The organism is Halorubrum californiense DSM 19288 (genome assembly GCF_000336875.1).
GTDB lineage: Archaea > Halobacteriota > Halobacteria > Halobacteriales > Haloferacaceae > Halorubrum > Halorubrum californiense.
The window spans coordinates 1-57671 of the sequence record NZ_AOJK01000041.1; the positions used below are offsets into that span (position 1 = coordinate 1).

The 57671-nt window shown below is 65.2% G+C and carries 46 protein-coding genes and 6 pseudogenes; 34 read left to right on the top strand and 18 right to left on the bottom strand.

The window, feature by feature from the left end:
* Positions 1 to 78: 78 nt before the first annotated feature.
* Together C463_RS08600 and C463_RS08605 are read right to left on the bottom strand one after the other, a co-directional pair.
* Complete coding sequence (locus C463_RS08600) at positions 79 to 1329, bottom strand: hypothetical protein (protein ID WP_008442801.1); 1251 nt, start codon at positions 1327 to 1329, stop codon at positions 79 to 81.
* Between the two features lie 6 nt (positions 1330 to 1335).
* Entirely contained in the window at positions 1336 to 1668 is a 333-nt protein-coding gene (locus tag C463_RS08605; protein ID WP_137695280.1) for a hypothetical protein, read from the bottom strand.
* A gap of 297 nt (positions 1669 to 1965) precedes the next feature.
* On the opposite strand from C463_RS08605, the gene C463_RS08610 reads away from it, so the two are divergent.
* Both C463_RS08610 and C463_RS08615 read left to right on the top strand, forming a co-directional pair.
* On the top strand, positions 1966 to 2943 hold the full coding sequence (locus tag C463_RS08610) for an IS1595 family transposase (protein ID WP_008442803.1): 978 nt from the start codon (positions 1966 to 1968) through the stop codon (positions 2941 to 2943).
* 1137 nt (positions 2944 to 4080) lie between these two features.
* The gene (locus tag C463_RS08615; RefSeq protein ID WP_049905726.1) at positions 4081 to 5388 is read left to right on the top strand and encodes a phage NrS-1 polymerase family protein; all 1308 of its coding nucleotides are present in this window, start codon (positions 4081 to 4083) and stop codon (positions 5386 to 5388) included.
* A 10-nt stretch (positions 5389 to 5398) separates the two neighbouring features.
* Here C463_RS08615 and C463_RS08620 read toward each other — a convergent pair.
* A pseudogene (locus C463_RS08620) lies at positions 5399 to 8944 on the bottom strand (type IV secretory system conjugative DNA transfer family protein).
* A gap of 212 nt (positions 8945 to 9156) precedes the next feature.
* On the opposite strand from C463_RS08620, the gene C463_RS08625 reads away from it, so the two are divergent.
* The 3 genes from C463_RS08625 to C463_RS08635 all read left to right on the top strand — a co-directional run bounded on the left by C463_RS08625 (position 9157) and on the right by C463_RS08635 (position 10853).
* Positions 9157 to 10092, top strand: a complete 936-nt coding sequence (locus C463_RS08625) for an LtrC-like protein (protein ID WP_008442805.1) — start codon at positions 9157 to 9159, stop codon at positions 10090 to 10092.
* A gap of 105 nt (positions 10093 to 10197) precedes the next feature.
* On the top strand, positions 10198 to 10455 hold the full coding sequence (locus tag C463_RS08630) for a hypothetical protein (RefSeq protein ID WP_008442806.1): 258 nt from the start codon (positions 10198 to 10200) through the stop codon (positions 10453 to 10455).
* Complete coding sequence (locus C463_RS08635) at positions 10452 to 10853, top strand: PIN domain-containing protein (protein WP_008442807.1); 402 nt, start codon at positions 10452 to 10454, stop codon at positions 10851 to 10853. Before C463_RS08630 ends, C463_RS08635 begins: the two co-directional genes overlap by 4 nt.
* Before the next feature lie 216 nt (positions 10854 to 11069).
* Here the strand turns inward: C463_RS08635 and C463_RS08640 are convergent, their stop codons facing one another.
* A complete protein-coding gene (locus tag C463_RS08640) occupies positions 11070 to 11255 on the bottom strand; it encodes an antitoxin VapB family protein (RefSeq protein ID WP_008442814.1) in 186 nt (61 codons plus the stop codon).
* A gap of 245 nt (positions 11256 to 11500) precedes the next feature.
* On the opposite strand from C463_RS08640, the gene C463_RS08645 reads away from it, so the two are divergent.
* The 6 genes and pseudogenes from C463_RS08645 (at position 11501) to C463_RS18595 (ending at position 18274) form a co-directional block, all read left to right on the top strand.
* Positions 11501 to 13105: a sensor histidine kinase gene (locus C463_RS08645; RefSeq protein ID WP_049905752.1), complete on the top strand. Its 1605-nt coding sequence runs from the start codon at positions 11501 to 11503 to the stop codon at positions 13103 to 13105.
* 454 nt (positions 13106 to 13559) lie between these two features.
* Positions 13560 to 13919, top strand: coding sequence for a MarR family transcriptional regulator (locus C463_RS08650; RefSeq protein WP_049905754.1), 360 nt, complete (start codon positions 13560 to 13562; stop codon positions 13917 to 13919).
* Positions 13891 to 14244 (top strand): hypothetical protein, encoded by a 354-nt coding sequence (locus C463_RS20145; RefSeq protein WP_049905728.1) that lies wholly within the window; start codon positions 13891 to 13893, stop codon positions 14242 to 14244. The genes C463_RS08650 and C463_RS20145 overlap by 29 nt, the downstream gene beginning before the upstream one ends.
* A gap of 277 nt (positions 14245 to 14521) precedes the next feature.
* Positions 14522 to 15100, top strand: a complete 579-nt coding sequence (locus C463_RS08660) for a hypothetical protein (RefSeq protein ID WP_008442818.1) — start codon at positions 14522 to 14524, stop codon at positions 15098 to 15100.
* Positions 15101 to 16200: 1100 nt separating this feature from the next.
* Positions 16201 to 17100: a hypothetical protein gene (locus C463_RS08665; protein WP_008442819.1), complete on the top strand. Its 900-nt coding sequence runs from the start codon at positions 16201 to 16203 to the stop codon at positions 17098 to 17100.
* A gap of 247 nt (positions 17101 to 17347) precedes the next feature.
* Positions 17348 to 18274, top strand: a pseudogene (locus C463_RS18595) (transcription initiation factor IIB).
* A 140-nt stretch (positions 18275 to 18414) separates the two neighbouring features.
* Here C463_RS18595 and C463_RS08675 read toward each other — a convergent pair.
* On the bottom strand, positions 18415 to 19878 hold the full coding sequence (locus C463_RS08675; RefSeq protein WP_008442822.1) for a sugar transferase: 1464 nt from the start codon (positions 19876 to 19878) through the stop codon (positions 18415 to 18417).
* 700 nt (positions 19879 to 20578) lie between these two features.
* Here C463_RS08675 and C463_RS08680 point away from each other — a divergent pair.
* From C463_RS08680 to C463_RS08700, 7 genes and pseudogenes are all read left to right on the top strand, one after another.
* Positions 20579 to 21745, top strand: a pseudogene (locus C463_RS08680) (ISH3 family transposase).
* Between the two features lie 269 nt (positions 21746 to 22014).
* Positions 22015 to 22904, top strand: a pseudogene (locus tag C463_RS17655) (IS5 family transposase).
* 122 nt (positions 22905 to 23026) lie between these two features.
* Positions 23027 to 25570, top strand: coding sequence for a hypothetical protein (locus C463_RS17660; RefSeq protein ID WP_080510796.1), 2544 nt, complete (start codon positions 23027 to 23029; stop codon positions 25568 to 25570).
* Between the two features lie 435 nt (positions 25571 to 26005).
* Positions 26006 to 28930 carry a BGTF surface domain-containing protein gene (locus tag C463_RS08685; protein WP_049905730.1) on the top strand — a complete coding sequence of 975 codons (2925 nt, stop codon included), beginning with the start codon at positions 26006 to 26008 and terminating at the stop codon, positions 28928 to 28930.
* Between the two features lie 759 nt (positions 28931 to 29689).
* Positions 29690 to 29883: pseudogene (locus C463_RS08690) on the top strand (hypothetical protein).
* A gap of 91 nt (positions 29884 to 29974) precedes the next feature.
* On the top strand, positions 29975 to 30253 hold the full coding sequence (locus C463_RS08695) for an AbrB/MazE/SpoVT family DNA-binding domain-containing protein (RefSeq protein WP_008442829.1): 279 nt from the start codon (positions 29975 to 29977) through the stop codon (positions 30251 to 30253).
* The gene (locus C463_RS08700; RefSeq protein ID WP_008442831.1) at positions 30250 to 30651 is read left to right on the top strand and encodes a hypothetical protein; all 402 of its coding nucleotides are present in this window, start codon (positions 30250 to 30252) and stop codon (positions 30649 to 30651) included. The genes C463_RS08695 and C463_RS08700 overlap by 4 nt, the downstream gene beginning before the upstream one ends.
* Before the next feature lie 16 nt (positions 30652 to 30667).
* On the opposite strand, the gene C463_RS08705 is transcribed toward C463_RS08700, so the two are convergent.
* Positions 30668 to 31123, bottom strand: a complete 456-nt coding sequence (locus C463_RS08705; protein WP_008442833.1) for a pyridoxamine 5'-phosphate oxidase family protein — start codon at positions 31121 to 31123, stop codon at positions 30668 to 30670.
* A gap of 389 nt (positions 31124 to 31512) precedes the next feature.
* On the opposite strand from C463_RS08705, the gene C463_RS08710 reads away from it, so the two are divergent.
* Positions 31513 to 32901, top strand: coding sequence for an IS200/IS605 family transposon protein TnpB (locus C463_RS08710; protein ID WP_008442835.1), 1389 nt, complete (start codon positions 31513 to 31515; stop codon positions 32899 to 32901).
* 31 nt (positions 32902 to 32932) lie between these two features.
* Here C463_RS08710 and C463_RS19195 read toward each other — a convergent pair whose 3' ends face one another.
* Both C463_RS19195 and C463_RS08715 read right to left on the bottom strand, forming a co-directional pair.
* A complete protein-coding gene (locus C463_RS19195) occupies positions 32933 to 33070 on the bottom strand; it encodes a DUF7560 family zinc ribbon protein (protein WP_008442837.1) in 138 nt (45 codons plus the stop codon).
* 74 nt (positions 33071 to 33144) lie between these two features.
* Positions 33145 to 33780 (bottom strand): helix-turn-helix domain-containing protein, encoded by a 636-nt coding sequence (locus C463_RS08715; protein ID WP_008442839.1) that lies wholly within the window; start codon positions 33778 to 33780, stop codon positions 33145 to 33147.
* A 115-nt stretch (positions 33781 to 33895) separates the two neighbouring features.
* Between C463_RS08715 and C463_RS08720 the strand changes: the two genes are divergently transcribed.
* The 6 genes and pseudogenes from C463_RS08720 to C463_RS17665 all read left to right on the top strand — a co-directional run bounded on the left by C463_RS08720 (position 33896) and on the right by C463_RS17665 (position 40876).
* Positions 33896 to 34282 carry a winged helix-turn-helix domain-containing protein gene (locus tag C463_RS08720; RefSeq protein ID WP_008442840.1) on the top strand — a complete coding sequence of 129 codons (387 nt, stop codon included), beginning with the start codon at positions 33896 to 33898 and terminating at the stop codon, positions 34280 to 34282.
* Between the two features lie 114 nt (positions 34283 to 34396).
* On the top strand, positions 34397 to 36139 hold the full coding sequence (locus C463_RS08725) for a PAS domain-containing sensor histidine kinase (RefSeq protein WP_008442841.1): 1743 nt from the start codon (positions 34397 to 34399) through the stop codon (positions 36137 to 36139).
* Positions 36140 to 36246: 107 nt separating this feature from the next.
* On the top strand, positions 36247 to 38409 hold the full coding sequence (locus C463_RS08730) for an acetate--CoA ligase family protein (protein WP_008442843.1): 2163 nt from the start codon (positions 36247 to 36249) through the stop codon (positions 38407 to 38409).
* A pseudogene (locus C463_RS08735) lies at positions 38402 to 39464 on the top strand (phosphotransacetylase family protein). Before C463_RS08730 ends, C463_RS08735 begins: the two are co-directional and overlap by 8 nt.
* Positions 39465 to 39548: 84 nt before the next feature.
* On the top strand, positions 39549 to 40583 hold the full coding sequence (locus C463_RS08740) for a DUF7139 domain-containing protein (protein WP_008442845.1): 1035 nt from the start codon (positions 39549 to 39551) through the stop codon (positions 40581 to 40583).
* Positions 40584 to 40684: 101 nt separating this feature from the next.
* Positions 40685 to 40876, top strand: coding sequence for a hypothetical protein (locus C463_RS17665; protein WP_239638872.1), 192 nt, complete (start codon positions 40685 to 40687; stop codon positions 40874 to 40876).
* Between the two features lie 84 nt (positions 40877 to 40960).
* Here C463_RS17665 and C463_RS08745 read toward each other — a convergent pair whose 3' ends face one another.
* Positions 40961 to 42070 carry a DUF373 family protein gene (locus tag C463_RS08745; RefSeq protein ID WP_008442846.1) on the bottom strand — a complete coding sequence of 370 codons (1110 nt, stop codon included), beginning with the start codon at positions 42068 to 42070 and terminating at the stop codon, positions 40961 to 40963.
* A 122-nt stretch (positions 42071 to 42192) separates the two neighbouring features.
* Positions 42193 to 42915 (bottom strand): DUF6517 family protein, encoded by a 723-nt coding sequence (locus tag C463_RS08750; protein ID WP_008442847.1) that lies wholly within the window; start codon positions 42913 to 42915, stop codon positions 42193 to 42195.
* A 154-nt stretch (positions 42916 to 43069) separates the two neighbouring features.
* Here C463_RS08750 and C463_RS08755 point away from each other — a divergent pair, with 154 nt between their 5' ends.
* Positions 43070 to 44065, top strand: a complete 996-nt coding sequence (locus C463_RS08755) for a radical SAM protein (RefSeq protein WP_008442848.1) — start codon at positions 43070 to 43072, stop codon at positions 44063 to 44065.
* A 119-nt stretch (positions 44066 to 44184) separates the two neighbouring features.
* A complete protein-coding gene (locus C463_RS08760; RefSeq protein ID WP_008442849.1) occupies positions 44185 to 44481 on the top strand; it encodes a DUF7130 family rubredoxin-like protein in 297 nt (98 codons plus the stop codon).
* 484 nt (positions 44482 to 44965) lie between these two features.
* Here C463_RS08760 and C463_RS08765 read toward each other — a convergent pair whose 3' ends face one another.
* The 4 genes from C463_RS08765 to C463_RS08780 all read right to left on the bottom strand — a co-directional run bounded on the left by C463_RS08765 (position 44966) and on the right by C463_RS08780 (position 48679).
* Positions 44966 to 45253 carry a hypothetical protein gene (locus C463_RS08765; RefSeq protein ID WP_008442850.1) on the bottom strand — a complete coding sequence of 96 codons (288 nt, stop codon included), beginning with the start codon at positions 45251 to 45253 and terminating at the stop codon, positions 44966 to 44968.
* A gap of 61 nt (positions 45254 to 45314) precedes the next feature.
* Positions 45315 to 46640: a DNA repair protein NreA gene (nreA, locus tag C463_RS08770; protein ID WP_008442851.1), complete on the bottom strand. Its 1326-nt coding sequence runs from the start codon at positions 46638 to 46640 to the stop codon at positions 45315 to 45317.
* A gap of 63 nt (positions 46641 to 46703) precedes the next feature.
* The gene (locus C463_RS08775) at positions 46704 to 47630 is read right to left on the bottom strand and encodes a WD40/YVTN/BNR-like repeat-containing protein (protein WP_008442852.1); all 927 of its coding nucleotides are present in this window, start codon (positions 47628 to 47630) and stop codon (positions 46704 to 46706) included.
* Positions 47631 to 47683: 53 nt separating this feature from the next.
* Entirely contained in the window at positions 47684 to 48679 is a 996-nt protein-coding gene (locus C463_RS08780; protein WP_049905732.1) for a transcription initiation factor IIB, read from the bottom strand.
* 139 nt (positions 48680 to 48818) lie between these two features.
* On the opposite strand from C463_RS08780, the gene rnhA reads away from it, so the two are divergent.
* A complete protein-coding gene (gene rnhA / locus C463_RS08785; protein ID WP_008442854.1) occupies positions 48819 to 49415 on the top strand; it encodes a ribonuclease HI in 597 nt (198 codons plus the stop codon).
* Positions 49402 to 50145 (top strand): DUF7108 domain-containing protein, encoded by a 744-nt coding sequence (locus tag C463_RS08790; RefSeq protein ID WP_008442855.1) that lies wholly within the window; start codon positions 49402 to 49404, stop codon positions 50143 to 50145. Before rnhA ends, C463_RS08790 begins: the two co-directional genes overlap by 14 nt.
* 96 nt (positions 50146 to 50241) lie before the next feature.
* On the opposite strand, the gene C463_RS08795 is transcribed toward C463_RS08790, so the two are convergent.
* The gene (locus tag C463_RS08795) at positions 50242 to 50592 is read right to left on the bottom strand and encodes a PadR family transcriptional regulator (RefSeq protein ID WP_008442856.1); all 351 of its coding nucleotides are present in this window, start codon (positions 50590 to 50592) and stop codon (positions 50242 to 50244) included.
* Positions 50593 to 50938: 346 nt separating this feature from the next.
* Between C463_RS08795 and C463_RS08800 the strand changes: the two genes are divergently transcribed.
* Entirely contained in the window at positions 50939 to 51472 is a 534-nt protein-coding gene (locus C463_RS08800) for an inorganic diphosphatase (protein WP_008442857.1), read from the top strand.
* A 97-nt stretch (positions 51473 to 51569) separates the two neighbouring features.
* A complete protein-coding gene (locus tag C463_RS19915) occupies positions 51570 to 51698 on the top strand; it encodes a hypothetical protein (RefSeq protein WP_274595604.1) in 129 nt (42 codons plus the stop codon).
* A 16-nt stretch (positions 51699 to 51714) separates the two neighbouring features.
* Here the strand turns inward: C463_RS19915 and C463_RS08805 are convergent, their stop codons facing one another.
* Both C463_RS08805 and C463_RS08810 read right to left on the bottom strand, forming a co-directional pair.
* A complete protein-coding gene (locus C463_RS08805; protein ID WP_008442858.1) occupies positions 51715 to 52512 on the bottom strand; it encodes a helix-turn-helix transcriptional regulator in 798 nt (265 codons plus the stop codon).
* A gap of 92 nt (positions 52513 to 52604) precedes the next feature.
* Complete coding sequence (locus C463_RS08810) at positions 52605 to 52853, bottom strand: hypothetical protein (RefSeq protein ID WP_008442859.1); 249 nt, start codon at positions 52851 to 52853, stop codon at positions 52605 to 52607.
* Between the two features lie 212 nt (positions 52854 to 53065).
* Here C463_RS08810 and C463_RS20290 point away from each other — a divergent pair, with 212 nt between their 5' ends.
* Complete coding sequence (locus C463_RS20290) at positions 53066 to 53197, top strand: DUF7503 family protein (protein ID WP_274595430.1); 132 nt, start codon at positions 53066 to 53068, stop codon at positions 53195 to 53197.
* On the opposite strand, the gene C463_RS08815 is transcribed toward C463_RS20290, so the two are convergent.
* Positions 53194 to 55341, bottom strand: a complete 2148-nt coding sequence (locus C463_RS08815; protein ID WP_008442860.1) for a caspase family protein — start codon at positions 55339 to 55341, stop codon at positions 53194 to 53196. The genes C463_RS20290 and C463_RS08815 overlap by 4 nt on opposite strands.
* Positions 55342 to 55492: 151 nt before the next feature.
* Here C463_RS08815 and C463_RS08820 point away from each other — a divergent pair, with 151 nt between their 5' ends.
* Both C463_RS08820 and C463_RS08825 read left to right on the top strand, forming a co-directional pair.
* Positions 55493 to 56449 (top strand): succinylglutamate desuccinylase/aspartoacylase family protein, encoded by a 957-nt coding sequence (locus tag C463_RS08820; RefSeq protein ID WP_049905734.1) that lies wholly within the window; start codon positions 55493 to 55495, stop codon positions 56447 to 56449.
* Positions 56449 to 57648, top strand: a complete 1200-nt coding sequence (locus C463_RS08825) for a threonine synthase (protein ID WP_008442862.1) — start codon at positions 56449 to 56451, stop codon at positions 57646 to 57648. The genes C463_RS08820 and C463_RS08825 overlap by 1 nt, the downstream gene beginning before the upstream one ends.
* Positions 57649 to 57671: the final 23 nt, after the last annotated feature.

Here is a 57671-nt window from a genome sequence, read left to right on the forward strand (position 1 = left end):
AGATCGACTTCCATGGACAGAATCGATTTCCTCGGCTTCGTCCTTCTACTCCGCGATAATAGCCGATTAGATCGCTATTCAACACAGCAGGACCGACAGGTTTGGGCGGCGAATCGGCCGGTCAGTCCGCGTCACCGTAGTCAACGGCGCCGACACGCCACGGACGATTCCCCGTACCCGGGTCGAGGATGGTGACAGGCTCCCGTTTCGAACCGCTAACCCGTACGTCCGGGTGTACGAACTGTTTACGAGGCCGACAGACACATTGGCGCCAAGTCGGGCGGTAGGCGGCGCCCACGACACACCCCACACGGCCGTCAGCGTGGGGCCGCCACGAACGGGCTCGGCCCGCGGGCCGATCTGGGCGGGGAACGCCATCACACCCAGTGGCTGGCCGGGGGGGGTGCGATTCGCTGTCGCCCTCGCGCGGTGGACCCGGAGCCGGTCCCACCGCGTCGCTCGCGCGGTATAATACCGCCACACGCCACGCACCCGCTGTGATCCGGAACGGTCAAGGACGAGCCCGTGCCACGGCGCGCCTTGGTACACGGCGAGCGCCGAGTCATTGTCCGGATACGTAGCGGTGTACGCCTCTGGGCGCAGCCGATAGATCCACACCGAGCGGGTGTCACGCACCGTGAGCGTCTGGCTGGTAGCGTTTTCAGGTGTGCCGTTGGGCGCCACCGTGACAGCGATCTCGGCGGTGACCGTCAGCGGTTGCTGGCGGCTCGCGCTCGTCGTGTAGTTGATGACGGGCGTCTGGGTGCCACTCGCCGTCCCCACCTGCTCGTCGCCAATCATCACCCGGACCGACCGCACCTCATGACTCGTAATCGACCGATTGGGACCACCACTCCGCACCCGATAATCGACCAGCGCTCGGACGGTTCCCGCGGGCGCGATGTACTGCCGGCTCTCCGTTGGCGTGAGATGAATCCGGGTTGCGGGATGGACGGCGTACAGCGTGGCGTCAGCATCCGCGATCAGCCCGCTGGTCGTCCGGTTCGCGCCCGGTGGTGCGACCGCCGTCGTCGCGTTCCCGGGCGACAGCGCGGTAAATGAGGCGGCCGTCATGCGGGCGGCGTGGGCCGGTGGCGTGTCGTACGTTAGGTCCGTACACGTGGCGAGCTGCTGGGTTGGGGTTGGGGTGTGGCCGTACGTGTCGTTGTACTGGGCGGGCGTGAGACACGGGTCCGGATCGCGAGCGTCGACGGTCCGGCTCTCGTTGGCGGGCGGCGGGGTCGGCTGGGCGGCCGCCTGCCCCAGCAGGACCACAACCCCGACGAGCAGACTCACGACGACACCCCCGTGGAGCCCGAGTGGCCGCATTGTGGGTCACCACGGCGTCAGGTCAACACACTCGGCCAGCGGGAGGTTCATCACGCTGCCCGCCACCGTGTAAAGCGGCCCCAACACGACCAAGATGACCGTCGACTGGAGTGCCGTCTGCTTGTGGCGTTTGAGCGCTTTTTGTTGCTCTGGCCGCATCGTGAACAACTCAAGGAGTGAGTCGGCCTGCCAGACAACGACGAGTCCCATCAACCCGATGGCGGTCGTGAGCTGGAAGAACCCGGAGATCATCTCCGGCAGCCGGTCGGCCTCGCACACGGCGTTTGTTTGGGCGGCGACTGGGTCGACGGCAAGCACGCTCAGGATGAGACCGCTCAGGACAACGCGGCGACACGCCGCGCGGGCCGACGCACGTTCCGCAGTGGGAGGAGGGCAAGCGTTCGCATTGTTGGAGCGAATAATTTCTGTGTGTTGGTCTCACGTGACATGATAACAATTAAGTTATTCTGGCATAAATTTTGTGCTGCTTGTAATTAATTCAGTAAAAATGTGCTACTGATATTTAACCAACAGATGTGCTGGCAATCTCGCCAAGTGTTGGTTAAGACGGACCGCTCTTATGTAGAAACGCGGAAAGCCCGTATAATTACACTAAGTCGCCAGTAATCGGGAGGTATGTCCTCCACTGAGTCAGCGTTCGGTCGTCTGTTTCAGCAACTGATCGAGTTAGATGTCATCAAGATCGATACGGAGCCGCTCGATGCCCGCATCGAGCGGCGACTCAAGCAGTTCTGGGAGAACACATCCTGTCCGCGCTGCGGGCATCACAGTATCGTCACGTGGGAGACTACCGACCGTATTTGGTGTCGAGACTGCGATTTCAAGCCGACCTACACCTACGGAACACCCTTCCACGAGAAGCATCTCACCTGCGGCGAGATACTTCTCGCGTTCACTCTCTACGCCGATACCCTGCTCAGTATCAACCAGATTGCGCCGCTCCTCAATCGAGCCTACAAAACGGTCCACACCGTGATTCGAGAGGTGGAAGCCGCGGTTCAGCGCGGCTTCCCCGCGGTTTGGAAGCATCTCAACCAGATCATCGATGGACCGACGCAAGTCGACGAATCTGGCAGGGTCTGTTTAGGTTACAAAGGCCAAGAGCCGCCGCGGAACAGCCGTTCGCGCGGCGGCTCGTCACGGTCTGGCCGGTCACGCTGGCGGGGGCGGCACGGTGATCAGCTGACGCTCGTCGCGGCGTGCCGCGACTCACTTCGCGTAATCCGTGGACACCGTGGAATCGACTATCAAGACAATCTTGAGCCGGTGATTCAGGAGGCTGAAGACCTCTCCCAGCCGCTGGGAGAGGTCTGGACTGATGGACTCCAAGCGTACCGAGAGATGGATCGGACCCATCGAACAGTCATCCACAAAGAGAGATACGTATCGCCCGACGGCGTCCACATCAACCAAGCCGAGTGCCTGTTTTCAATCGTCCAGCCGTGGTTGCGGAAGTTCCGCGGCCTGTCCAAGCAGGGCTTGGAACAGGCCGCTCACACCTTCGGTATCGTCCGATCACTCCCTCTCGCCGGCGGATCTGTCGAGACAGCGGTTGAGTGCCTCGTTATCGGGTCTTTCCGCAGCTCTACATAAGAGCGAGACGGACCGCTCTTATGTAGAGCTGCGGAAAGACAATTTAACATTTTGAATACCGACCGCCGTCCGGCGGTCTGAGTCTCCGTTAGCATACTCGATTCTCGTTTGTTATGAGTAAACGGCCTCTTTCCGCGTTTCTACATAACAGCGAGACGGACCGCTCTTATATAGAGCTGCGGAAAACGGCCGATTGCCGATGAGAGGTATGTACTTGAGGAACTGTTTGACGGCTAGCCTCGGCAGAATTCACTTTAGCGAGAAAACACACTAACAGCCACTCTACTGCGTCTTTCCGCGTTTCTACATAAGAGCGAGACGGACGCAATGAACGGTGGTGTTGTCCCTGTCGCTATGTTGCCGATCGGACAGCCAGCGGGTGTCCGGCGACGTCTGGCACAGGTCGATCAGGATGAGAGGTGTAGCCCGCAATACACCCGTTCGCCCGCCGCAGGATCACTGTGCGTGAATGGGTGTCACCACCTCCGTTTCAGTTCGAACGGCACTTTGTGGTGAGACAGCCGAGCCGTATCGAACCGGGAAATTCCGCTGCTCACCGCGGGCTTCTGTCAGACTGGCTGCGAGCACCGGCTCGTCGGCATCGTCTCAGCGGCTCACAGATATCTTTGTCGCGTGAAAGGTTGTGTGCGTACTGTCGGATCACCCCCGACAACCCCGGGGTGATCCGGCTAATTTCGTGTCTCGGGTGTGTGAGATGTGTGCGCTGTTTGGTGGAAGCTAGTGTAGCGATGATGTGGCTCGCTGTCGCGACACCCCGCTGCTGGCTGGCGATTTTTGTAAGAATTCGGGAGGTGGTCGATCTCGGTACCCCTCCACTACGCGGTTCGTGGTGCTGTTCCGGTGACACCTCATCTGCTATACCCGTTTTCACAGGAGTTACTGCGGCGGGTGACACTGGGTAAAATTCCTCAGAAATTAGCGGTTTGAGGCGATTTCGCGGGAGAAACTACTGATCGATCTGTGAACACAGCGACACCAGATTTTGTCGCCAGATCCAGCACACGTTTTGTACCCATTCTCTCGATAGACGTCGACGGTAGTCTGTCTCCGAGCGCGATGGCCACGATGTCGCCGACAGCTATCTTTTGTGTACCGTGTGATCGTAGCACACGATCGATGCCGACTCCGCTGCCAGCCGATGCCCTCCCGGCAGCGCTCGTTGAGCGTCCCCAATGGGTGTGTTGGCGCACCCACGATCGCGACGGGACACCAACGAAGGTGCCGATCATTCCCGGGACAACCCAGTTCGCCTCAACGACTGATCCGTCCACGTGGGAGCCCTTCGAGACGGCCCAGGAGGGTGCTTTCGACACGCCAGTCGATGGACTCGGCTTTGTGTTTACCGCGGATGACCCGCTTGTCGGGGTCGATCTTGATGACTGTCGTGACCCCGACGCCGAACGTCCAACCGCATGGGTGGCCGAGATACTCGACACCCTCAATTCCTATGCGGAGGTGAGCCCCTCCGGGACCGGGTATCACGTGTTGGCGACCGGCACCCTTCCGGACGGCCGCAACCGGGCCGGTGATATTGAGCTGTACGACCGCGCTCGGTTCTTCACCGTTACCGGGGATCACGTTGCTGTCACCCCGGAGACGATCGAAGCGCGGTCCGATGCGATCGCGACGGTCGTCGAAGAGGAACTCGCGCCCACGACGTCCACATCGACGCACACAGCCTCAGCGACCGGTGAGACAACCGACACCGAATCAGCCGCGGAGACAGCCAGCGCTGACGCGGCCACAGCGTCCACTACTGCGGCAGTCCCCATCTCGGATGACGAACTGCTCGAGCGTGCCCGCAACGCCGCCAACGGCGAGAAGTTCACCCGGCTGTGGGATGGCACCACGAGCGGCTACGAGAGCCACTCGGAGGCGGATCTGGCGCTGTGTCGCCTGCTTGCGTTTTGGACCGCCGAGGATCACTCCCGGATCGATCGGCTGTTTCGGCAGTCTGGGCTGTACCGCGAGAAGTGGGACAACGTCCACTACGCGGACGGCAGCACCTACGGCGAGAAGACAATCGAGCGGGCCGTCGCCAGCACCGATGACGTGTACACGCCACCTGAAGCGGAGTCGGGTGCCGCCGCCACACCAGCCGCTGGGTCGGAGGCAGCGACATCTACCACCGAGTCCGCCACCACGGCTGACCCCTCGCGTGGAGACACCAACCCCGTTGGTGACGACGGCTTGAGCAACCCCTCACCCACACCGTCCGAGGGAGAGTCGCTCCCACCAACCCATCCCGAACGGGCACAGGCCCGCCACGAGCGGATTATCGAGCTCACCGACCGCATTGAGGCGCTCATGGAGGAAAACGATCGGCTGCGGACCGAACTCGAGGCGGAACGCCAGCGCCGCCACCAGCTCGAAGCCACCCTTGAGGAGTCCTCCGGTGGGTGGTGGCCGTTCGCGAACGAATAGTTCGGTGTGGTCAGTCCTCGTCGAGCACGTACTCGTCGCGCACCGACTGGAACGTACAGATGTCTGTGAGTCCGGGCTGCTCAATGTTGAACGAGGCCGGCCAGGTCTGCTCTCCGTACGTCTTCGTGACCCGCGGCTCGCCGTCTGGTGGTGTGTTGAGCGCGGTGAGGATCTCGTGGGCGGCCTCTCGGTTCTTCACGATCTAGATGGCTGCGGTCGGATTCTGGGCAGCGAGTTTGTCGTAGTCCTCCGGAACGGCTTGGGGGAGGTCGTTGTTCATGCGTTCGGCTTCGAGCCCGGCAATCACCTCGCCGGCCTCATCAACCGCTGCCGCGTCGAGGCGCCCCTCAGGCACCGAGTAGTACTGCTCGACGCTGACGGCCGGCGACTCCGGATCGGCGACGTATTCGGCCTCCAGCAGCGCACACCCGGCTTCAACCATCGCCACGTGGAGACTCGACTCACCCAAGTCGCCCGCGCCGGCGCCATGAGCCACCCCTTCGCGGTGGCGGACGCCAATGGCGTCACGGCCCTCCGCCGTCACCGTGTACAGGATGTGTGGGTACCGGCAGTCCCGTCTGAGTAATCCTGCCTCACGGAGTTCGCCGAGTTCCGTGTCATCAATGTCGACGTACTCCTGGAGGCGCCGCATGCTGTCACGGGTGATATCATACTCGATGTCAGAATCGTACTGCCCCTGATGTGCTGAGTACACTGCCTGGAGGAAGCGTAACCCGGCGTCACTGATCGGGCTCTCCTGGCGTTCCGTATACGTGAGCTTGAGCGGCAGCTCACAGATCGGGCAGTCAGCACGGGCCACGCTGTCGAGCTCGTGACAGCAGTTGATGTCGGCCCGAATGCCCTCTGGTGAGGGATCATAGTGGCTCTCACACCCCCGACAGCTGAGCGCGTGTCGCTCATCGTCGTACCCCACTGGGTCCGGGAGCCGCGTGGTGTACGGCAGCGCCGAATCAACGCGGGCGGCGGCGGCCTCAGCTGGCTCCTCCTCGTCGGGGCTGTCATCGCCGGTGGTCGGCTGGGTGGCCCGGACGTCCAGCCCGGCGGTGCGTCGTGTCCGGTCGCGACACGTCTCAATCCGGGCGGAGGCTGCCGTTTCACGGGCGGGGTGGAAGTCGTCCCCGTCCGGATGGCCGGGCGGTAACGGCGCACTCTCAACCAGAAACGGCCGTGGCGGTGTCGTGTTAAACGGAGCAGGCAGCCGCACGAGCCACTCCCCGCGACTCAACGCGCGCAACCGGTTGGCGACCATCCCGGGATCCTGATCGGCGGTTGCGAGTCGCTTCGTTAAGGCCGCATCAACAGGGACGCTCCCCGTGACGATTGTGGAGACGTTGTTGAGCAACTCCACGTAGGCGGCCTCATCACGCACCCGTAACTGGTCGGGGAACTGGGTGGCGAGCGTCACGCTACAGCCGAACGAGCGGGACTGGGCCAGCAAGTCATCGATAATGCCGGAGGTGACCAGCTGCGCGGCCTCTTCGAGATACAGGTTCACGAGCGGCCGCGCGTCCGAATCAGTCGTCCGGGCGCGCCGCTGGAGCGCCGTCCACAGCTTCGAGAGGACGGTCCGGGTGAGCGCCTGTTGGCTCGCGGGGCGTAACGCACCCGTGTCGACGATGACGACGGCGTCCTCGTCGAGCAGCGCACGCAAATCGAGGTGTGGGTCCTCGTCGTCAGGGACGTGATTGAACAGCTGCCCGAGACGGTCATCGAGTGGGATCTTCTCGATGCGGTTGTGGACGCCCTGGAGGAGTTCATCAAAGGTCTGCTGGCTGTTAGTCGCAACGTTGTACAGCATCGCTTGGAGCTCGTCGTCGGTGACGGCGGGCGGCTCGTTCGTCTCGTGGAATCGGGCGGCCGCTCGTTGGAGGTCGCGGTGAGGAAATGCGTCAGCACCGTGGACGGGATCGAAGAGCGCTTTCACCAACTGGCGGATGATGTCGGGCGACCGGACCGCCTGGGGGAACTGCTCGTGGCCCATCACCCCCTCCAAGATCTCGATGTAGTGGTCGGTGAGGTTTGCGACCGCTGTCGTGCGGTCGATCCCCGCTGCGAGTTGCGGCCGGATGTCGAAAAACGACAGCGCTGGGAGCGTCTCGCCACAGTCGAAGTAGTAGACGTCGTCCAGATTGCTGTGCTCCGCGTAGTGGGCCCGCAGATACGTTTCGGCGGTCGCGTCGCCCTTCGGTGTGATGAGGATGTCGGCCCCGTCTGTCGTCGCGTGGTTCGCGAGCAGCCCGGTGAGCAGACTCGTTGATTTACCGGAGCCGGTTTTCCCGAACCACGCGACGTGTAGCGTCTGGAGGTCGGGTGGGAGCGCAACCGGCTCGTCGGCAGGTGTCCTGTCTTGGTCGCGGGGATGGCCAAGCATCAGCCCGGGCGGCTGGTACCGCGCAAGCTGGTCTGTGGGTGGACGCGTGTGGCTGGTCCGCTCCGGATTTGTGGGTGCGACGGCCCGGCTGCCGGCGGCCGTGAGTGTTGTCCCATCCACGAGCGCGAACCCGGGCGCAGCGGCGACGTCTGCGATGATGCCACGGCTGCGATTCGTCGTCACCGGCAGCTTGTGGCGAAGTGACTCATATGTTGGTGGATGAACGGTTTGCTCATCGATGTCGGTCGCCACCCGTGTTGGCGCATCAGCGTCCACCACCGCGTCAACCGTGTAGAACGGCCCCGACAGTCCATCAAGTGTACCCGTCAGCTGGTCGGCCACCCCGTGGGCGTCAGCGCCGCGAATCACACACCGGACGTTGAGAACAAAGGCATGGCGCGCATCTGTCGCATCGAGGGCCGCTTTCCGTTTGGTGGCGATATCGGAGAGGTTCTCTGGATCGGGGTCATATCCAAGCAGCAAGGCAGCGAGCTTTCCTGCGAGCGTGTCCACGCCGGCATCGATATCCTCTTTGCGGCGTTGGATATCGCTGCGGAAGTCGGGAAACGGCTGGCACACTACCTGGTAGGTGACCGCAGCCTCCGTCTCAGCGAGCGTTTCAACCACCGGCGCAAGTGGTAGGCGCGCGTCCGCGCCGGTGAACGACGCCACCGGCGTGAGCCGTGTTTGCCAGTTGTCGTGGAGGTCTGGGTTCCCTAGCCACTCGACGGCGACGGTCGGCTCCTCGTCGTTTACGACGGTCGTCCCCTCGTCGCTTGCGTCACCAGTGGCGGGTTCGTCGGCTGTGGGCTTGGTGGCGTCTGCGGTGGCTACCGGCGGGGGTGTCGCCGGCGTGAGTTCGTACTCGTTCGGACAGGCCGTCCGCAGGGCGCCACGCAGCGTGTCGGTCGCGGCGTTGGTCACCCCGGCGTAGATGCCGAGCTCACCGTCGCCGGCTGGTTGGTGGAGTCGCCACTCGATCGTCGGTGGTGAGTCGCCACCCCACAGCCGCTCGCGCCAGCTTCCAGTTGTGTTGGCCTCGAGGCTGTGGAGGCGCCGAAACCCCTGTTCGACGGCGTCTGCGGTCAGCGGGGTGTCAGTCGGGCGAATGCGGAGGTGTGTCGGCGATTCTCTAGGTGGGGAGGGGTCGTCAGCGCGCCCCATACTGTGTCATTTGTTACCACGATCGTGTAAGTATCTTGTGCCAGCACTAGGGGTGTATCAAAGGTGGATGGCCCCCAGAGGTCTGATTAACGGGCATTTGGTCCAGTCGGTGAGTGGTGTTTGCCACCGCTTGCTGAGTCGCACTTCCGCACCGGTTGACGTCCGGTGGCTCCTAGTGTGTTTGTCGCGCTCCGGAGGCGCGGGAGCGTCCCATGGAGTCGCTCGATCCACCGAACGGGCACGTCGTCTTCGACGACGCCGATGCCCGTGCCGACCAGATGCATCAGGCGATCGACCAGTGGCTGGCCGACCTCGTCGAGGCCGTCGACGAAGCGCGTGCGAGCAAACAGTTCCAACGGTGGCTCGACGTCCAGAGCCGGTTTCACGATTACTCGCACCGAAATACGCTGCTCATCACCCTCCAGTGTCCTGACGCGACGAAAGTCGCAGGGTATCGGACGTGGCAGCGCGAGTTCAACCGCCACGTGACAGAGGGCGAATCCGCCATCTGGATCTGGGCGCCGCTGATCTCGCCGCAGTGTCCCGAGTGTGGCAACAGCCCCTCCTATCACGCTGACAGCGACTGTACGTATGATGAGACGCCCTCAGAGGAGTGGGACGAGGGCGTGGTGGGGTTCAAACCCGTCCCCGTGTTCGATGTCTCCCAAACCGAGGGCGAGCCACTTCCCGAGCTTGCGACAGCTGCGACAGGGGATGGAGACGCGTTGTGGGCCGCGCTGCGTGCGGCCGCGTCCGATCTCAACGTGACTGTGGAAGTCATCTTTCCGGATCGCTGGCCGCACGGCGAGGCTGCCGGCGTGTGTCGCCACGGCGAGTCACCCCGGATTCAGGTGCGTGAAACCGACACCGCAGCCATGGCGGGGACGCTCATCCACGAGTACGCCCACGCACTCCTCCACGCATCCGGTGAGACGGCCGATAAGCGAGCCCGCGAACTGGAAGCGGAAGCAGTCGCGTACGTCGTCGGGCGACATTTCGGGTTGGAGATGGACGGGTCAGCCCGGTATCTTGCCGCGTGGGCTGATGACGATTCAGAACAACTCCTTGAGCGGTGCGAACGGATCCGCGAAACAAGTCGAGCAGTCATCGATGCGACTGCCGATCGTACTGCTCTGTTGACGGGGTAAAATCCTGATCTGGTCGGTCAACTATTCCTCCCGAATGAATCTCTCACGGGAGCAATCTGTGTATGTTGGGAAAAGCTAATTATCTTCCCACTCATCGCCTGTAGTATGACGACTGAGACTGATGATCGCGGGAGAATCTATCTCTCGAAAGAGCTTCGGGATCGGCACGGCGAGCGGTTCCGCGTGGTTGATCTCCCGAGCCGAATCGTCCTCGTTCCCGTCGACGACGACCCGCTCCACGCAGTCCGCGAACGTGTGGGCTCCACCTTTGAGGAGAAGGATATCGACGACCTCCGTGACGACGCTCGGGCAGCAATCGCGGAGGAGACCCGTCGGGAAACTACGGAGGAGTCTGACGCGTGACGGCGACGTACGTCGAGACGGATTTTCTCTTCGCCGTGGCGAAACCCGATGATTGGCTCAGTGAAGAAGTGAAGGCGGTCCTTGCTGCGGAATCCGTTGAAACGTCGCTTCTTGCGTACGCAGAATTCCTTGTCGCTGCCTACACGGAAGACGACGGGTTCGACTTTGAAGTGGCACCGCTTGTTGCGAATATGCTCGATCTGGTTCCGCTGTCGTCACCAGCTGACGAGGAACTCCTTCTCGCGGCAGCAACGTATCTTGACGATCACGACATAACCCCGTTCGACGCGCTCCACGCCGCACAGGCTGCAACGCGCCACAGTGGTGTGCTCATCGGCTCCGATCGTGTGTATGACGGGCTCTCCGATCTGGATCGACGTCCGCTTACGCCGGACTAACTGGTCAATTCGCCACCTTTTGCGTTCGGAGAGCGGAGACAAAAGCTGGGTTCGTGTGGCACGCACGTGCCCGCAAGTTTGGGATCCCCCTCAGACAACGGGTGATGATTTCCGACCACATCGGGCTGCTGTGGCTCATTTGAAAATAACAACCTCGTCCAGCAACAGAATCAGAGGTGCGTGCCACGCCGCACAGTGATCGCGATTGCGGGAACTTCAGCGGAGGTTCGCCACCGCCTCTTTGGCTCTTTCCGCTTCCTCCTCTGTCAGGAGTCCAGCAACGTCGCTCGGATCTGGACCACGAGTCATCCGACGAAGTGTCTCCTCCATCGTCTCGTCGGCTTCCTTGTGTGCGGTCAACCACTCGTAGTATTCCTCTGACACGCGAATGGTCTTGACCATACGATATGTTGGGATATACGGGGATAAGAATTCTTTGCGCTATTTTTCGATAACAGAGATATAGTATTTTACAGAGAGGTTTGCTCCTCTCTCCACCTTGGCGGCTGGCAGCTACCTACGCAGGCTGATGGCCGCGTCGACCGCTTGTGGTAGTTTTTCAGGTGCCCCAAGGGGTGGACACCATGTCCGAGCAGTCCTCCTCGGCCCAGTCCGGGACCGACGCGAGGCGTACCGAAACCGTCGAGATGACCACCGCCGATCAGGTGGCCCAATACCTGATCGAAGACCAGATGGCCGACCTGACGGATGCGATCCGCGAGGCCGCCCAAAACGGGGTTGATAGCCCAGGTGCGACGCGCGTGCTCGTGAGCGTCACGCCCGAGCGCACTGTCGTCTGTGATGACGGCGCGGGCGTGGACCTCGGCAGCGCCCACGGTACCCGCGATCTCTCCGTGTTGGGCGCGGGCACCAAGACGCGCGGTGACGACTCCACCCTCGGCGAGTGGGGGATCGGCACGGGCGCGATCATCGCGAAAGGGGCCGTCCGCATCTGGAGCGGCCAGCACGCGCTGTGTTTCGACTACCAGAATGAACGCGAGACCACCCCCTTCGGCGCCGTGAGCGGGCGCACGGGCGTCGTCGTCGAGACCCCGCACGCGTTCGACGGCGTCTGTGTGAGTATCGATCACTACGCTGCTGCGGTGCCCGATCCGGACAGCTACCGCTGGCCGCGAATCATCGAGCGGCTGCGCAAGCGGTTTGCGTATCTCACGTTCCGGACGGGCGTCTCCGTGATCGTGAACGGCGACCCCGTCGACCGTGGCCACCCATTCGAAGCGGTCGACGACGACCGGACGACGGTCACCCGCGAGACCGACGATGCGTATCTCGCGCTTGAGCATACCCCCGCCCAGGGACTCGCCATCTACAGCAACGGGTTGTACGTCACCACCGATCATGATGCCGGCGTCGGCGGCGTCGTCGTCTCAAAAGGGAATCTCACCCTCAATTTTGCGCGGACAGCGATTCAGTCGGAGTGTGAGCGCTGGGCGCGGATTCAGGAGTCGCTCGCCGATGCGCGCGTTACGCTGTACGACCAGCTACGCGATGACGCGCTCACCGACCAAACGCGGGCGGTGATGACCGAGCTGCTCACCAGCGACGACCAGCTCCGCGCGCGGTGGCGTGACCGGGATCTCTTCCAGCTCGTCACCGAGACGCCGGTGAGTCTCGCCCGGATTCAGGCCGCCCCGCAGATCGCGTGGCAGGACGACGCCGGCCACGGGGCGGACGCCCTCGTTGAGCGCGGCGCCGTCATTTTAGATACTAGCGATTCGGCGACCGACCAGCTCGTGACGACGGCACGCGGCGACGATACCGCCGTGACGCTGCCGACCACCTTCGATGTCGCCACACGGGCGCAGGAAGCGGACGTCTGGCAGGGGTACACCCGGCTGGCTGACGCCGCGTTGTCGACGCGGCAAGGCCGATACCTGCTGTTCGCTCGGGCGCTCGCGGACGCCATCGGTGTCGAGCGCGATATTTACTGGGGCGACGCCACCCCGGACGCGTGGACGGACGGCCACAGCCGGATCGTGATTACTGACTCGGCGGTGACCAGTTCCCATCGCCTCGCGTGGACCCACGATCTCTTTCTCGTACTCTGTCACGAGGCCGCCCACGACCGGTCGGACAAACGCCGGACGGCGCACGGGCGGCGCTTCGAGCATCGGTTCCGCGAGCTCGTCGAGGATCCGACTGTGCGGGCGGCATACACCGGGCTCGTGACCGCAATCGCCGACCGTGGGTTCGAGACGGTGTTCCAGGAACGCGGCGTGTCGCTCGGGTAGGGGTTGTCGGGCTCGGTAGGGGTGGGAGCCATGGACACTACACTCACCTCGCTGATCGGGAGTCGCCTCGCCACCCCACTCACCCGTAGTCGTCGCGGGTTGTGTCGTCGTCCTCGTCTCAGCCGGCCGGGATTCTCGTCCGCTGGTGGTCGGATTTGCGCGTGTGCCCACACGAGACGTGGCAGTGGAGGAAGCCGCTGATGGCGACGTACGACCACTGTCCACGATGCGATACTCCCGTCGCAGTGGTGATCATCGGCGGTCCCGACACCGCGATCTGTCGGCCCTGTGGGCATCGAGTCGCGCCGCCCGAAACGGGTGACCGGTGACTGCCACTCGTGGTGTTGTTCGCGCCGGGATGGGTGCCGACGCCACAGTCGTCGGCGTGAGTCAGTGGCACCAGCAGCAGAAATATGCCGATACACCTAATACATCCGAAGACGACAAAATACATATGCCCATCGACATCGAGACGTTTGACTCCGCCCCTGAAGATCGACTCCAGCACAGTGAGGAGACAAATGCTGACCGCGTGATGCGATTCCTCGCTACCCATCCCGACCAGGCGTTCACGCAGAGCGAAATTCGCGACGCAACCGACGTGAAAGCTGGGAGCATCAGCGTCGTCCTCTCGCGCCTCGAAGACCGTGGGCTTGTCCGTCACAAAGGCAACTACTGGGCGCTTGGTGACGCCGACGAGGTGGCGGCCTACACGGGTCTCTCCGAGAGCACGCGCGCCGCAAACGACCGCTTCGGGGAGGAAGACATGGACGAGTGGCTGGACCATGCCGTCGACGACGAGGCGACGGAATGAGCTATCAGCGTGGGGACCAGATCCGTTCAAGGAAGGTGAAAATCCGCGCCCGTGGCTCATTCTGAACAATGACAACCACCCGTTCGGCGAAGAGGAGTACATGACCGTCACGCTGACGACGACTCCCCATGACAAGGGGATTCCCCTCGACGATGCCGATTGGATCGAGGGCGGGATGCCGCGGCAGAGCTACGCCTCACCATGGGCCGTCGCGTCGCCGAAGCACGCTGCTCTCGTTCGGCGGCAAGGTCGTCTCGAAGAATCGTTCGTCCAAACTGTCGTCGAGGCGCTCAAAACCTACCTCCAGCCACCAACTGCGAAATGACCGGTCTCGCCGTACAGACAACGGGCGTCGGGAGGCCTTCCTGGAGCGCACAGGGCTGGCTTCACATCTCTTAGTCGCAGTAGCGTCGGCCGCTCGATACGGCAGGTGAGAGCCGACCGCGTAAACGCAGCCCCGTTGAGGAGGTATTGTCCGTGGTTACGCCTTGAAACACCCTGCTCGGATACCTCCGCGTTCAGCCACCGGAGGACGTTCCTCCCTACCGTGCTGTTGTTCGCGCCGGAATGGGTGCCGGCGCCACAGTCGCCGGCGTGATTCGATGTCGACACGGTGTCAACTTCGGTTCGTCCGGACCCTCGAGCAGGGCCGGACGGCCGATCCGACCGAGCCAGTCGCACAGGTGTACACCCACTCCGACGGGTATCCAGAAAGCGTGCTGGGGCGGCTCCACCAGCTCAAGCAGCTACTGGAGGCGACCCGCAGCGTGCGCGGTCCCGCGTACGCGGCCGCACAGTATCTCTTCTTGGAGAAGCTGACGACGCTGCCGCTGTATCTCGACCCGAACCGGGACCCGAATCGGCGGCTCGACGCGGCCTCGCCAGCCGACGTGTGTGACCCGAATCGGATGCAACACCTCTCGCAGCCGCTGTTTCTGCTCGGCCACGGCGTTGAGGATCCACGCGCCGGGATCCACGGCGACGAAGAGTATCTGTACGTGGTCGCGATCCCAGAGTACTCGCTGGAACAGTCCGAGCCGCCGACGTGGGAGGTCGCCGTGAGCGAGCCGTGCGGATTCCCCCGGTGGGACACCGACACGGACGCGGCGTTCAGCGAGGCCACGTGGGGGTTCGAGGGGTCGCTCAGTGCGGGGTCCCGCACATTCATCACGAATGGGTAGCGGGTCAGGCGTCGTGGCCTGTTGACCGGACCCGCGCAACGCAGCCAAGGCCTTAGATTAGCCACCCGCTCGATGGTGGCTTTTCAGGGGTATCGATTTGGCGCGTGACCCGTTCCGTACGTTCGGGGGTGACTCCGCGGGTTGCGCGCGCTCCGGCCGCCAGCCCGGTCCTGCCGGGCCCGGGCTTTCGCGCTGCCGTTGCGTCTTCGACGGACGGGACACGGTCACGGGGCCGGGTCGGGCCAAGCCCAGTCACCCGATACCGGCCGACCCCGGACGCGGGCCTGCGAGCACTTGGCCCGCGTCCGGGGTCGACCGAAACCGGGCTGCCTGTGTCTTCACCACCTGTTGCGTCGGCGCTCCCTCACTGCGGTCGCGCCGACGGACAGTGGTTCAGACGCGGCCGCCTGCGCGGTCCGGGTCGGGCTGCTCGCCGCTCGGGCGGTCGCCCTCGGCCCGAGTTTCCTCCGGGCTGCCGCGGCTAACGGGGGTTCGCCGTGCTCACCCCCGTTATGCCCCGGGTCCGGGAGTGCCTCGGGCACGGCTGCGCGGCCTGCCGGGCATGCGCTCGAACTCGGTCGCGACGGACTGCGCTGCCGCGGGCATGCCGGGCGTGGCCGGCATGCCGCGTGAGGCGTTTCCGTTGCGTCTCCGACGGACGGGACAGGCTCGCCCGGGGCCGGCCACGCCCGGGTCCGGCGGGGCGCGCCCTCTGCTCCCTCGCTGTGGCCGTATGCGAGGCCGTTCACCACCGTATACCCACCGGCCGTGCCGTCTCGGCGTCGCGCCGCCCCCGTTGCGTCGCTGACGGACGGCGGGCGGCGCGCCGCCGACCCGCGGTGACCGGCTGGGTATACGGCAGTGACCGCGCGCTCACCTCGCGGTTCACCCCCTCACTCGTCCGTGTGGGTGGCCGTCGGCGTCGCGCCGCGCCGGACCGTGTCCGGCGCGAAGGCGCGGCGCGGACGCCTCGGGTGACGGCGGCAGTCGTCCACGAAACGCGATGCCGGAGCTGGGCAGTGTCGGTTGGTGAGCACTCCACGATCGCCGAGCGGCGCGGTGGCGACGCGCGAGCGCCTTCGGAATCTAATGTGATTCCAATGTCAGGTGAGCAGCGGTCGAGTACCGAAGTTACGGTCGATGAACAGGCACTCAGACGACCCGAGGACGGCAGCGTCGATGCGGACGATTTCCCGGTCGTCGACGAGACGCCCCAGTTGGAAGCGACGGTCGACCAAGAGAAGCAAGCGAAGGTGGACGCGAACCACCCAGAGGGGATTGTGGACACGAGCGCAGCCCGGATTCCCGGCGTCACGCTCGCACAAGAAGAGCGGATTCGGGCGCGCGAAGCCGAACTGGACCGGCTGAATGCGCGGGCCGCATTCGGGAAGCAGACCGGTCGCGAACGGCGCACACGTGAGGTCGCCGCGGCTGGCAGCCGACAGCGGCGCGCCGCGTTCCAGCAGCGGGCGGCAAGCGTGGATCCGTGGGCGGATCCCGAGCGAGGAGATCCTCGGAGGGAACTCAGCCAGGAGGAGCTGGCGGCCGTCAACGAGCACGCCGAGCGGCTGGCCAACCAGTTGTGCGGCTGGTCGCGGGCGGCGATCGCCCGACGCCTAGCTGAAGCCGTCGCTGACGGCCAGGACGTGCCAAGTGCGGTCGTCAGGGTGGCCGAAGCCGTTGAGACGGCACCGGGGACCGTGATTCCAATCGGGACACTCGAAGACGTCGAGCGCAAGGAGGTGAGCATTGCGGGGCGTGTCAAAACCCTCTGGGATCCCTCGCATCCAAGCATCGCGCAAGTGGGGCTCATCGCCGACGACAGCGGCCAAACCCGGGTCACCATCTGGCAGAAATCGGACGCCCCGTGGATCGCCGAGGGCGAGCGGGTGCGCATTCACGGGGCGGCCCGGAACTGGTACGAGGGGCTCGTCTCCCTAGCCGTCACCGGGTGGAGTACCATCTACTTCCCCGAGCGCGACCGCTGGTGGGACGCGTAGCCACGCGCTTGATCCCTATTTTTTACGTTGCGCCGGACCGGCCCAAGCCCCACCGCCCCACCCTCCGCTCCGTGCTCGCTCCCTGCGGTCGCTGCGCGCGCAGCCACGACCTCGGTGCCGGGCGTCTTTGTCTCGGAGGAACAGCTCATCTGTCCGCAAATCGCCGGAGATCCCGCTGGTTCGCGGTAGATTGTTTTCGCCCCCAAGAGGGGTGCGGGGCGCACACACAACGCCTCGCAGCTACGCTATGTCGACGACCGAACACACTTCCCAAGCTGGGGAGACGACGGTATCGTCCACGACCGACTCGTGTCCCGACTGTGGCGGCACGGTCCGGTCGCAGCACCACGAGCGCGTCTACACAGACTGCGGGCTCGTCGTGGAGACAGACAACCTCGATCGCGGCCCCGAGTGGCGCTCCTTCGACGACGACGGCGAGACACCCGCGCGAACGGGCGCGCCGCTCACCGTTGCCCGCCATGACCGCGGGCTCTCGACCGAGATCGGCCACAAGACGGATGCGAGAGGGTCGACGCTCACCGGCCCCAAACGCGCGCAGCTCTTCCGATTACGCCGCGAGCAGGTCCGCAGCCGGTTCCAGTCGAAAGCCGACCGGAACCTCGCGGACGGCCTTAGCTAGGTGCGGCGGATCGCGAGCGGGCTCGGACTCGCGGAATCCCTCCGGGATCAGGCCTGCCAGCTGTTCCGGAGTGCGCAAGCCGAGACCCTGTTGCGCGGCCGGTCGATCGAATCGGTGGCCGCGGCCAGCGTCTTCGGCGCCTGTCGGTGTGCTCGCGCTGCCCGCCTGCTCAGCGAGGTGGCCGCGCACGCTCGCGTCGCCGACTCGCGCGTGGAGAACGCCTATCAAGCGCTTAACACCGACCTTGGACTTCCCGCGCCGCCCGTGACCACGACACAGTTCGTGTCTCGACTCGCGGCGGCGTGCGACTGTTCGGACCCCGTGCGGCGGCGCGGCCGAGCCCTCACCGAGAAGGCACGCGACGCGACCGTGACGGCAGGTGTCCATCCCGCCGGGTTCGCCGCCGCCTGTCTGTACGTCGCCGGGCAGGAACACGACAGCGGACTGACGCAAGCCACGGTCGCTGCGGCGGCAGGCGTGACGCTCACGACGATCCAGAGCCACCGAGATACGCTAGTTGAACAGGTACTCTAATCCTCGACGCCTCGCTATAAGCCTATTTAGCCAACATTGAAACTGACTGCTGGCATCTCAGTTTGGAGATGAGTACTCGATTTATGCTATCGCGGTTCAACGTGGCCTGTCGTAGACTCTCTTTTCGCGCCGGTATCGGTTCACTCGTTCTGCCTTCCGGTTCCAAGCTCAACTACATCGACGAATACTTTCCAGATCTGTCGAATCACGATTTTTATATCGAAGCTAAACGACTGGCGTTTGATATACTGGAGGTCGTAGCGGATCTTCCGGTTCGGTTCCTTCCCGGTCACGTCGTTGATCTGTGCTAACCCGGTTAGCCCCGGCTTTACGAACCATCGTTTCGGCCAGTCGTCGACGCCGTGCTGAATGTCGGCATCAATGTGCGGGCGTTCGGGCCGCGGCCCGACGACGCTCATTTTCCCCGACAACACCGCCCACAACTGGGGAATTTCGTCGAGATGCGTCTGTCGTAACACGCGTCCAACACGTGTCACCCGGGGGTCGACGCCACCGTCGTCTTCGTCACTGATTGTCGCGCCCGTCACTGACTCGGCGTTCTCAACCATCGACCGGAACTTGTACACGTCGAACCTTTCGCCGAACACGGCGGTCCGCTCTTGTTGATACAGGATAGATCCTCCGTCGTCAAGTTTGATTGCGACTGCGATAGCGAGAATAACAGGCGACAGTCCGATCAATCCGCCCCCCGCGAACGCGACATCGAACGCACGTTTCAGGATGTGGTCCTGAACGTCCCATGGTTCAACGTCGATGTCAACGAGAGTCCCCGGATCGTTTTCGGCGAGCAGGACGGTGTCTGCGGTGCCGCGGTGTGCCTTCGCGGCGACGCCGTGTTCGTAACAGGCGTCGAGCGCGCCGAAAAACTCTGCCCGGTCAGTCTCGTCGAATGCCAAGATCACCGTATCGATGTCGTGCGTGACCAGTACGTCTTCAAGCCGAGAGAGGCCGCCAAGCTGCTCGAGGCTGCCGTTTACTGCGTTCCCCCCGTCCGCCACGGAAACGACCCCAGCGTCTGTCGCCTCGTGATCTTCTGCCGATTGACTGCGGGCTCCCGGTTGTGTGGAGAACAGATACCCGAGCAGCGTCAGATCCGTTTGCCGGGCAGCCTGCGTGACCCGTGTGACTTCCCTGAGATCATTTCCGACGATGATCGCACGCTCGCTGCGCGCCTCGGGACGACGCAGCCAAATGAACCACGCCGGCAGGGTGATCAGCAGCAGCGGCGTGATCAACACGAGCGTCAACCGCGGCACCTTGTACGTGTAATCGAAGTAGCCAATCGTCGCCAGCGCGAACACGGCCACGAAGGTGCGTTTGTGCGCCAGCGCGACGATATCGAGGATTCGCCGTGGCCGCGGCTTATACAGCGGGACGAACGCGGCCGTCACAACGACGGCGGTCAACGCGACTTCGATGACGAACTCCGCTCCGGCGGGCGGATCTACGGGGAGGCGGCCGAGAACGGGCACTAGCGATACGGCCGCCTGGACGGTCCCGTTGTTGGCGAACATCACCGCGACCGTGACCAGCGCGGCGACACCCCCCACGCTGGCGGCGCGGTACCGCCATCCCGTATCCATTACCGATCATTGGCAAATATATCAAGTTAAACACTATGTTTTGCCCACGTTGCGATTGCTGTCTTCCCCACAAGATATTCCTGTTTTGACTGAAACCAGATCGGTCGGGAGATACTGTGAGCAATCGACCGGGATCGCTTCCCTGCTGGGTGAAGCACTTGATTCTCTCCGTGACAGAACCTACACAGGCCAATTCTAACAGACTGAAACTATCTACAACTTTGTATATGTTCTTACTCAAACGGTTATGTGTACTCTGTTGAATCCGCAGAAGGCGTCGGGATCGGGTCACTCTGTACTCGGTTCAGGAATACTGCCGAGAGAATTCAGAGATGGACTCTTGGNCTCTGTTGAATCCGCAGAAGGCGTCGGGATCGGGTCACTCTGTACTCGGTTCAGGAATACTGCCGAGAGAATTCAGAGATGGACTCTTGGCCGAGAGGGAGAAGATCGTGATTGCTGGGTGGATCGATCCAACTCCTTAACAACAAAAAGCGAGATAATCGCGCCTTCAGAGATCGCGATCCCCGTGCCGTCATCGGATTCAACAGAGCAGTTAGCAGGCTTTCATAGGTGTTGAATCCGCAGAAGGCGACGGGATAGCGTCGCTGTAAAGGTGGAAGCGAAGCGGAAGAACCGAATGTGTCCAACCTCAGTACTTCACAAAGCCGCTTAGTTAGAACGTCTGCTTGCTAATGGTGTGTCTAGAACCAAGCAAGCAGACAGTGAGATTCACGAGGACCAACTTCTTAATTTTCTCGTTAACCGGCTTGACGAGGAAGTCCCGCTTTCCTTAGCCAATAACGCTGAAATCACTGCTGAGGACATCTATGAGGTCCTCGTCGGCGCTTGCGCCGACGGGACCTCTGTCTCTACGCTCTGTGCGTCGAGTCACAACGGCCCCGCTGCCAACACGATCCTCTACCATCTGCGGACGAAGTTCGAGCCGTTCCGGCTCGAACGAGTCGCTAGCACGCTCCTTCGACGAAACATCGTCGAACTGCTTCCTGAGCAGGTGGAGGTCTGCGCAGACCTCCACCTGCGGCCCTACTACGGTGATGAAGACGACACGGAGACCCTTTATTACTCGGAAGCCAAGCGTGGAACCACCGCATTCCACGCCTACGCGACACTCTACGCGCGTGTAAAGAACAAACGCTACACGCTGGCGGTGCGCCGTCTTGAAGACGGCGACACCGCCAGCAGCGTCCTCGCTGAGTTCTTTGGTGTCCTTGACGGCCTTGACACCGAGGTCAAGGCCGTCTATCTTGATCGCGGATTCTACGACAGCAGGTGCCTCACACTGCTTCAAGCGCACAACTACGCGTACGTGATCCCGATCATCCGATGGGGTGAGACGATTCAGCAAGAGCTCTCGAAAGGGTGGAGTCGTGTCATTCAGCATGATCTGACGGGGAAACTCGACGGACACAGCTGGACCGTCGAGTTTCCCGTCTACATCGATTGTACGTACCTAAACGGGAAGTATGACGAACGCGGTGTGGCGCGTCACGGCTACGCCGCTGACGCGCCGTTCATCGAGACACCACGCGACGCTCGATACTACTACGCGAAACGCTTCGGTATCGAGTCGAGCTATCGCTTGTCCGAGCAAGCGATAGCGACAACAACGACACGAGATGCGACGGTGAGACTGCTGTACGTCGTGGTGAGTCTGTTGTTACAGAACGCGTGGCGATATCCCCACTACGAATACGTGGCGACGCCCCGCCGAGGCGGGCGTCGCCTCTGGTGGTGACCGTACAAGGAGTTCGTGAACATGGTTCGACGGGCCGCGTGGACGGCCCTCGCGGTGCGTCGGGCCGTCCCCGCGAGTCGGCCACCAGACGACCGATTCCACCGGTAGTCACCGACCAAGTACGCCACTTTGTGAGTGGCTACGCTGTCGCGTCGGCAGCTGAGCGCCGCCGACAGCGACAGCTCCGGCTTCGGGCGGCGTTGATCAACCGCTACCGACGGTTCATTGTAACAGAATAGGTGGCTCAGGTTAGGTTAGCTAACGATGCTTTGTGAGGTACTGAACCTACTCTTCCGATTCGTTAAGCAAGCCGCGTCGCTGGCTCAAAAGCGCTGTGCCGCCAGTCCAACGGCGGTGAGTGATCCGACTGGCCACGGATTTCCCGGNAAGCCGCGTCGCTGGCTCAAAAGCGCTGTGCCGCCAGTCCAACGGCGGTGAGTGATCCGACTGGCCACGGATTTCCCGGCTGGAAGCATGTCAAGCTCCACTTTTTGCGGGTTCACATGGATGCGACGTACCGCGAGATCGTTGATTGGGCGAGCGAGATGGATCGCGTTCGTGGTCTGTTACAGCTCGCTCGGACGGCATTTCCCGCACCCTCAACGCTGTACCGGTCGTTTGAGAGGGTGCCCATNGTTCGTGGTCTGTTACAGCTCGCTCGGACGGCATTTCCCGCACCCTCAACGCTGTACCGGTCGTTTGAGAGGGTGCCCATGTCCGTTTGGCGAGGGTTTCTTCGGGAGTCCGCGAACATCTGCGATCCGGGCTCGCACGGTGCCATCGATGCCACGTTCTTCGACCGCGAAACGGCATCGAGACACTACCAACACCACTCGGATCGCCACATACGCACGCTCAAAACGACGGCCTCGTCGAGACAGACTCGTGTGCCATCCTCGATGTTCACTGCTCGGCACACTGGCCGCACGACACACAAACTGGCCGTCGAGTCGCTCTTCGCAATACCGAGAACATCGAGAGTTTCGCCGGCGACAAAGGCTATGACGACCAATCGCTCCGGGATGCCCTCCGGTCAGAGGACATCCAGCCCCTGCTGCGCCATCGGCTGTTCGCTGCGTACGATCACGCCCACAACGCACGGTTGGACAGCGGGCTATACGGGCAACGCTGGATGGCCGAGATCGCCTTTTCGGCCATCAAGCGTCGATTCGGCACCGCTGTCCCCCCTCGCGCTTGGTACCGCGAATTTCGTGAACTCGTGTTGACCGCCACAGTCTACAACCTCGAACAGGCTCTCAAACAGTGATCCCCACGCCATCATCGGATTCAACAGAGCAGTGTTTTCCTATCGTACTCGCAGTGGCATTCCAGCGGTACACGCCACACTAACCGAAACGGTAATCGGCACTCCCACACAGAGAAGAGACAATGCCCTCGCCCGAGGACACGACTGCGGCTACCCGTGCGTTCCTCGACGACCATCCCGAGGCTGAAGAATCGCTTGTAGCGCTTGTTGAGCGTGATGCCCAGGGAGAGCTGTGGACGTTCGATGAAATCGAACTTGACTCCGGCCGCTTTGGAGAACTCGTTGCGCGTGATATCGCGACCAGTGTCGACGGTGGCTACCGACTGGTACCCCCCGACGCAATTCGATCCGTCCTCACGACGCCGGCCGACTCTCGAGTGAGTACTACCTCAACAGATACTGAGCACTCTCCGCCACCACAGGAGTCTAACTCCCCCGATGCGAGCGAGCCAAATGCTCCTTTGCGTGTGATTGCTCGCTTTGTGTCCGACCCAACAACCACGCTCGGGCTTGTCGGCACACTCATCGTCGTTGCGGTGGCACGACTCGTGGCCGCACCCGCTGTATTCCGCGATGGATTTGTGGTTTCACCATCTAACGACACGTACTTTTTCCGGTACTGGCAGGAACAACTTGCGGCGCGCGCTAGCGGCATTTTTGATTTTGGACTGTTTGCCGACATGGGTGGTGCTGCCGCCGCTCGCCCGCTCGCGCACGCAACAAACTGGTGGGTAACTGTCCTTCTCGGCGGTGTTGAGGCCGCACCGACAGTCGCTGCGTGGCTGCCGGTTTTGCTCTCTGTTTGTGTAGGGTATCTTGTCTATCGCGTTTCTGCCCTCCTCACCAACGACGTTCGAGTCGCACTCGCTGCCGTAGTATTCTACGGCCTCGCCCCTGCCAACGTCGTGTACACGTCTGTTGGATTCCTCGATCATCAAGCACATCAGTACCTCTGGCTCGGTCTGCTTATCACGACTCTCACCATACTTGGAAGCGACCTTTCTCGACGACGAGCCACAACCGATACAACAGCCGCCGCGCAGGCTCATGCTCACGATCCAACCATGTGGGCGGTCGCACTCGGTCTCGCGACTGCCGTCGCCGCCTCGGCTCACACTTGGGGAGGCTCTCCGCTTACGTTCATCCCGGTTGCGGCCGTTGTTGGGGTCCGTGTTATACTTGATGTCCGTCACGGCGTGCCGCCGGTTTCTGCTAACCTCCCGCTGCTTGCCGGTCTTGGGCTTGGCGCCGGAGGAGCGCTTACCCTCCACCTTACACTTGGCTGGCATGAATCACTCGCCGCGATCACGCCCGTTCTTGTGGCCGCTGGTGGGTTTGTTGTTGTTGGCCTCGGCGCACTCTGGCGTCGCTTCACACTGCGGCCGGCTGGGCTCGGCATAGTCAACGCTGTTGTTGTAATCGGTGGACTTGGCGGCTACGTACTTGCCCGTCCCGATGTCATCAGCCGTATCCGTACCCGCGCAAGCGCTCTGTTCGGTCGCGAGGGGATCTCTGAGACAGTCTCGTTATTTAATCCCGACTTTGCGGTGGTGCTTGGACCTCTCCTACAACTCGGGCTCGGGTTTTACTTCGCGATCGCCGTGCTTGTGGTCCTTACATGGATGTTTACTAATCGGTATGAGCCCGGATGGCTTGTTCTCGTTTGTTTTGCGTGGTACTACGTAGGACTCGCGGCCATTCAGGTGCGCTTTGCCGGCCAGTTGGCTATTGTTATTGCCCCGTTTGCTGGGATCGGTCTTATCTATCTGCTTTCGTTGATCGATCTCACACGGCCGGTTGCGGTACTCGGACCGCCTGAACAGCAGGGTGCGGATCCTGCTGCGCCTGCCGGTGTACCTAGTAGCCTCACTGACAGCAGCCTCGAGTCTACTTCCGGATCTGGCGGTGATACTACCCAAGCTTCCGCATCGATTACATCGCTTCAACTGCCAGCTGAACGGGGCAAACGAGGCTATCTTGTTGGCGCAATCATCGTTGTGTTACTGTTTAATCTCGTGCTTGTCCCGTCGCTTGTTGGACAGACTACGTATGACCGTGCCCAGTTTGACGCCGCCCTCGCAGTTGACGCGCACGCGAACGAGACTAGCAGTGAGTATCCGCAGAATTTTGTGTTGAGTCAATGGGGTGATAACAGAATGTACAATTACTTTGTGAGCGGCGAATCGCGGAGCTATGGATACGCACGAAGTACTTACGACGAATTCCTTACGGCATCTAACCCAGATGAGTGGTACAACCAACACCACTCACGAGTTGGCTACGTCGTGATTACTGAACGGGATCGTGATTCCGCAGCAAACACGACGTATACGGCTCTTTACGAAGGGCTTGGTGTTGGGGCAAACGGTACCAACTCTGTCGGTCGGTACCAGCTGATCCATAGTGGTTCTGGCGTTCGAACCTTCGCGCTTGTTTCTGGTGCCAGAATTCAGGTTACAGGCTCGTCTACAACGTCAGCAACCGCAACCACCACCGTGAGTCTCCGTGGTGTGGATTACGAATACCACCGAACCGGTGCGGTTGTTAACGGGACGGCAACCATCCGAGTTGCTCACCCCGGCACCTACCATGTCGGAAACCGAACGGTCACAATCAGTGACCGTGATATTCTTGCGGGTAATCAGACGTCTATTTCTGTCAGTTAATGCGCAACCCACACGTGACAGCCCAACGTGGTGATTTGTATGCTGTGCGTAGTAGCGAAAAGTTGTCTCTAGCTGCTTTAGTCGTACTCAAGCTGTTCTATAATTGTATGTGAATTGTATTGGACTCTCGGCTAATTGCGGCCCTGAGTATTTTTTATAAATCTGAGGGTACATCCACCGTGATCACTGATCTTGAAAACGGCCACGAGAAGCCCGCTACCGGCTTTGTGAAAGGCTATCATGGCTACTCGGCCCCACAAAGCATATATAACAACCGCCACAAGCTCAAATCGCAGACCCTACCCATCCAAATGCGACACCAATGCGAGTAACCTCTGTCAAGTCCGGTCGCGCCATCGCTGTGATGTCGGTTATTGACGAACGGGCGACTCAGATGGAGACAAAGCACGGCTGTCGCGCCGAAACAACACAACAATGACACAAAACACAAACTATCGCGGAAAGGCCAACGCGGTCTTTTTCGCGGCGATCATGGTCGTATCCATGTTCGCGGCTGGCTTCGCAGCGGCACCCGCCGCAGCAGCCCCCGTTAATGGCCAGTATCAAGATGATTCTGGCACCGAAGTTAGTATCGTTTACCAAGGACAGAACGTCTACCTCGTCGGCGGCGATATAAACGCCGCTGGCGTTGGTGACTCAGTCAACCTTCGTGAGGTGGATAGTTTCGACGGCGGTACAGTCGACACCAGCTCACAGACGGAGCAGCTGACTGTTTCGGACGGGGCTGACGCCCCTTCCAGTCTCGGACTTGGATCCGGCGACAGGTACGTCGAGATCGACACGGACGATCTCTCGTCCGGTGACTACTTCCTGCGTGGCGCCGGTGATCTCCCGAATAGCCCGGAACAGGAAGACACCTTCGAGGTCACCACCCAGTCGCTCAGCGCTGAGTTCGACGACGACTCGGTGACTGACGAGGGCTCCAATGCGGAGACTGACCTCGACATTTCCTCCGACCGTGGGACCTACAGCATCAACGTGACTGCTGACGGCCTCGAAAACGAGGAACTGTTCAACGTCCTGACCGGCGACGGCGTTAATTACGCTGACGACGCGACGACTGAGCTGACGGAGGCTCAGATCGACAGCACGAGCAGTCTGACCGCCGGAACTGATTACATCGAGAACGGCGGCTTCAACGTCGGCCTTTACCAGCCTGACGACGAGGACTCCGAGCAGAAGGTTGTCCTCATCGGGATCTCCGATTCTGACGAAACTGTCGACTTCTCGGGAATCGACACTGACGACTACACCTTCGAGTTCAACGTGACCGACACGGAAGCGTCGGACGCCTCGAGTATCTCGGTCGGCGAGCTTGACCGGGAGGCAAGCTTCGACGAGTCTGTGTACACGCAGACCGCCGGTGACGTTGTCGAGATGACGGTCGAACTCGAAGACACTGACAACACCTGGGTCCAGTTCGGTAGCGAGGACTCCGGGTTCGTCGACATCCTCTACCTTGAGGATGACGACGATGACGGGGAAGTGACTTTCCAGGTCAACACGCGGACTGTCGGGACGAATGTCGACAAAAGTGTTGTCTACAACACCGAAGACGACATCGTCAACAGTGAAATGTACGACGGTCTCAGCAGTGACCAGGAACCCCGCTATGAAGACGAGGACGAAAACGAGATCGAAGCCTCTGACGTGACTGGTGCCGACAACGACTTCGAGGCGTATCTCGACTCTATCGGCCAGATTAACGCCGAAAGTGGCCCCTCTGACCAGCAGTTCGGTCAGCTCACGCGTCCGCTCCAGCCGACGACCTACGAGGTTGCTGCGAACGGTAACAACGTCTTCATTGTGAATGAGGACGACAACTCGGAGCTGGACGACGAGATCGGGCTGACGACGCTCGACCTCACGGAGCCTGGCGTCGAGAACGTCCAGACGTGGACGGCACCCTCGAACCCGGCTGACGAGACCTCGAACACCTCCGAGATTCTGAATGAAGTGACGCAGAGCTCGGATGTCGCACTCGACGACCAGCTTGTCATCTCGGCCGAGGCCAGTGGGATCTACGGCCACATGGTCGCGCTTGATAGTGACGACTTCGACGCGCTCGACGACGGCTTCTCGGCGTCCACGCTTGACACGCTCGCAAACGACGCTGCCTACGATGGCGAGGGTGTGAACTTTGAAGTCGAGGCAGACGACGCGACGGGCAATCAGGACCCGACGTCGCTCGACCTTACTGCGAGCGAGGATGTCGTCTCGATCTACGTTGACCAGGAGTCCAGCCAGATGTTCATCGTGGTCGACACGAGCGAGGACGACTCCGCGTTCTCGCAGTCTGTCGAGGATGGAACGGACTTCACGGCTGAACTCGAATACGAAGCCGACGAAGACAACCAGTTCAACTTCGAGAACTCGCGCGACGATAGTGGCCCGGGCGAGGCTGCCCTCGGTGGCGCCAATGGACAGACGGATACGGCGGCGTTCCCGTACTTCGCGGCCGGTGAGGACAACACGCAGTCGGCCTCGGCTGACTTCAGCCTCGACGACCGCGGAGCCACGTTCGATAACGTGAACGACGACGACCAGGTCGAGATCACCAACTCCGAAGAAGCGATGGTCTCGGGCACGACTAATGTTGCGCCTGGTACCGAAGTGAGCGTTCGCGTTCAGTCCACTTCCGGTGTCTCGCCCTCGTTCGTCGAGACGTCTGACGACTTCGAAGTTAACGAGGACGGCACGTTCGAAGCTGAACTTGACCTCAGTGCTGCCTCGCTGGAGGACACCGCGACGGTTGCCTTCCGGGTCGCCGGGAGTTCCATCGCGGACTCCGACGCAGTGATTGCTGAGGAGACTCAGGAGCCCGCCTCCTTCGAGGTCTCGGACCTGAGCCCGCAGGAAGCCACCGCAACTGCTGGTGACTCGGTCGACGTCTCGGCGACGATCGAGAACACTGGCAGCGAGGAAGGCACTCAGACCGTCGCGCTCACGCTCGACGGCGACGAACTTGACACGACTGAGGTCACGCTCGAATCTGGCGCGACCCAGACCGTTGAGTTCACGGCCGACACGACCGGCCTCGACGCCGGTGACTACGAACACGGCGTCGCGACTGACGACGACGAGGCAACTGGCACGCTCACCATCGAGGGCGACTCCAGCGGAGACGACTCCTCTGGTGACGACTCCAGTGGAGACGACTCCTCTGGTGACGACTCCAGCGGAGACGACTCCTCTGGTGACGACTCCAGTGGAGACGACTCCTCTGGTGACGACTCCAGCGGCGACTCCACCGACGACGGAACGCCCGGCTTCGGTGCACTCGTCGCACTCGTTGCGCTCATCGCCGCTGCGCTGCTCGCGACCCGCCGTAACGACTAACGTCGTTGCCTGACGGTCGCGACTCGCAGTCGGTAAAATATCGGCCCTCGCGGGCCGATCCACACGCGGTTTTTTATCTGACTCGCACCCTGAGCGATAGCGAGCGGCAGCGCTCCTGATGCGCGATTGTGGCAAAAATTCGCATGGACTGGGTATATTGAAGTAGACGTAGTATCGAACACCGCGTGCTGGACGCTGTCACGCGACGACTACTGATAGTTGCCGTGGCACGGAACTCGCAGTCAACTCGCGTGACGGCGTCTGGTATCATCGGTCGAGTGGCTCGCCGTCAGAGCCACTTCTTTTCAACCAATGGCGTGGGGTGGCGCGCCCCCGGACCCACTTCGAGGGGTGGCCACTTCGAACACGTAGCGACCCTACCTCAACTCAGGCAGCGTCGAGCAGCGCACGTGTTCACTTGCGTTCGCTCACAGTGATTTCGAGGGCGGAAGCCCGACGACATAATTAGGTGGGTACTTTCGGTATGAATTACCACTTCTATGCGGGCAAACGAGCGCCACCACCGTTGCTCCTCAATTGGCCACGGGGGGTTCTCTCATAGAAGAGGCCGCCCGTCAGTCGGCCTGTAACGCTCGGAACTGCCGACCCCAAAGCGAAACAGGAACTCCCTCTCTCGATCTGCGGGCGAAGAACACGAGCAATTACGTTGCTGCTTCCGTTTGGCCCTGCGGAACGCAAGCCCACGATTTTAATCGTGGGTAACTGACGACTGTCTACCCTGTATGTCCGTCCAGAACTATGCCGGTGGACGAACACATTCCGGGGACCGAGGAAACTCGGAAGGTGCTACACGAGCTCAAGGAACCGGGCCAGACGTACGACGACCTCCTGAGGCAACTCGCACAGCAGCGCCGGCGTCGCGACCTCGAACGACGCTTTCAGGAGTTGGAGACGCGGATCGAGACGGGGTAACGTCACTCTCGGACGTTTGATTACGGGGTCCTGATCGACTCGATAATACCCATCTGCGACCGTCGCTCAACACTCCGCATATTTAATGTAATACAGTGCGTAGTACTTCGCATGAGTACTGACAGCGAAATCGACAATCGAACGACCCGTATCACGCGAAAGGGACAGGTAACTATCCCGAAAGCCCTCCGCGAGGAGTTCGGATTAGAGGAAGGCGACGAGCTTCGGTGGGAGAAGACCGACGACGGAATTCGCGTCCGGAAGGCAACGGGATCGGCGGGCCGCGGGATGCTCGCCGACGAGGACGTCTCCGAGGAGAAGCGTGAAGAGATGGCCGCGGAGATGGAGGCCGAGATCCGTGAGAAGCGTCGAAGCGAGTGGCAGCCGTGACCCGCTACACCGTCGATGGCGTCGCGATGGGTCGGTACCTCGTCGACAGTCTACCGCCCGCTGCCGACGACATCTTCGAACGCGCCGAGCGCGGTGACGACATCGTTGAGGCGCCGACAGTCGCCGTCAGTGAGGCGATTCGGACCGCGGTCAACAAGGGCTCGATCGCAGGCGTCGAGGTCGATACGACGCCGAACGCGGTGTTACGTGGACTTGTCACCGACGGACCGGTACGGATCGCTCCGAGTGACGACCACGATCTCGCGGTGTATGGGAGTCTGATCGACCAATACACCCTCCACGACGCGCTGCTCATCGCCAACCATCGTGTCCGGGGTACTGAAGCGATTGTCACCAACGACGAGGAGTTCGCGACTGAGTCGACCGTCTGGCGCTGAACGACGCTGTGACTCCCTACGCCTCGTCCCGCTCGACGACGACCGTCCGCCCGGTGAGCTTCTCGGGCGCGAACCGGTAGAGCTCGATGTCCAGGTCCGGCTTGTCGTCGGCCCAGATCTCGAAGAGCGGGCGCCGCGCCTCGCCGTACTGCGCGATCGTCTCGGGGGTGAGCTCGTCGAGGTCGACCCGCTCTAAGGGGCCGACGCCGACGACACTCGCGTACTCGTCGTCGTCGTCCGCGTAGACGACCACGCGGGCCCGCGGCGCCGACGCGAGGAACTCGCGCTTCTCGCTGTCGGGCGTCGACACCAGCCGGAGGTACAGCGCGCGCTCGTCGGCGTCGTAGCCGTATGAAATCGGGATGGCGTACGGTGCGTCGTCGCGCGCGAGCGCGAGGACCCCCGTCTCGTGGCGGGACAGGTGCGCGTCCACCTCGGCCGGTGACATCTCGACCTCGCTGTTCGTCGGCATACCGCGAATTTCTCCGCACGGCGGCTTAAAGGGCACGAGACGGCACGGGCGTGGGGGCGGAGAGCGGGTCGGCGGCGACGGCAAGTTGGCGCGAGGCCCGTGGGAATCGTTGCGTCGATAAGCTCAATCAAAAAATATAGCGAGCGGAAACCTACCCTTCAGGATGGGTCTGAGCGATAGCATTCCATAGCAAAGCACGCGCTACGACTTGTCTGGATATTCGACGTTATCGAGTCCTGTGGTGACTAACTCGATGTATGCTTCAGTGAGGGTTCGGTCGGTTTTCTCGGCCCACTCTTTCACCTGACCGTGGAGCGACCACGGAATATCCACGTTTGGACGCATCAGTAACAAGACCTTAGGACCGTAAGACCAAGATAGCTTGTGTCGTGAGGCGAACTAACACCTTCGCGGTACGCCCGCTCTCCGACGACGACAAGCGGCTACTGCGGGACCTGTTGGACGCCTCTGCGAGCCTGTGGAACGAGTTGAACTACGAGCGCCGCCAGCAGTTCTTTGACGGAAAAAGCGTCTGGGACACCGCTGACTACCGGAAACAGTACGTCGATGTTCTCGGCTCTGCCACCGCACAGCAGATAATCCGGAAGAACAAGTCCGCGTGGCGGTCGTTTTTTGCCGCACGCGAAAACGGTGAGGACACCGCCCCGCCAGGCTACTGGGGAAACGAAGACGATGGCAGAGAACTCCGCACGTTCATACGCAACGACCAATATACACTGGAGACTGGCAAGCGATCACGAATCGAGATACCGGTCGGGCACGCCCTAAAAGATGAGTACGGGCTTGGTTACTACGACCGCCTGCGTCTCGAAGTGTGTGGGGTTCCTAAATGGGACGGCGAACAGGGCCGTCTGGAGATACAGTACGACGAGGNTGGTTACTACGACCGCCTGCGTCTCGAAGTGTGTGGGGTTCCTAAATGGGACGGCGAACAGGGCCGTCTGGAGATACAGTACGACGAGGTGGATGACACGTTCAGAGCCTTCCAGCCTGTCACCGTGCCTGATTCTCGGCAGGATTCACCACTGGCTTCTCACGAAGCCGCTCTGGACGTGGGCGCAAACAACTTTGTCGCCTGTACCACCACGACAGGACAGCGGTATCTCTACGAAGCGCGCGACCTGTTCGCCCGCTTCCGTGAGACAACCGAAGAAATAGCCCGGTTACAGTCCAAACTCTGCGAGGGACGATACAGCAGTCAGCGGATTCAACGGCTGTATCGCACGCGGACGCGACGACGCGACCACGCACAGGACGCGCTCGTTCGGGACCTGATGGAACGACTCTACACCGAAGGGGTCGCCACGGTGTACGTGGGCGACCTCACGGACGTCCTTTCGACACATTGGTGTGCCGAAATAAACGCAAAGACTCACCAATTCTGGGCGTTCCGAGCGTTCATCAAGCGACTGTCGCACACTGCCGAAGAATACGGTATCACGGTTAAGGTGCGGTCAGAAGCCAACACAACGCGAACGTGCCCAGTGTGTGGCGAGCAGGACGACACTAATCGGGACGGCGATGTGTTTCGGTGTCCGTGCGGTCACGAAGCCCACGCCGACCTGTGTGCCTCTCGCACGTTCCTCGTACAGCAGGCTGGCGAACCCGCTGGGTCGATGGCACGGCCCGTGCGCCTCACGTGGGACGACCACAACTGGTCGGAGCTACCATACTCTCCCGAGAGGGTACGTCCCAGCGAGGAGCGCACAAACCGGAGTACCCGCGAGGGGAAACTTGCCTCCGTGGGGACGGTATAGCCAACAGCCCTACCGGAGGAATCCCACAGCTTCAGACGTGGGAGGATGTCACCGGCGCCCCGCAGACGACACAGCCCGTTTCGAGCAGCGTCGCCCGCATCGCGTCGTCCACCTCGATCGAGCGCCGACACTCCGGGCAGACGAAGGTGTGGGTGGATCGCCCCGTCATATCCGTGCGTACGACCCCCACGCGCATCAAACGGGCCGCGCATTCTCGCGGCTTCGGAATGTGATAAATGATCGTTAATCCAGCAGCGCCCCGAACAGCTTCCGCTGAGCCGCCGCGACGTGTTCCGTGAACGTCGAGCGCCCGATGCCGAGCGACTCGGCGACCTCGCCGGCGTTGGCCCCCTTCGGGTGGTCGAAGTAGCCCGCCTCGTAGGCGGCCACCAACACCTCGCGCTGGCGCTCTGTCAGTTCGCTCCGGTCGACGGTGACCAGATCCGACTCCGTCGGCGTCGTCGTCGACTGGAGCAGGCGCAACACCTCCATCTCCGGACACGCGTCGCGGAACGCCTCCAGCACCGACCGCAGCGTCGGCAGGTCGCCCGCGTGGAAGGTGAGCCGGAGGCGCCCGTCGCGAATCGTCGCCTCCGAGACGGGCGTCTCGTGGCGGTCGAGGACGGCGAACGGCGAGTCGGGGTCGACCGCGGCGTCGAACCGGTAGGCCGCCCGTCCGCCGTAGTCGAAGACCACCTCGACCCCCTCGGGGACCGCGAGGTCGGCGTCCGCGATGAACTCCACGACGACGCGTTCGCGGTCGTCGGCGGGCGTACAGCGCGCGACCTCGGTGACCGGCGTCGCCCCGTCGACGACGCCGTCGAACGGCGACGGCGCCGCGGTCGGCAGCGAGACCTCCGCCCGGATTCCCGATCCCATCTCGTTCGTCCGTACCCGCCCCGGGCAAAAACGTTGGCGGGCGCGCCGCCGCAGTATAAACCTCCCCGCATATGATGGGACACGGTTCGGGGGCGTGGAGCCGGTACCTACAGATATGAAACGCCCCCCGCGCACGACCGACGCCACGACGACGACGACCGACGACGCGGCGCTCGACGCGACGTTCGAGGCGCTCGCGGACGCAGACTGTCGGGCGATCCTCGCGGCCGCGGCGACGCCGAAGACGACCAGCGAGCTCGCCGACGAGTGCGACATCGCGCTCTCGACCGCCTACCGGAAGGTGGAGCTACTGAGCGAGACGCCGCTGCTCGCCGAGGGGGTCCGATTCGACCCGGACGGCGACCACGCCGCCGAGTACGTCCGTGACGCCGCCGACGCCGCGCTCGAACTCGGCGACGACGGCGTGGCGCTCACCGTCGAGAACGGGGGGACCGACCCCCTCGCCGCCGCGCTCGACGCGCCCGGCGTTTCGGCCGACTGACCGCCGCGTTGCGCCCGTCGGCGCGGCGCCGACTCACGGTGTTTCGCGCGTTCCGTTTTCGAGTCTGATAATCGAACGGTCAGGGTTTTACATCAGTTCGCGGTGGAATCCGATATGTCTCGCCTGCCGGAGCCAGAGACCCTCATCGATCTCGCGCAGGACAAAGTCGCGGTGATCGACGAGACGGGACGGTTCCGGTATCTCAACGCGGCCACCCGCGAGCTGCTCGGCTACGACCCGGACGATCTCGTCGGCCGAGACGCGTTCGAGCTGATCCATCCCGCCGACGTCGGCCGAATTCGCGACGCGTTCGACGCGCTCGTCGCCGGCGATGGGCGACCGGACGCGCCGCTGGAGTACCGCTACGCGACCGCCGACGGCGACTGGGTGTGGTTCCGTACCCGTGTGTTCCCACCGGCGGGGACCGGTCTCGACGGGTACGCCCTGAGCTCCCGCGATGTCACCCTCGAAGTTGAGTCCCAGCGACGCCTGGAGACCATCGCGTCGACGTCGCCGGACGTGCTGTGGATGTTCGACGCCGGCTGGAGCGAACTGCTGTTCGTTAACGGCGCGGTCGAGCCGGTGTTCGGGATCGCCCCCGAGACGCTCGAACGGCGGCCGCGGGCGTTCTTAGAGGCCGTCCACCCGGACGACCGGGACCGGGTGGAGCGGTCGATGGAGCGGCTCTCAGCCGGCGAGCAGACGAACATCGACTACCGGATCGGCTCTCCCGACGGACCGACCACCTGGGTCAGGGTGCCCGCGCGTCCCGTCACCGAGGACGGCGAGGTGATCGCGGTGGCGGGGTTCGCCCGCGACGTCACCGACGAGTACCGCCGCGAGCGCCAGCTCACGGTGATGGACAACCTGCTCCGACACACGATCCGCAACGATATGAACATCGTCGACGGCACCGCGGAGCGGATCGCCGACCGCGTCGACGACGCCGTCGCCGCGCCGTCGGCCAACGGCGCGGCGCCGCCCGACATCGATCTGTCCGCACTCGCCGACGACCTCGTCGACCACGCGGAGACGGTCCGCCGGGTCGCCGACGATCTGCTGACCACGGCCGAGAAGCAGCGCGGCGTGATCGACCTCCTCCGGCAGCACGAGCGGCCCCAGCCGCTCCGCGTCGCGCCGCTCGTCGAGCGCGCGGTGGCGGACGCCCTCGACGACGCGAGCGACTCGCCCGCCGACGTCTCCGTCGCCTGTTCCGACGAGCTGCGCGCGTTCACGCATCCGGAGCTCGACTACGCGATCGCCGAGCTGATCGGGAACGCGATCGAACACGCGGAGGCGCCGCCGACTATCGAGGTCGAGGTCACCGCGCCCGCCGACCGCATCGAGATCGCGGTCCGGGACGACGCGCCGCCGATCCCATCGGCCGAGCGCGACCCCATCACCGACCGGTGGAAGATGGACGACCTCAGGCACACCGGCGGGATGGGGCTGTGGCTCGTCTACTGGATCGCGGACCGCTCCGGCGGCGACCTCGCGTTCGACGCCGGCTCCGACGGCAACGAAGTGACGATCAGCGTCCCCGACGCCGACTGCGACCCCTCCTTCTCGGCGGCCGACCGCGGCCCGCCGCCGGTCTCCGACGTCCGGCCGGCCCCGGCGGAACCGGACGGCGGCGCGACGGGGCCGGCCGTCGATTCCGAGGCGGTCTCACCCGGGCCCACCGATGCCGAGTCCACTAATACCGAGCCCACCGATACCGAGCCCGTCGCGACCGATGTCGCGGACCGCGAACCTACGGACCGTGAAGCCGCGGCCGACCGTGAGTCGACCGCCGACCGCGAGCCGATCGGAGACGGCGATCCAGACGATCCCGACGCCGCCCCCGGTCCGCCGTGAAGATCGACGGGCGGCCGGCCGAAACCCGATCGATCGTTCACCGTTGACTCCGGTTTCGAAGAACCTCCCACGGATCTTAAGCCGTCGCTTCGCGTACCCTCGGGTTGATGGGTACGCTCAACGAGCTGTTCGACCCGGATCGGGTCGCCGTCGTCGGCGCGACCGCCCGCGAGGGCGCCGTCGGCCGCGCCGTCACGTCGAATCTCCTCGACGACTTTGACGGCGACACGGTCCCCGTCAACCCGAACTACGACGAGGTGCTCGGCACGCCCTGCGTCGACGAGGTCGCCGACGCGGATGCCGGCGTCGCCGTGATCGTCGTTCCCCCCTCGATCGTGTTGGACGCCATCGAGGCGTGCGGCGAGGCGGGGGTCCGCAACGTCGTCGTGATCACCGCCGGGTTCGGCGAGACGGGGGAGAACGGAGCGGCGAGGGAGCGTCGCCTCGCGGAGTTAGCCGACGAGTACGACCTCAACCTCGTCGGCCCCAACAGCCTGGGGATCATGTCGACGCCCTCGGGTATGAACGCCACGTTCGGTCCCGAGAACGCGCTCCCCGGCGGGCTCTCCTTCATGAGCCAGTCGGGCGCGTTCGTCACCGCGGTCCTCGACTGGGCCAACGACAACGGGATCGGGTTCAAGGACGTGGTCTCGCTCGGCAACAAGGCGGTTCTCGACGAGACGGACTTCGTCGACCACTGGGGGTCGGACGAGGAGACCGACGTGATCATCGGCTACCTCGAAGGGATCGAGGACGGTCGCGAGTTCATCGAGACCGCCCGCGAGACGACCCAGGACACGCCTATCGTCGCCGTGAAGTCCGGACGGACGAGCGCCGGCGCGCAGGCCGCCTCCTCGCACACCGGCACCCTCGCCGGCTCCGACAAGGCGTACGAGGCCGGCCTCGACCAGGCGGGCGTCATCCGCGCGGAGTCGGTCGACGAGCTGTTCGACTCGGCGGGCATCCTCGGGAGCCAGCCGCTGCCCGACACCGACAGCGTCGCCATCGTCACGAACGCCGGCGGCCCCGGCGTGATGGCGACCGACGCGGTCGGCGACGCCGACCTCGACATGGCGTCGTTCACGAGCGAGACGACGGACGCCCTCGCCGAGTCGATGCCCGAGGAGGCGAACATCCACAACCCGGTCGACGTGATCGGCGACGCCGACGTGGAGCGGTTCCGCGAGGCGCTGGAGATCACCGTCGCCGACGACAACGTCGGCGCCGCCCTCGTGTTGGCCGCGCCGACGGCGACGATCGACTTCGACGAGCTCGCGGACGCGATCACCGACGTGAGCGACGAGATGGACGCGCCCGTCGCCGCCTGCCTGATGGGCGGCGACCGGACCCGGGAACCGAAACAGCAGCTCCAGTCGCGGGGTATCCCCTGTTACTTCGACCCGGCCCGCGCCATCGACAGCCTCGCGACGCTCGCGACCTACCGCGACATCAAGCGCCGGGAGTACGCCGACCCGATGTCGTTCGACGTCGACCGCGAGCGCGCCCGAGAGATCCTCGGGACGGTGCGCGACCGCGACGACAACCGCCTCGGCGTCGAGGCGATGGAGCTGCTCGACGCGTACGGCATCCCCACGCCCGACGGCGAGATCGTCGACTCGCCGGAACGCGCCCGCGAGGTCGCCGAAGGCGTCGACGGCGACGTGGTGATGAAGATCGTCTCGCCGGACATCCTGCATAAGTCCGACATCGGCGGCGTCTCCGTCGGCGTGAGCGACGACGACGTGGCCGACACCTACGAGGACCTCGTCACCCGCGCGCGCAACTACCAGCCGGACGCGACCGTCCTCGGGGTCCAGGTACAGGAGATGGTCGACCTCGACGACGGCGTCGAGACCATCGTCGGCATGAACCGCGACCCGCAGTTCGGGCCGCTGCTGATGTTCGGGCTCGGCGGCATCTTCGTGGAGGTGATGGAGGACACCACCTTCCGCGTCGCGCCCGTCTCCGAGCCCGAGGCCCGCGAGATGACCGAGGAGATCCAGTCGGCGCCGCTGTTGCGCGGCGCCCGCGGCCGCGATCCGGTCGACGTCGACGCCGTCATCGAGACGATCGGCCGGCTCTCGCAGCTGGTCACCGACTACCCGGCCATCCTCGAACTCGACATCAACCCCCTCGTCGCACTGCCCGACGGTGACGGCGGCGCGAACGCCGCCGCCGTCGACGTGAGACTCACCGTCGACCCGGAGGCGCTCGACGTGCCGGCGACCGAACAGCAGCCCCTCGACGCGGAGGAACCCACCGATGACTGACACACCCACCACACTCGTCACCGCGACCGGAGACAGCGCCGGAAAGACAGCGATCACCGTCGCCCTCGCGCGGCTCGCGGCCGACCGCGACCGCAGCGTCGGCTACATGAAACCGAAGGGCACCCGGCTCCAGTCGAACGTCGGCAAGACGCTCGACCAGGACCCGATGCTCGCCCGCGAGGTGCTCGGCTTGGACGCCGAGATGCACCAGATGGAGCCCGTCGTCTACTCGCCGACGTTCGTCGAGGGCGCGATCCGCGGCACCGAGGACTCGGACGCCCTCCGCGACCGGATCCGCGAGGAGTACGACGGCATCGCGGCCGACCACGATCAGGTGTTCGTCGAGGGCGGCGGCAGCTGGACCACCGGCGGCGTCGTCGGCCTCACCGACGTCGACGTGGCGGAGTTGCTCGACGCGCGGGTCGTCCTCGTCGCCGAGTACGGCTCGCCGAACGACCTCGACGAGGTGTTGGCGGCCGCCGACGCGTTCGGCGACCGCCTCGCCGGCGTCGTGTTCAACAAGGTGTCCGACGATGCCTTCGAGTCGCTCGACCAGGACGGCATCCCGTTCCTCGAATCGAAGGGGATCACCGTGTTCGGCGCGGTTCCCCACGAGAAGGAGCTCGCGGGCGTCACGGTCGGCGAACTCGCCGACGAGCTCGGCGCCGAACTCCTCACCGACGCGCCGACCGACGCGTTCGTCGAGCGCTTCCTCGTCGGCGCGATGGGCGGCGACGAGAGCGCTCCGCCACTTCCGGCGCGCCCGCGACGCCGCCGTCATCACCGGCGGCGACCGCGCCGACGTCCAGACCGCGGCGCTCGACGCTTCCGGCGTCGCCTGCCTCGTGCTCACCGGCGGCCACCGGCCCTCGGGCGCGGTGCTCGGCAAGGCGGCGGACGCCGGCAAGCCCGTCCTCGCCGTGAACACCGACACGGTCACCGCCATCGACCGCGCCGAGGGGGTCGTCCGCGGCGGCCGCACGCGCGACGTCCGGACGGTCGACCGGATGGCCGAGCTGCTCGGCGACCACGTCGACGTCGACGCGCTCGTCTGAGCCGGCCGTCACTCCCCTCCCGTTTCGTCCGCGATCCGTGATCGTCTGACGTACTGTTTTCAGGGTGGACGACGTACCCCGCCCATGACCAGTCTCTCGGAGGCGTACGGTGGACGGGGGCGCTCCGGGGTCGACCCGCGTCGGCTGTACCTCGGTGTGGGGTCATTCGTCGCGGGCACGCTGCTCGTCGTCGCGGGAATTCTCGTGGCGGCCGAGGTTGTGCTTCCGTCGGGCTATAGCTCGGGCACGGCCCGGGAGATCGGCGGGGTCGTCGGCGGCGTCGGCGTCCCGCTCGTGTTGCTCGGCGTGATGGCCGTCCTCCCCGCCGACCGCAACACCTACGCCGCGGCGGTCGTCGGCGCGGCCGTCATGTGTCTCGGCGTGGCCCTGTTCACCTACGCGTACCCCGTGCGGTGGGTCGGCGGGCCGCGACCGGATCTCCCGAACCTCACCCTTCACACCGCCGGCGTCTACTTCCTCGGCGCCGCGACGACGCTGTGGAGCGTGTTCGTCGGCGTCGCCAACTTCAAGACCCGCAACGACCCCGGCGGCACCGTCTCGATGGAGGTGACCCACAAGGGGGAGACGCGGGTGGTCGAGGTCCCCCGCGACCAGTTGAGCGGTCCCGGCGGCGTCGGCCTCCTCGGCGGCACGCCCGACGGCGACGTCGAGACACAGACGAACCGCCCCGACGCCGAGGGCTCGGGCGGTCCCGCCGATTCCCCCGGTTCCGCGGCGCGGGGCGACACCCCTGCGTCCGCGTCCGAGAGTCGGCCGAGCGGCGCAGGCGGCTCCGCCACTGGCGGCCCGGTCGCCGGCGCGAGCGAGCGTCCCGGCCCGGGCTCCGCTGGCGTGAGCGACGGCGGGAGCGCCGAGCGCGACATCTCCTCGCCGCTTGACGATTCGGGACCGACGGACCGGCCCTCTTCGCCCGCGACGCCGGAGCCCGCGCCCTCGCCCGACTCCCCCGCCGCGCGCGACGGCCCGGGCGACGCCTACTGCGGCAACTGCGCGGAGTTCGACTACGTCCGGACGGACGACGGGATGCGCCCCTACTGCGCGCACTATGACGAGCTGATGGACGACATGGAGGCGTGCGACTCCTGGACGCCGCGGTAGGCGTGGCCGCCGCCGTGGGACCGCCTGCGGGACCGTGCGACCGACGGTCCGAGGCGCTCGCCCGGCACAAGAGCTAACTCGCGCTCCGTCGAGTGGCTGCCATGGATGTCCGCCGAACGCTCTTTGTCGCCGGGTTCGTCGGGGCATCGATCTCGTACGTCTTCAACGTCCTCGCGTTCACCGGCACGTTCGACGTGTTCCGCTGGGCGGTGTTCGCTGTGCTGTACCTATGGTCACCTACGGATTCGACCGGTTCATCGCCTGGCAGACCGGTTCCGACTGAGCGTCCCTGACGAGGAGTTCGGCAGACACCGGCCCGAAGCCGAGATATTTCGGCCCGGCCGAGGCGACCACGTCGCGCCTCGGTACGGGGGACCTCACACCGGCTCCGCCGACGGGAGCTGCGACTCCGCGACCGCGAACGCGAGCGTACTCAACACGCCGATGAGCGTGCCGGCCGCGAGCGCCATCGCCAGCTCCGAGAGGCCGAGCGCCGTCACGCCCGGGGCGTCCGGGAGGAAGAACCCGGAGACCGCGAACAGCACCACGGCGATGGAGGCGACGTAGAAGGGCGCGTTGAGGTAGCGCCACCGGAACCGGCCGGCGAGGTACTCGTCGGTGATCTGTCCGAGGCTGGAGGTGACGCCCGCGACGCCGAGCCACTGGACGAACCCGTGGACGAACGCGGCGAGGGCAGTGCCGCCGGCGAGCGAACTCCCCTGGGCCGTCCGGACGACGTCGACGGTGTCGAACCCCTGAACGCCGCCGACGACGATGAGGGCGAGCGCGACGACGTAGGTGACGAGCGTCACGCGGCCGGTGTAGAGGACGTTGCGGACGGTCTCGGCGGTCCCGTCGACGGTGTCTTCGAGCCCCAGCCCGCGGAACAGCGAGTAGAGGCCGACCGCGCCGGAGAGGATTCCCAGCACGGCCGCGCCCGCGACGTCGAAGAGGTTCGCGACGACGACGAGCGGGTAGATGAGGAGGACCACGCCGAGCGGGATTAAGATCGTGCCCCGGGTCTCCGGGTCGGCGAGGACCTGCTTGATCGTGTAGTACAGCGATTCGAGATCCTGCGCCTGCCGGACGACGACCCGGCGCATCCCGTCGATCGGCATCCGCGACCGGATCACGGGGAGGACGGACTCGTCTTGGGCGCCGTCGGTGATCACGACCGCCGAGACCTCCTCGCCGGTCGACAGCTCGGCGAGCACGCGGTCGACCTCTTGGCCGACCGCGCGGTTCGCCTTCACGTCGGGACCGTCGACGCCCGTGACGGCCGCGACCTCGACGGCCTCGCCCTCGGCGGCCAGTTCGTCGTGAACGTTGACGCCCTGAAAGAGCACGTTCACGTCGGAGTCCTCGGGGTCGGCGGTCGCGAGCGCGACCGCGGCCTCGGTGACGTCGTCGGCGCCGATGACGGGGGTGAGGATCCCCGTCTTGCGGCCGAGGTCGTCGTCGAGGTCGACGCAGAGGACGAGCAGCATCGTTCGAGGCTACGCGGGGGGGCGGCATATGTTTTCGGCTCGGGTCGGGCCCGCCGAACCCGGCAACCGCGACGCCGCGGGCGACCGCGCCGGTGCGCGCGATCCCGCGCCGGTGACCGCCGTCAGTTCTCTTCGTTCGGCTCGTGTTCGAGCCCGTTCATCATCGATCGGACGTTCTCCCCGTCGCTGAACGCGGCCGGATACGCCGCGAGGGGGAGTACGAAGTCGCCTCCGACGCCGACCGGCTCGCCGATGTGGAGTTCCAGTTCGGTGGTCGCGCCGGTCCCCTCGATCTCGCCGTCGGCCGTGTACACGACCACCTCGGCGTCGGAGCCGAGGACCCCGGTCGAGTACTCCGAGCCCCGTTCGAGGTTGCCGACGTTCTCGAAGCGGCTCAGGATGAGCTCGGCGCGCTCGCGGGTACTCATCTCGGCGATCGGGTTGAGCGCCTGGCCGAGCACCTCGATCTGCGGCGTCGTCACCGCGGCGAACACGGCGGCTTGGTAGTTCTCGCCGAACAGCTCGACGGCCTTGTCGTACTCGGCGACCGTGTTCGTCACGCGCACCTCACGGGTCTGTCCGGCGGCCTCGACCTCCCGGGAGACCGTCTCGTCGGTCACCTCGTTGAGTTCGTACCCGCTTTCGTCGAGGGTCGCGTCAGCGACCGTCGCGGTCCCGGCCGCGAACTCGGCGGGCTCCTCGCCGGTGGCGACGTCGAGCGCGGTACAGCCGGCGAGGCTCGCCAGCCCGAGGGCGCCCCCGGCGGCGAGCGCGCGGCGACGCGTGACCGCGTCGGCCGGCCGGCGCTTCTCGTCGTCGGAATCTGACGTCTCACCGGGTTTCATGGCTCCCCCTCGCGGCGGCGGGGGTACATACTTTGTGTTCGGGCACCTCCGCTTCGGTGCCGCTCGACCGCCGAATCCGCGGTCGTGCCAAGGGCTCTCTCGGAAAATCGCGGTTCGGACGCTTTTTGAGGCCGCGGCCGGTAGAAGGGGGTAGATGATCTCCAAGGGCTGTGAGCAGTGCGCCAAGGGCGGGAAGATGGTGCTCTTCGTCTACGGCTACTGCGACCAGCGGGACTGCTTCTACTGCCCCCTCGGAGAGAACCGGAAGAACGTCACCGACGTGTACGCCAACGAGCGGAAGGTCGAGTCCGACGAGGACGTGATCGAGGAGGCCAAGCGCATGAGCGCGCTCGGCACCTCGATCACCGGCGGCGAGCCGCAAGAGGCGATGGCGAAGACGACCCGGTACCTCGAACTGCTGAAAGACGAGTTCGGCGAGGACCACCACACGCACCTCTACACCGGGATCACGGGCGGCCGCGAGAACATGCGCCGCCTGAGCGAGGCGGGGCTCGACGAGATCCGCTTCCACCCGCCGGTGGAGCTGTGGGGCGACATGCACGGTACCGAGTGGGAAGAGATACTGTACATCGCCCGCGAGGAGGGGCTCACGCCCGCCTTCGAGATCCCGGGAATTCGTGCGGAGCCGGAGTTCCTGGAGTTCCTCGACGAGGGCGCCGCCGAGTTCTGTAACATCAACGAGTTCGAGATGTCCGACGGGAACTACCGCCGGATGCAAGAGGAGGGGTTCGAGCTTCAGGAGGGTCACATGTCCGCGGTCGAGGGGTCGAAAGACGCCATCCTCGAAGAGATGGCGAGCCACGAGAAGGTGTACTTCTGTACGTCGGTGTTCAAGGACGCCGCCCAACACCGCAACCGGCTCAAGCGGATGGCGAAGAACATCCGCCGCGAGTTCGACGAGGTGACCGACGACGGCACGCTCGTCTACGGGAAGGCGTTCGCCGACGCCGAACGCTTCGAGGCGCTCGGCGTCCCCGAGGAGTTCTACACGGTCAAGTCGAACCACGTTGAGGTGGCGTGGTGGCTCCTCGAAGAGATGATCGAGGACGGTGACCTCGACGAGGGCGAAATCGTCGAGCAGTACCCGACCGTCGACGGCACGGTCGTCGAGCGCACGCCGGTCGCCTGATCTCCACGTCGAATCCGGGTTCGCGTCGACTCCCATTTGCGTCGCCACGGCCCGAGACGCGCCGCGCGCTCGTGTTACCCGCTACCACAGTTATACGGTACCGGCACGTATTGCCGCACATGGCCTCGGAAGACCCCGTGTTCGCCGACGTGAGCATCGGACAGACGGTGTACAACGAGGACGGTGAGCGGCTCGGGTCGATTCGCGGTGTCGACGACGACGGCTTCTACGTCGCGTCGCCGTCCGGTTCCGAGACGCTGACCCTCACCGACGCCCGTGACGTGTTCGGCACCGCGTACGTGATGTGGCGGTGTTGGGAGTGCGGCGAGATGGGCGAAATCGGCGACCAGCTCCCCGCCAACTGCCCGAACTGCGACGCGTCCCGCGAGGAGTTGTACTACTGGGCCGAGGACTGATACGACGAAACAGGTACCGGAAGCCGGTCGCGTGTCGGCTTACATTGAACCGAGAACGCCGACATCGTGATCGTCCGATCACGCGTAGTTCTCGGTGTCGGAGAGGACACTCTCGATGGAATCGTCGTCCGTACTGACGCGATCCGCACCTGTCTGGTCGACACTACCGAAGCCCCAATCGGGAGAACGCCGGACACTCGTTGCGCTCCTCACTCAGTCGCTGTCGCTCCTTCGTTGCGGTGCTTACGTCGTCAGCAGAACGCGGAGCGTTCTGATTGGCTCACGAGAGCTTCGCTCTCGTGAACGCCTCCGGCGTTCTCTCGACTGCCCCTTCGAGTCCCACCCCGCACAGCACCGCACCTCACACCTTCCCACCCTCGCGGCTCACGCTTCGCGGCTGCGCCGCTCGCGTTCGCCGCGTCCCTCGCGCGTTCGACTCGCGCCCTGCGGGCGCTCGTCGGCACGCGCCGACCGCGTTGGTCGCTTATGAGCGCTCCTCTTCCTCAACTTCCTCCGCCTCGTCGTCCACCTGCTCGCGGAGGCGCTCGACCTCCGCTTCCAACTCCGCGATCCGCTCAGCGTCGGTCTCCGAATTTTCCGATCCGGCCGCGCCGCCCTCGGCGGCGGCGCCGTCTGAGCGCGTCGTGAGGTAGATCACCGCTCCCGCGACGAGGACGAGGGGCACGCCGAAGAGGATCACGGCGATGATCAGGATAATTACCAGCTCCGGACCGCCGGGCACGCCACCGAACGCGGGGACGAGGGGAACCATACGCCGTCCACTCGGGCTCGCAACTAAAACGGACCGGCGGCGAGGGCCTTCGCCCGCCGGCTCAGTCCGCGTCGACGAAGTCCCCGAGATTCGCCTGAAGCCCGGCCGCCATCGTCGACTTCCGCCGGAGGCGCCCGAGCGAGACGGGGAGCTGGTCGGCGACGCCGCGGACCGCCTCGCCGAACGTCTCGGCGGCCCCGAACTCGCCCTCGAACGCGTTCCGGACCGCCTCGCGCACCTGCCAGACGCCGACCGGCCCCCAGTAGTCGTCGGAGACGTGGCGGAGTACGAGCGCCTTCGCCTGCCGGCCGCGTTCGTCGAGGTGTTCGAGGACGCCGAGCCGGGAGGCGTAGTACGCGCCCGCGGTCTCCTCGACGTAGCCGGTCCGGCCCTCACGTCCCTCGCTGGCGGCCGCGAGGTACACCCCCGCCTCGGGGTCTGGGTTCCAGATCGAGCCCGGCGACTTCATCTCGACGAGTTCGTACTCCCATCTGCCCGGCACGAGGATCACCCAGAAGGCGTTGCCGAGGTACTCGTTGCGGTGGACCTCGATCCGGTCGACGGTCGGGTTGTCGCGGATCGACCCGCGGAGGAACTGGCCGACCGTGTCGTCGACCGCCGTGATCGACCAGCGCGTCGGGACGAGCCGGCGGTTCGCTCCCTGCCCGAGCGCGCCCGCCGAGAGGATCGTGTTGATCTCGTACACGTCGAACCCGCGGCGGTAGAGGTACGTCATCGCGCCTTCGGCGCGCCAGTCGTCGTCTTCGAGCGTCTTCTTCACCGGCCGCGGGACGTGGGGGTTCTCGCCGAGGTCGGCGGTCCGGGCCGCGGCGCGCGGCCCGGTCGGCGTCTTGATGTCCTCCGTGCCGACGTCGAAGTCGAGGTCGGGGGTACCGTCCAGCCCGATCTCCACGTCGACCGGGCGGTCCGCGATGGCGACCTCGCGTTGAACGCCGAGCCAGCCGTCCCACGCGTCGTGGACGCTCTCGGCCGGCCCGCCGCCGCCGAGCGATTTCACCCCGCCGGTCGCGCCCGCGTCCGCGACGTCGACGCCGCGGGTCGAGTTGAGCAGGCTCGTTCGCCGGTCGAACACGTCCGAAATCGAGATGCCCTCGTCGTACCACGCCGCGGAGGTCTCGAAACTCGCCGCGCGCTCCTCGCGGCCGACCGGCGAGAGCAGCCCGGTCGAGACGTTCGGGTAGTCCGCGCGGCCGACGAAGATGGAGGGGGAGACGCTGCCGACGACGGCGTCGTCGGAGACGTGCTCGTCGAAGCGCCGCTCGAAGGAGTCGAGATGATCGAGAACCCCGTAGTCCTTCTCGCTCGCGAGGCGCCGCCGCTCGGCGCGCTCGTTCGCCTCGAACTCGATGAACTCGTCGAGCCGCATTCGCCGGTCGTAGGGGCGAGTCGGACTTGACGGTGTCGCCGCCGCGGCTCCGACGCGGGACGCTCAGGTCGCGAGCGACGTGACGCCGGCCGGGAGTTCGGCCCCGAGCGTCCACTCGTCGCCGTCTCGGCGCACCAGCGGCGCCGACGCCTCGGGCGCGAAACCGTCCTCGTCCACCCGCATCGTCCCGCCGACGAGCGTCCCGTCGACGACCGCCCACGAGACCGCGAACGCCGGATCGGCGGCGGGCACCGGGTCGGCGACGGCGTCGAACGCGGGGTCGTCCGCGGCCCCCGAGAGGGTCACGCCCCCGGGCGCCTCCGGTCCCCGGCGGTCGGCTCCGGCGTAGAGCCGGGCGTCGTGGACGATCGCCTCGCGGAAGTAGCTCGCCCAGAAGTCGCGGAAGTCGGTGTCGAGCCGGACCCACCGGTCGCCGTCGTCCGTCCGGTAGAGCCCGTTCCCGGTGGCGGCGACGACGGCTCCGCCGTCGAGCACGCGCAGGTCGTGGACGTCGTCGTGGACGCCCTCCCCGTACCGCCGCCAGAAGTCGCCGTCGAACGCGTACACGCCGCCGGGCTCAATCCCCGCGAGGACGCCGTCGTCCGGGTGGACGGCCAGCGTCCTGACGCTCGGCGCGCCGCCCGGCGCGCGGTCCCGCCAGCGGTCGCCGTGCGGGTGCGCGTCGAGGTCGCCGACCGGGTCGAAGCGCCACCCGTCGGCCGCCGGTCGCGCGCGCAACACGCCGGTGTTTCCGGTCCCGACCAACAGGGTCTCCGGGCCGGCGAGCACGGAGACCGGATCGTCCGGGCCGTCGAGCCGCCGCCAGTCTTCGCCGTCCGGGGACCGGAACAGCCCCTCGGCGGTCGCGGCGATCCGCGCGTCGCCGCTCCGCGCGACCTCGTAGACGCGGCCGCAGGCGGCCGCCCGAGCCGGGTCGTCGTTCGGTCCGTCGAGCCGATACAGTCCGCGGTGCGTTCCGCAGACAAGCATGTCTCGCGATCGGACGTCGAGCCGAAAAACCGTGCCGCTTCCGCGCGGGCCCGTTAGCTGTGGATCCCCATCGCCTCGATCTGCTCTTGGTAGCGGTTCCGGATGGTGACCTCGGTCACCTGCGCGACGTCGGCGACCTCGCGCTGGGTCTTCTTCTCGTTACAGAGCAGCGACGCGGCGTAGATGGCGGCGGCTGCGTAGCCGGTGGGCGACTTCCCGGAGAGCAACCCCTGTTCGGCGGTGGTCTCGATGATCTCGTTGGCCTTCGACTGGACCTCCTCGGAGAGCTCCAGCTCCGAGGAGAACCGGGGGACGTACTTCTTCGGGTCGACGGGACGCATCTCCAGGCCGAGTTCCTGCGAGATGTAGCGGTACGTCCGGCCGATCTCCTTGCGGTCGACCCGCGAGACCTCCGAAATCTCCTCTAAACTTCGGGGAATTCCCTCCTTGCGACAGGCGGCGTACAGGGCCGCGGTGGAGACGCCCTCGATGGAGCGGCCCCGAATGAGGTCCTCGTTGAGCGCGCGTCGGTAGATGACCGAGGCGACCTCCCGGACGGACCGGGGAACGCCGAGCGCGCTCGCCATCCGATCGATCTCCGAGAGCGCGAACTGGAGGTTGCGCTCGCCGGCGTCCTTCGTCCGGATCCGCTCCTGCCACTTGCGCAGGCGGTGCATCTGCGAGCGCTTCTTCGAGGAGATGGAGCGCCCGTAGGCGTCTTTGTCCTTCCAGTCGATCGTCGTCGTGAGCCCCTTGTCGTGCATCGTCTTCGTCGTCGGGGCGCCGACGCGCGACTTCTCCTGCCGTTCGTTGTGGTTGAACGCGCGCCACTCCGGGCCGGGATCGATCTGTTCGTCTTCGATGATCATCCCCGTCTCCTCGTGTATCAGCTCCCCGTCGGCCGTCCGGGTGAGATCCTCCGGATCGAAGTCCTCGGGGTCCAGCTCGTCGATGTCCTCGACCTCCGCGACGTCGATCTCGTCTTCCTCGGCGTCCTCGTCCCCCACGCGCTGCCGGTCGTGATCCCGTTGCCGGGTGGGCCGTGTCATCGCATTTATATGCTATCCAATCCATTTTACTTAAAAGTTCGTTACCGTGCGGGTAGTTGACACAGTTTGGCTTCGCCCCGGCGTAACCGCTGACTGCGGACGGACAGCCCTTTGTCCGCAGGGCGCGGAGCCCGCACGAATGCCGACGATCGACTGCGACCCGGCCGCCGCGCGCGAGCGCCTCGCGGGCGAGGGCGTCCGGATCGACGAGGGGAACACCCCCCACGAGCGGTGGCGCGCCGAGCGCGACGGGGCCGTCGCGGTCGCGTACGACGACAAGGTCGTGGTTCAGGGGAGCGACCCGACCCGACTGACCGCCCTGCTGCGCGACGGCGGCGGCCGCGCGCACGTCTACTTCGACGGCGCCTCCCGCGGGAACCCGGGCCCGGCCGCGGTCGGCTGGTGTCTGGTCACCTCGGACGGCGTCGTCGCCGAGGGCGGCGAGCGGATCGGCCGGGCGACGAACAACCAGGCCGAGTACGCCGCGCTGATCCGCGCGCTGGAGGCGGCCGACGAGTACGGCTTCGACGCGGTCGACGTCCGGGGAGACTCGCAACTGACCGTCAAGCAGATCCGCGGCGAGTGGAACACCAACGACCCGGAACTGCGCGAGCGGCGGGTCCGCGCCCGGGAGCTGTTGGAGCGGTTCGACCGCTGGTCGATCGCCCACGTACCGCGGGAGATAAACGAACGCGCCGACGATCTGGCGAACGAGGCACTCGATGACGCGAACTGACGACGACCCGCCGGAGTGGGCGAAGGAACGGGCGCGAGAGATGATGGCGGCCGGAGAGGACGCGGAGGCGGACGACGCGGGGTCGGACGCCCCCGCCGACGAGGCCGACGCCGATCCCGACCGCGACGACGACCGCGTCCCGGACGTGCCGGTCGCGGCGGTCGACGAGGCGGAGCGGCTCACGCGGCTCGCCCGCGAGGCCGAGTCCGCGGAGCCGACGCCGGAGATCGAGGAGGCGGCCGACCAGTACCGCGAGCGGCGCGACGCCCTCGCCGCCGAGTACGGGTACACGGCGCGCGTCCGCGACGAGGACGATACGCTCGTGATGTACCCCGACGAGTGGATGGAGGAGGGGACGGTCCAACTCGACCGAGTGGAAGACACCGACCGCGCGGTCGAGGTGTCGCTCTCCGGCCCCGGCGACGCCGACCGCTACCGCGAGGTCGCCGCGTACAACGAGGCGGTCGCCGAGGCGGTCGCCGAGCGCGAAGCAGCGGTTCACGCCCGGACCGCGGAGACGTTCGCGGCGTTCATGAGCAACCACTACGTCCGCCCGGTCGACGACGCGACGCCGGAGATGCGCGCCGAGTTCCGCGAGGAGTACCTGGTCCGGAACGGGTGGCCGACCGACGAGCAGCTCGCCGCCGTCGACGAGTCGCTGTCCGTGATCGAGTCGGTCGCCGCCGACGTCGCCGATCCGGAGCCCGACGGCGACGAGGAGTCGGCGTAGCGGTCGCTCGGCGGAGAGAGAACGCGGCTTTCGCCGCGCCGTGTGCCAAAAGGTTCGGTTAGCATCCGGTGCCGTCCGCGCCGCGCGGGCGCCGCGTTATTCGAGCAGCGCGCGGACCTCGTCCGCACGCGTCTCGTCGGCGACGAACCGGTCGAGGACCCACTCGATCTGGCCGAGGACGATGTCGTGCCCCTCGTCGGTGAGCTCGTACTGGTTCGTCCGCTTGTCGAGTTCGCTCTTCTCGACGAGCCCGTGGTCGACGAGGTCGTCGAGGTTGGGGTACAGGCGGCCGTGGTTCACCTCAGAGCCGTAGTACGCCTCCAGTTCCCGCTTGATCGCGAGGCCGTACATCGGCTCCTCGGCGAGGATGGTGAGGATATTTTGTTGGAACGCCGTGAGATCGCTTGCGGCCGTCGATTCATCAGTGACTGCTTGTGCCTCTGACATGCCTAAGGGGACGGGACCCGAACTTATAATCTTTCTCAACAATCACGATCGTAGCGATGCGTAACCCCGAACGTTCGTCCGGATCACTCGGTATCGACGGTCTGTCGGCGGACGCTCGTCCGATCCGGGGACGGAGCGCGTTCGACTGATCGATTCCGTTTTCGTCGGATGGGCCGACGGATCGTCGGTCGCGCACCGCGTACGGCTCCCGATCGAAACCGACGGATCGGCTGTTCGTGCCCTTCCGTCCCTCCTGACGACAGCTTTCCATCGCTTCGACGCCGGCGCCGCCGCGCCCGCGCGATCCCGAAAAGACTTTGCCCGGCTTCGACAGATCAACGGACACATGGCCAACCTCTGGGAGGATCTCGAGACGGGACCGAACGCGCCGGACGAGATCTACGCCGTCGTCGAGTGTCTCAAAGGCGAGCGCAACAAGTACGAGTACGACAAGGACATCCCCGGCGTCGTGCTCGACCGCGTGCTTCACTCGAACGTCCACTACCCGTACGACTACGGGTTCATCCCGCAGTCGTACTACGACGACGAGGACCCCTTCGACGTGATGGTGCTCGTCGAAGACCAGACGTTCCCCGGCTGCGTCGTCGAGGCCCGCCCCGTCGCCATGATGAAGATGGACGACGACGGCGAGCAGGACGACAAGGTGATCGCGGTGCCGACCGAGGACCCCCGGTTCGACCACATCGAGGACCTCGACGACATCCCGCAGCAGACCCTCGACGAGATAGACGAGTTCTTCGCGACCTACAAGAACCTCGAGGCCGGCAAAGAGGTCGAAACGCTCGGCTGGGAGGATAAAGCGGCGGCGAAGGAAGCGATCGAACACGCGCAGGACCTGTACGACGAACAGGTCGCGTAACGGCCGTATAACCGCAGCGCATCCGGCGCCCGCGTCCGGATGCGTTATGCCTATGGGTAATTTTTAGGGCGACAGTCGCGTATGGTCACGTAGAACGATGAGCGCCAGCACGCCCTCCGTCGGCATCGACCACCCGACGGTCGTTCCCGCGAACTTCGACCCGGACGAGGACGACGCGACGACCGAGACGGCGGCCGACGAGGCCGCCGCGACCGACGACGCGTAGCGGTCGCCGTCCCTTCTCAGGCGCGCTCGACGACCGCCGAGAGCCGCGTCGCCTCGTCTCGAAGCGACGCGAACGCGTCGTCGACCCAGTCGACGACCGCGTCGTCGGTCGATTCGATGACGCACCGCGGGTTGTTCTGTTCGTCGTACGCGACCACGCAGGCCACGTCGCCGCAGCGGAAGAGCCCGTACTCGATGGGCTCGGCGCTCACGTACACCTCCGTGGCGTCGTCGTCCAGCGCGCGATCGGTCGCCGGTTCGAACTCCGTGACCGACGCGTCGGCCGCGCTGCGGTCGATGATCAGTTCCACGTTCGCGCCGTCGTCCAACGCCGCGGCCGCCGCGTCGTTGAACTGTCGAATGACGATCGGGGAGACGGCTCGAATCTGGTCGCCGTGACTCTCGTCGAGGAGTTCCGTGAGCCGGTCGACGACGGCGAGGGGGTTCTTGTCGGACGCGACGGTGAGGTCGCTGTCCGGGATCCCTGCCGGCGGGAAATCGACGCCGACACGTTCGAGGGTCGCTGCGAACCGACCGTAGCGGTCGCCGCGTTCCACCTCCGTCAGGAGCGTCTCGTACGCGTCGTGGACACGTTCCCCGGTCGGCGTCACCCGGTAGGCGGCGCCGCGTTTCACGACCCAGTCCCGCTCGCGGAACCCCGCGAGGATCCGCTGGACCGTCGTTCGGGTGGCGTCGACCGCGTCGGTCAGCTCGGCCGGGCGCCGCGGATCCTCGCGCAGCGCCCGGAGTATCGCGACCCGAACGGGCGACCCGGCGAGGTACTGTGCGCCGTCGTGTCCGTCCTCGGCCGTCATCGTACGACCCGTGTGTACGGGTACCGCCCTGTTAACCGTACCGCGTCGCTGAGACGGGCTCGCGCTCGTCTCCCGCGCGCCTCTCGACCGCTTCAGCCCCGGTAGCGGAACGACACCACGGTGCCGACGGTGTCCTCGCCGGCGATGCGCTCCGTGGTCACGGTCACGGCGGCGAGCGCCTCCGCGCCGAGCGCCTCCTCTATCACCGCCCGCAGCGCGTCGGGGTCGGCGCCCTCCTGTCTCACCGGTACGCGGACCTGTCGGCGGTTCACCGCGACGTCGCCGAGGTTGTACTCCGTGTGCTCGAACGCCTCTCGGATCGTCGCCTCGATGTCGGTCATGGCACCGTCCGTTCCGCGCCGAGCGGTGAAAAACGCGGTCCTTGGTCGCCGTTTCGATGACGACCGCTCGTTGCTGCCTTTCGGTGTGTTGTGGGCGTTTTACACCCTTCTGACGCTGTCTCAATTTAATACTGATTTCAAACTCTTCAAATATGAGTATTATTCAACCGCAGAACAATTTAAATATTTAATAAGCCTGACACTTTCCAAATATGCACGAAAGTGTAGCGGAGTACGTGGCAGAGAACCCGAAAATGGCCGGCGTCCTGTTCACCGCGCTGCTGCTGTTAACGCAGGCGGCACCCGCGGCGGCGAATGTCGCTGCTTCTAATCCTGGGCCCTAATCAATTGTAATACTACCGCTCCAAGCTAATTCACCATCGTAAAACACGGGAATTAACTCTTTTTCCATCAAATCTAGCAGCTCACTTTTTGATATTGACTCGCAGTCCACAAGAGAGGGGACGTAATAATTATATCCTATAATATCCGTATTTAGCGTTGCGAGTGATCCAGATTTATGATGGCCATTTGGATAAAAGTCTGCTGACAGATCAAACTCATCCTCAGATCTTTTCTCTACATTAAACACAACGGCCACACCACTCCGACTCTGACAGATCGTCGTCCCCCCATCACCCACCACGATGTACTGGTGACCCGTGATCAGCTCCCGCTTCGCCACGTGGAGCGCGGTCCGGAGGTTGAACCCGCTGTTCATCAGGCGAGCGATAATTCGGCCGAGCTTCGTCGCGGGTGAGTTCGCCACGTCGGAGAGGGTGACGATGCCGCCGCGCGAGCCGCGGTGAACGAGGGCCTCGCCCTGCTGGTACGACTGACAGGCGTTGAGCAGGAAGGCGCTGACGCCGATTTCGAGGTCCTCGTCGGTCAGGTCGAGGTAGCTGTCCGCGCACTGCATCCCGCGGTCGTCGACGTGTCCGATGTAGTGGAGGAAGTCGACGTCGGATTCGAGGGTCTCCCGCATCCCCTCGCGGCTGAGGTCGTGGCGGACCTCGATGTCGAACTGGACCATGTCGCGGAGCCCGTACAGGTCGGCGACGTTCCCCTCCTCGCGCATCTGGTCGTCGTTACAGACCACGAGGACGGAGATGCGCGACTGTTCGACCTGCCCGGCCTCCAGCCGGCGGTGGTACGCGTCGAGGGTCGCCTTGTTCGCGTCGAGCGGGACGCCGTCGCCGACCCACGCGTGTTCGACGGTGTCGACCGGCTCCGGCCGCACGAACTCCGTCTGCGCCGGGACGGCGCCGCGCTCGACGGCGGGATCCGCGCCGCGAGCGACACCGGCGCCGGACCCGCCGCGCACGAAGTCGCCGCGGTCGAGCGCGTCCGGTCCGCCCGCGGGCTCCGTCTCCGCCGCCGGCGCACTCCGGTCCGGCGTGCCGAGGAAGCCCACTCCGACGCCCTCGTCGTCGTCGACCGGCGTGACGCTCTCGGGCGACCGGACGATCGACAGCTCCCGGGCGACGAACGGGAGCATCTCCACGTTCTCGGGGTCGGGACGCACGTCCGTCGTCAGCGTCCACTGCGGCAGCTCGGGCTCGACCGCCTCGAACGGGACGTCGAGGTACTCGCCGAGCCGCTCCGCGAGCGGGAGGTCGTACAGCCGCTCCCAGTCGAGGTCGAGGTCGGTCGTCTCGCGCTCGTGGAGGTCGACCGGGTAGAACCCCTCCGTGCGGGCGAGACAGTCGAGGTGGAACGACTGGCGGAGCACCTGTGCGGTCCGCGCCTCGAACCCGGGTTCGAGGGGATACGTCCAGCCGTCACCCTCGATGCGCGGGGCATCGCCGGGAACGACCGCGGCCGCGAAGTAGTACGCCAGCGAGACGACGGGGTAGAGGTACCGGTACTCCGGGGGGACGACAATCCGGACGCCGCTGTCGACCGGCTCGACCCGCTCGGGGACGCGGAACTCCTCGCCCGGCTCGATGAGCGGCGGGTGGCCCCGCAAGGTGGGGAACGACCGCTCCGGGCTGGTCGTCTGGAGCGCGGAGCCGAGCAGCGAGACGGCGTCCATCAGCGACTCCGGGTCGGTCGGGGTGGTGATCGTCCCCGCCGGCGTCTGGTGGAGCGACCGGAATCCGAGCCCGACCGTGCCCGGCGCGTCGAGGTCGATCCGGGTGGTCCGGTCGGTCGTCGAGACGGCGAACCCGGAGTCGAACGAGAGGTACAGCTTCGTCGGCGCCGGGTTGATCCCGACGTGGTACGTCCCGTCAGGCATCGTGTAACAGTCGCCGTGGGTCAGGAGCGTCCCGTCGCCGGCGCGCGTCTCGACGACGGCGACGCGCGATATCTCGATCGACCCGGTCTCGACCGCGGCGCTGGCGTCGACCGGGAAGTAGTGGTCGGATCGGGGACGCGGTCGCGGATCGACGGGCCGGTCGGTGTACACCTCGAACTGCGTGTTCTCGATGTGGTCGGTGACGGCGATCCCGTCGGCCTCGCGCAGCGGGTCGATATCGATGCTCATTGGGGCTCGCCGCGGCGGTCGTCAGGGCGGACGGCAACCGGCACCGCGGGGATTAGTATCGTCTGATTGGGCGATAGCGGCGATAAAGCTTGCGTCGGTCGGATCGCCGCGGACCGAACTGATAAAGTCCCGGCCGCCCCACCTCCGCGTAATGATAACGCTGGGAACGGCCCGCGCCTCCCCGGGCGAGACGGACACGGGCCGTCTTGAGGTGGGAGAAATGCGGGACGGGAGCCCCGTCCGGCTGCCGGTCGCCGCGATCAACGGCGCAGCCGACGGGCCGACGCTGTACGTCCAAGCGGTGAGCGACGGCGACGAGCTGAACGGGCTGGGCGTGATAAACCGCGTCGTTCCGCGGCTCGATCCGGCCGAGCTGTCCGGATCCGTCCTCGTCGTCGGCATCGTGAACCACTTCGCGTTCCAGGCCGCGGAACACCGGAACCCGGTCGACGACCGGAAGATGAACCGCGGCTACCCGGGCGACGCCGACGGCACGACGAGCGAGCGGATCGCCCACGAGACGTTCCAGATCGCCAAGCGCGCGGACTACATCCTCGACCTCCATCAGGGGTCGACGAGCCGGATGATAAACGAGACGCGCGTGCGCTGCGGCGTCCGCCACCGCCTCCACGGCGAGTGCTTGGAGCTCGCGAAGGCGTTCGGCTGCGGGCACGTCCTCGACATCAAGGGACCGGACGGCCAGCTCGCCCGGGCCGGCCCGGAACACGGCATCCCCACCGTCGATCCCGAACTCGGCGGCTGCGTCGGCTGGGACGAGGAATCGATCCGGTACGGCGTCGAGGGCGTGTTCAACGTGCTCCGCCAGTACGGCTTCCTCGACGGCGACGCGACCCTCGAACCGCAGACGCGCGCCCGCGGCTTCGACCAGTACGGCTCGCCCGCCGGCGGTCTGGTCCGATTCGAGCGCGAACTCGGCGAGCGCGTCTCTGCCGGCGACGTCCTCTTCGAGGTGACCGACACCTTCGGCGCGCTGGAGGGGCGCGTGACCGCCGACACGGACGGGGTCTTCTGGCGCACCCGCCGGCTTCCGCAGGTGGCCGCCGGCGAGTACGTCTGCTCGATCGGCACCAACGTCGACGAGTACTGATGGAATCCCCCGACGAATCGGATCGGAGAGCGCGCGCCCGCCGGGGGCTCCGCTGTCCCGAGTGCGGCGAGACGTACCGCGACCGCTGGCGCTGTCGGTGCGGCGCCCCCCTCGACTTCGCCGACCCGCCGGCGCCGGAGGGGTCCGCGCCCGCCCCCGAGTCGTTCGACGCGCGCGGCGGGCTGTGGGCCTTCGCCGACCTGCTCGCGGTCGGCGACGACCCCCGCGACCGGGTGACGCTCGGCGAGGGGATGACGCCGCTCGTCGACGCGGACGAGGGGCGCGAGTCGGGCGGGCGATCGGGACCCGAGATTCCCCCGTGGAACGCGTCCTTCAAGCTGGAGTACGCGTTCCCGACCGGCTCGTTCAAGGACCGCGGCGCGACCGCGACGCTGACCCGGGCCCGCGAACTGGGCGTCGAGCGCGTCGTCGAGGACTCCTCGGGCAACGCGGGCGCCGCGATAGCGACCTACGCCGCCCGCGCCGGGATCGGGGCCGAGATCTACGTCCCGGCCGACGCCAAGGAGTCGAAGCTCCGCGCGATCCGCCGCGCCGGCGCCGAGCCGGTCCGGATCGAGGGAAGCCGGCAGGACGTGACGGACGCGTGCGTCGCGGCGCTCAACGAGGATGGGTCGGACGCAGGGACCGACGCCTGGTACGCCAGCCACGCCTGGAACCCGGCGTTCTTCGAGGGGACCGCCACGGTCGCGTACGAGATAGCCCTTCAGCGCGGCTGGGACGCCCCCGACGCGGTCGTGACGCCGCTGGGTCACGGGACGCTCTTCCTCGGCGCGTACCGGGGGTTCCGCCGGCTCGAACGGGCCGGCTGGATCGACTCGGTCCCCCGCCTCTACGGCGCGCAGGCGGCCGGCGTCGCGCCGGTCGTCGAGGCGCTCCATGGCCCCGAGGCGGCCCGTCCGGACGGGACGGTCAACGACGCCGCCGACGGGATCCAGATCGCGGAGCCCGTCCGCGACCGCGAGATACGGGCCGCGATCGACGCGACCGGCGGCGACGCGCTCGCCGTCACCGAGGCGGCCGCGACGCGCGAACTCGACCGGCTCCACGCCGCCGGCTTCTACACGGAGCCGACCTGCGCCGTCGCGCCGGCCGCGCTGCGGATCCTCCGCGAGCGCGGTGAGATCGGTCCCGACGAGGACGTGGTCGTGCCCCTGACCGGAAGCGGGCTGAAGGGCTGAGGCGGTCCCGACGCGTCCGCGCC

Bases quoted from the DNA above. Each gene is read 5' to 3' on its own strand.
- C463_RS08600 (WP_008442801.1), bottom strand. From the start codon at position 1,329: ATGCGGCCACTCGGGCTCCACGGGGGTGTCGTCGTGAGTCTGCTCGTC.
- C463_RS08610 (WP_008442803.1), top strand. From the start codon at position 1,966: ATGTCCTCCACTGAGTCAGCGTTCGGTCGTCTGTTTCAGCAACTGATC.
- C463_RS08615 (WP_049905726.1), top strand. From the start codon at position 4,081: ATGCCGACTCCGCTGCCAGCCGATGCCCTCCCGGCAGCGCTCGTTGAG.
- C463_RS08625 (WP_008442805.1), top strand. From the start codon at position 9,157: ATGGAGTCGCTCGATCCACCGAACGGGCACGTCGTCTTCGACGACGCC.
- C463_RS08630 (WP_008442806.1), top strand. From the start codon at position 10,198: ATGACGACTGAGACTGATGATCGCGGGAGAATCTATCTCTCGAAAGAG.
- C463_RS08640 (WP_008442814.1), bottom strand. From the start codon at position 11,255: ATGGTCAAGACCATTCGCGTGTCAGAGGAATACTACGAGTGGTTGACC.
- C463_RS08645 (WP_049905752.1), top strand. From the start codon at position 11,501: ATGACCACCGCCGATCAGGTGGCCCAATACCTGATCGAAGACCAGATG.
- C463_RS08650 (WP_049905754.1), top strand. From the start codon at position 13,560: ATGCCCATCGACATCGAGACGTTTGACTCCGCCCCTGAAGATCGACTC.
- C463_RS20145 (WP_049905728.1), top strand. From the start codon at position 13,891: ATGCCGTCGACGACGAGGCGACGGAATGAGCTATCAGCGTGGGGACCA.
- C463_RS08660 (WP_008442818.1), top strand. From the start codon at position 14,522: ATGTCGACACGGTGTCAACTTCGGTTCGTCCGGACCCTCGAGCAGGGC.
- C463_RS08665 (WP_008442819.1), top strand. From the start codon at position 16,201: ATGTCAGGTGAGCAGCGGTCGAGTACCGAAGTTACGGTCGATGAACAG.
- C463_RS08675 (WP_008442822.1), bottom strand. From the start codon at position 19,878: ATGGATACGGGATGGCGGTACCGCGCCGCCAGCGTGGGGGGTGTCGCC.
- C463_RS17660 (WP_080510796.1), top strand. From the start codon at position 23,027: ATGCCCTCGCCCGAGGACACGACTGCGGCTACCCGTGCGTTCCTCGAC.
- C463_RS08685 (WP_049905730.1), top strand. From the start codon at position 26,006: ATGACACAAAACACAAACTATCGCGGAAAGGCCAACGCGGTCTTTTTC.
- C463_RS08695 (WP_008442829.1), top strand. From the start codon at position 29,975: ATGAGTACTGACAGCGAAATCGACAATCGAACGACCCGTATCACGCGA.
- C463_RS08705 (WP_008442833.1), bottom strand. From the start codon at position 31,123: ATGCCGACGAACAGCGAGGTCGAGATGTCACCGGCCGAGGTGGACGCG.
- C463_RS19195 (WP_008442837.1), bottom strand. From the start codon at position 33,070: ATGACGGGGCGATCCACCCACACCTTCGTCTGCCCGGAGTGTCGGCGC.
- C463_RS08715 (WP_008442839.1), bottom strand. From the start codon at position 33,780: ATGGGATCGGGAATCCGGGCGGAGGTCTCGCTGCCGACCGCGGCGCCG.
- C463_RS08720 (WP_008442840.1), top strand. From the start codon at position 33,896: ATGAAACGCCCCCCGCGCACGACCGACGCCACGACGACGACGACCGAC.
- C463_RS08725 (WP_008442841.1), top strand. From the start codon at position 34,397: ATGTCTCGCCTGCCGGAGCCAGAGACCCTCATCGATCTCGCGCAGGAC.
- C463_RS08730 (WP_008442843.1), top strand. From the start codon at position 36,247: ATGGGTACGCTCAACGAGCTGTTCGACCCGGATCGGGTCGCCGTCGTC.
- C463_RS08740 (WP_008442845.1), top strand. From the start codon at position 39,549: ATGACCAGTCTCTCGGAGGCGTACGGTGGACGGGGGCGCTCCGGGGTC.
- C463_RS17665 (WP_239638872.1), top strand. From the start codon at position 40,685: ATGGATGTCCGCCGAACGCTCTTTGTCGCCGGGTTCGTCGGGGCATCG.
- C463_RS08745 (WP_008442846.1), bottom strand. From the start codon at position 42,070: ATGCTGCTCGTCCTCTGCGTCGACCTCGACGACGACCTCGGCCGCAAG.
- C463_RS08750 (WP_008442847.1), bottom strand. From the start codon at position 42,915: ATGAAACCCGGTGAGACGTCAGATTCCGACGACGAGAAGCGCCGGCCG.
- C463_RS08755 (WP_008442848.1), top strand. From the start codon at position 43,070: ATGATCTCCAAGGGCTGTGAGCAGTGCGCCAAGGGCGGGAAGATGGTG.
- C463_RS08760 (WP_008442849.1), top strand. From the start codon at position 44,185: ATGGCCTCGGAAGACCCCGTGTTCGCCGACGTGAGCATCGGACAGACG.
- C463_RS08765 (WP_008442850.1), bottom strand. From the start codon at position 45,253: ATGGTTCCCCTCGTCCCCGCGTTCGGTGGCGTGCCCGGCGGTCCGGAG.
- nreA (WP_008442851.1), bottom strand. From the start codon at position 46,640: ATGCGGCTCGACGAGTTCATCGAGTTCGAGGCGAACGAGCGCGCCGAG.
- C463_RS08775 (WP_008442852.1), bottom strand. From the start codon at position 47,630: ATGCTTGTCTGCGGAACGCACCGCGGACTGTATCGGCTCGACGGACCG.
- C463_RS08780 (WP_049905732.1), bottom strand. From the start codon at position 48,679: ATGACACGGCCCACCCGGCAACGGGATCACGACCGGCAGCGCGTGGGG.
- rnhA (WP_008442854.1), top strand. From the start codon at position 48,819: ATGCCGACGATCGACTGCGACCCGGCCGCCGCGCGCGAGCGCCTCGCG.
- C463_RS08790 (WP_008442855.1), top strand. From the start codon at position 49,402: ATGACGCGAACTGACGACGACCCGCCGGAGTGGGCGAAGGAACGGGCG.
- C463_RS08795 (WP_008442856.1), bottom strand. From the start codon at position 50,592: ATGTCAGAGGCACAAGCAGTCACTGATGAATCGACGGCCGCAAGCGAT.
- C463_RS08800 (WP_008442857.1), top strand. From the start codon at position 50,939: ATGGCCAACCTCTGGGAGGATCTCGAGACGGGACCGAACGCGCCGGAC.
- C463_RS19915 (WP_274595604.1), top strand. From the start codon at position 51,570: ATGAGCGCCAGCACGCCCTCCGTCGGCATCGACCACCCGACGGTCGTT.
- C463_RS08805 (WP_008442858.1), bottom strand. From the start codon at position 52,512: ATGACGGCCGAGGACGGACACGACGGCGCACAGTACCTCGCCGGGTCG.
- C463_RS08810 (WP_008442859.1), bottom strand. From the start codon at position 52,853: ATGACCGACATCGAGGCGACGATCCGAGAGGCGTTCGAGCACACGGAG.
- C463_RS20290 (WP_274595430.1), top strand. From the start codon at position 53,066: ATGCACGAAAGTGTAGCGGAGTACGTGGCAGAGAACCCGAAAATGGCC.
- C463_RS08815 (WP_008442860.1), bottom strand. From the start codon at position 55,341: ATGAGCATCGATATCGACCCGCTGCGCGAGGCCGACGGGATCGCCGTC.
- C463_RS08820 (WP_049905734.1), top strand. From the start codon at position 55,493: ATGATAACGCTGGGAACGGCCCGCGCCTCCCCGGGCGAGACGGACACG.
- C463_RS08825 (WP_008442862.1), top strand. From the start codon at position 56,449: ATGGAATCCCCCGACGAATCGGATCGGAGAGCGCGCGCCCGCCGGGGG.